The 57,671-nt window shown below is 46.3% G+C and carries 50 protein-coding genes (1 of these 50 running past the window's edge); 24 read left to right on the forward strand and 26 right to left on the reverse strand.

The features are described 5' to 3' along the window. The 5 genes from L5M29_RS19675 to hemC form a co-directional block, all read right to left on the reverse strand. The coding region (locus tag L5M29_RS19675) for a retention module-containing protein (RefSeq protein WP_263169593.1) at positions 1–2,697 on the reverse strand (2,697 nt) is incomplete at its 3' end. 433 nt (positions 2,698–3,130) lie between these two features. Then, a complete protein-coding gene (locus L5M29_RS19680) occupies positions 3,131–4,297 on the reverse strand; it encodes a heme biosynthesis HemY N-terminal domain-containing protein (RefSeq protein WP_219251946.1) in 1,167 nt (388 codons plus the stop codon). After that, the gene (locus L5M29_RS19685; protein WP_263169596.1) at positions 4,294–5,475 is read right to left on the reverse strand and encodes a uroporphyrinogen-III C-methyltransferase; all 1,182 of its coding nucleotides are present in this window, start codon (positions 5,473–5,475) and stop codon (positions 4,294–4,296) included. Before L5M29_RS19685 ends, L5M29_RS19680 begins: the two co-directional genes overlap by 4 nt. Positions 5,476–5,535: 60 nt before the next feature. After that, positions 5,536–6,276, reverse strand: coding sequence for a uroporphyrinogen-III synthase (locus L5M29_RS19690; protein WP_263169598.1), 741 nt, complete (start codon positions 6,274–6,276; stop codon positions 5,536–5,538). A 4-nt stretch (positions 6,277–6,280) separates the two neighbouring features. Then, the gene (gene hemC / locus L5M29_RS19695) at positions 6,281–7,213 is read right to left on the reverse strand and encodes a hydroxymethylbilane synthase (RefSeq protein WP_263169600.1); all 933 of its coding nucleotides are present in this window, start codon (positions 7,211–7,213) and stop codon (positions 6,281–6,283) included. 202 nt (positions 7,214–7,415) lie between these two features. Here hemC and L5M29_RS19700 point away from each other — a divergent pair, with 202 nt between their 5' ends. Next, positions 7,416–9,827, forward strand: coding sequence for a class I adenylate cyclase (locus tag L5M29_RS19700; protein WP_263169601.1), 2,412 nt, complete (start codon positions 7,416–7,418; stop codon positions 9,825–9,827). 83 nt (positions 9,828–9,910) lie between these two features. On the opposite strand, the gene cyaY is transcribed toward L5M29_RS19700, so the two are convergent. Next, positions 9,911–10,240 (reverse strand): iron donor protein CyaY, encoded by a 330-nt coding sequence (gene cyaY, locus L5M29_RS19705; RefSeq protein WP_105250439.1) that lies wholly within the window; start codon positions 10,238–10,240, stop codon positions 9,911–9,913. Positions 10,241–10,319: 79 nt separating this feature from the next. Between cyaY and lptM the strand changes: the two genes are divergently transcribed. The 7 genes from lptM (at position 10,320) to L5M29_RS19740 (ending at position 15,745) form a co-directional block, all read left to right on the forward strand. Beyond that, positions 10,320–10,511 (forward strand): LPS translocon maturation chaperone LptM, encoded by a 192-nt coding sequence (lptM, locus tag L5M29_RS19710; RefSeq protein ID WP_168825920.1) that lies wholly within the window; start codon positions 10,320–10,322, stop codon positions 10,509–10,511. Between the two features lie 57 nt (positions 10,512–10,568). After that, the gene (gene lysA, locus L5M29_RS19715; protein ID WP_263169603.1) at positions 10,569–11,813 is read left to right on the forward strand and encodes a diaminopimelate decarboxylase; all 1,245 of its coding nucleotides are present in this window, start codon (positions 10,569–10,571) and stop codon (positions 11,811–11,813) included. 76 nt (positions 11,814–11,889) lie between these two features. Next, positions 11,890–12,717 (forward strand): diaminopimelate epimerase, encoded by an 828-nt coding sequence (gene dapF / locus L5M29_RS19720; protein WP_006083422.1) that lies wholly within the window; start codon positions 11,890–11,892, stop codon positions 12,715–12,717. Next, on the forward strand, positions 12,714–13,343 hold the full coding sequence (locus L5M29_RS19725) for a DUF484 family protein (RefSeq protein WP_263169605.1): 630 nt from the start codon (positions 12,714–12,716) through the stop codon (positions 13,341–13,343). Before dapF ends, L5M29_RS19725 begins: the two co-directional genes overlap by 4 nt. 57 nt (positions 13,344–13,400) lie before the next feature. After that, the gene (gene xerC / locus L5M29_RS19730) at positions 13,401–14,318 is read left to right on the forward strand and encodes a tyrosine recombinase XerC (protein ID WP_263169606.1); all 918 of its coding nucleotides are present in this window, start codon (positions 13,401–13,403) and stop codon (positions 14,316–14,318) included. A gap of 3 nt (positions 14,319–14,321) precedes the next feature. Beyond that, positions 14,322–15,053 (forward strand): HAD-IA family hydrolase, encoded by a 732-nt coding sequence (locus L5M29_RS19735; RefSeq protein ID WP_263169609.1) that lies wholly within the window; start codon positions 14,322–14,324, stop codon positions 15,051–15,053. A 113-nt stretch (positions 15,054–15,166) separates the two neighbouring features. Continuing rightward, entirely contained in the window at positions 15,167–15,745 is a 579-nt protein-coding gene (locus L5M29_RS19740) for a HupE/UreJ family protein (protein ID WP_105250432.1), read from the forward strand. A gap of 29 nt (positions 15,746–15,774) precedes the next feature. Here L5M29_RS19740 and L5M29_RS19745 read toward each other — a convergent pair whose 3' ends face one another. The 6 genes from L5M29_RS19745 to prmA form a co-directional block, all read right to left on the reverse strand. Next, complete coding sequence (locus L5M29_RS19745; RefSeq protein WP_105250431.1) at positions 15,775–16,278, reverse strand: helix-turn-helix domain-containing protein; 504 nt, start codon at positions 16,276–16,278, stop codon at positions 15,775–15,777. Positions 16,279–16,410: 132 nt separating this feature from the next. Then, positions 16,411–17,166 carry an iron-sulfur cluster repair di-iron protein gene (gene ric / locus L5M29_RS19750; RefSeq protein ID WP_131523376.1) on the reverse strand — a complete coding sequence of 252 codons (756 nt, stop codon included), beginning with the start codon at positions 17,164–17,166 and terminating at the stop codon, positions 16,411–16,413. Positions 17,167–17,394: 228 nt separating this feature from the next. After that, on the reverse strand, positions 17,395–20,385 hold the full coding sequence (locus L5M29_RS19755) for a UvrD-helicase domain-containing protein (RefSeq protein ID WP_263169612.1): 2,991 nt from the start codon (positions 20,383–20,385) through the stop codon (positions 17,395–17,397). Between the two features lie 311 nt (positions 20,386–20,696). Further along, positions 20,697–21,002, reverse strand: a complete 306-nt coding sequence (fis, locus tag L5M29_RS19760) for a DNA-binding transcriptional regulator Fis (RefSeq protein ID WP_006083371.1) — start codon at positions 21,000–21,002, stop codon at positions 20,697–20,699. A 16-nt stretch (positions 21,003–21,018) separates the two neighbouring features. Further along, entirely contained in the window at positions 21,019–21,987 is a 969-nt protein-coding gene (dusB, locus tag L5M29_RS19765; RefSeq protein WP_105250428.1) for a tRNA dihydrouridine synthase DusB, read from the reverse strand. 174 nt (positions 21,988–22,161) lie between these two features. Continuing rightward, a complete protein-coding gene (prmA, locus tag L5M29_RS19770) occupies positions 22,162–23,043 on the reverse strand; it encodes a 50S ribosomal protein L11 methyltransferase (protein WP_105250427.1) in 882 nt (293 codons plus the stop codon). A gap of 454 nt (positions 23,044–23,497) precedes the next feature. Between prmA and L5M29_RS19775 the strand changes: the two genes are divergently transcribed. The 4 genes from L5M29_RS19775 to L5M29_RS19790 all read left to right on the forward strand — a co-directional run bounded on the left by L5M29_RS19775 (position 23,498) and on the right by L5M29_RS19790 (position 27,894). Further along, positions 23,498–24,220, forward strand: coding sequence for a fumarate reductase cytochrome b subunit (locus tag L5M29_RS19775; RefSeq protein WP_219255448.1), 723 nt, complete (start codon positions 23,498–23,500; stop codon positions 24,218–24,220). A gap of 171 nt (positions 24,221–24,391) precedes the next feature. Next, positions 24,392–25,063 (forward strand): fumarate reductase cytochrome b subunit, encoded by a 672-nt coding sequence (locus tag L5M29_RS19780; RefSeq protein ID WP_263169613.1) that lies wholly within the window; start codon positions 24,392–24,394, stop codon positions 25,061–25,063. Positions 25,064–25,156: 93 nt separating this feature from the next. Further along, complete coding sequence (locus L5M29_RS19785) at positions 25,157–27,163, forward strand: fumarate reductase flavoprotein subunit (RefSeq protein ID WP_263169615.1); 2,007 nt, start codon at positions 25,157–25,159, stop codon at positions 27,161–27,163. After that, a complete protein-coding gene (locus L5M29_RS19790) occupies positions 27,163–27,894 on the forward strand; it encodes a fumarate reductase iron-sulfur subunit (protein ID WP_113940800.1) in 732 nt (243 codons plus the stop codon). The genes L5M29_RS19785 and L5M29_RS19790 overlap by 1 nt, the downstream gene beginning before the upstream one ends. 50 nt (positions 27,895–27,944) lie before the next feature. Here L5M29_RS19790 and L5M29_RS19795 read toward each other — a convergent pair whose 3' ends face one another. Together L5M29_RS19795 and L5M29_RS19800 are read right to left on the reverse strand one after the other, a co-directional pair. Beyond that, positions 27,945–28,229, reverse strand: a complete 285-nt coding sequence (locus tag L5M29_RS19795) for a putative quinol monooxygenase (protein ID WP_173496205.1) — start codon at positions 28,227–28,229, stop codon at positions 27,945–27,947. Beyond that, positions 28,226–29,248 (reverse strand): zinc-binding alcohol dehydrogenase family protein, encoded by a 1,023-nt coding sequence (locus L5M29_RS19800; RefSeq protein ID WP_263164591.1) that lies wholly within the window; start codon positions 29,246–29,248, stop codon positions 28,226–28,228. Before L5M29_RS19800 ends, L5M29_RS19795 begins: the two co-directional genes overlap by 4 nt. 134 nt (positions 29,249–29,382) lie before the next feature. On the opposite strand from L5M29_RS19800, the gene L5M29_RS19805 reads away from it, so the two are divergent. The 4 genes from L5M29_RS19805 to L5M29_RS19820 all read left to right on the forward strand — a co-directional run bounded on the left by L5M29_RS19805 (position 29,383) and on the right by L5M29_RS19820 (position 35,445). After that, positions 29,383–30,312, forward strand: coding sequence for a LysR family transcriptional regulator (locus L5M29_RS19805; RefSeq protein WP_263169617.1), 930 nt, complete (start codon positions 29,383–29,385; stop codon positions 30,310–30,312). A 301-nt stretch (positions 30,313–30,613) separates the two neighbouring features. Next, on the forward strand, positions 30,614–31,033 hold the full coding sequence (locus L5M29_RS19810) for a hypothetical protein (RefSeq protein ID WP_263169619.1): 420 nt from the start codon (positions 30,614–30,616) through the stop codon (positions 31,031–31,033). A 64-nt stretch (positions 31,034–31,097) separates the two neighbouring features. After that, positions 31,098–31,967, forward strand: a complete 870-nt coding sequence (locus tag L5M29_RS19815; protein ID WP_263169620.1) for a hypothetical protein — start codon at positions 31,098–31,100, stop codon at positions 31,965–31,967. 22 nt (positions 31,968–31,989) lie between these two features. Beyond that, positions 31,990–35,445 (forward strand): zinc-dependent metalloprotease, encoded by a 3,456-nt coding sequence (locus L5M29_RS19820; protein WP_263169622.1) that lies wholly within the window; start codon positions 31,990–31,992, stop codon positions 35,443–35,445. A 100-nt stretch (positions 35,446–35,545) separates the two neighbouring features. Here the strand turns inward: L5M29_RS19820 and rho are convergent, their stop codons facing one another. Together rho and trxA are read right to left on the reverse strand one after the other, a co-directional pair. Continuing rightward, positions 35,546–36,811, reverse strand: a complete 1,266-nt coding sequence (gene rho / locus L5M29_RS19825) for a transcription termination factor Rho (RefSeq protein ID WP_011787892.1) — start codon at positions 36,809–36,811, stop codon at positions 35,546–35,548. A gap of 209 nt (positions 36,812–37,020) precedes the next feature. Next, positions 37,021–37,347, reverse strand: coding sequence for a thioredoxin TrxA (trxA, locus tag L5M29_RS19830; RefSeq protein WP_105250415.1), 327 nt, complete (start codon positions 37,345–37,347; stop codon positions 37,021–37,023). Positions 37,348–37,499: 152 nt separating this feature from the next. Between trxA and rhlB the strand changes: the two genes are divergently transcribed. Beyond that, a complete protein-coding gene (gene rhlB, locus L5M29_RS19835; RefSeq protein ID WP_263169623.1) occupies positions 37,500–38,816 on the forward strand; it encodes an ATP-dependent RNA helicase RhlB in 1,317 nt (438 codons plus the stop codon). Then, positions 38,817–39,743: an exopolyphosphatase gene (locus L5M29_RS19840; RefSeq protein ID WP_263169625.1), complete on the forward strand. Its 927-nt coding sequence runs from the start codon at positions 38,817–38,819 to the stop codon at positions 39,741–39,743. Between the two features lie 65 nt (positions 39,744–39,808). Here the strand turns inward: L5M29_RS19840 and L5M29_RS19845 are convergent, their stop codons facing one another. The 10 genes from L5M29_RS19845 to nadC form a co-directional block, all read right to left on the reverse strand. Further along, a complete protein-coding gene (locus L5M29_RS19845; protein WP_006084374.1) occupies positions 39,809–40,345 on the reverse strand; it encodes a thioredoxin family protein in 537 nt (178 codons plus the stop codon). 230 nt (positions 40,346–40,575) lie between these two features. Continuing rightward, positions 40,576–40,968 carry an 8-oxo-dGTP diphosphatase MutT gene (gene mutT / locus L5M29_RS19850; protein WP_011848011.1) on the reverse strand — a complete coding sequence of 131 codons (393 nt, stop codon included), beginning with the start codon at positions 40,966–40,968 and terminating at the stop codon, positions 40,576–40,578. Between the two features lie 76 nt (positions 40,969–41,044). Beyond that, a complete protein-coding gene (gene yacG / locus L5M29_RS19855) occupies positions 41,045–41,254 on the reverse strand; it encodes a DNA gyrase inhibitor YacG (protein ID WP_006083355.1) in 210 nt (69 codons plus the stop codon). Positions 41,255–41,327: 73 nt separating this feature from the next. Continuing rightward, the gene (zapD, locus tag L5M29_RS19860) at positions 41,328–42,062 is read right to left on the reverse strand and encodes a cell division protein ZapD (RefSeq protein WP_173247868.1); all 735 of its coding nucleotides are present in this window, start codon (positions 42,060–42,062) and stop codon (positions 41,328–41,330) included. After that, positions 42,055–42,672 carry a dephospho-CoA kinase gene (gene coaE, locus L5M29_RS19865; protein ID WP_263169628.1) on the reverse strand — a complete coding sequence of 206 codons (618 nt, stop codon included), beginning with the start codon at positions 42,670–42,672 and terminating at the stop codon, positions 42,055–42,057. Before coaE ends, zapD begins: the two co-directional genes overlap by 8 nt. A gap of 39 nt (positions 42,673–42,711) precedes the next feature. Further along, complete coding sequence (locus L5M29_RS19870) at positions 42,712–43,638, reverse strand: prepilin peptidase (RefSeq protein ID WP_263169629.1); 927 nt, start codon at positions 43,636–43,638, stop codon at positions 42,712–42,714. Positions 43,639–43,679: 41 nt separating this feature from the next. Further along, positions 43,680–44,951: a type II secretion system F family protein gene (locus L5M29_RS19875; protein WP_198573096.1), complete on the reverse strand. Its 1,272-nt coding sequence runs from the start codon at positions 44,949–44,951 to the stop codon at positions 43,680–43,682. Between the two features lie 137 nt (positions 44,952–45,088). Then, positions 45,089–46,801 carry a type IV-A pilus assembly ATPase PilB gene (gene pilB, locus L5M29_RS19880; RefSeq protein WP_263169630.1) on the reverse strand — a complete coding sequence of 571 codons (1,713 nt, stop codon included), beginning with the start codon at positions 46,799–46,801 and terminating at the stop codon, positions 45,089–45,091. A gap of 79 nt (positions 46,802–46,880) precedes the next feature. Beyond that, positions 46,881–47,321: a prepilin-type N-terminal cleavage/methylation domain-containing protein gene (locus L5M29_RS19885; RefSeq protein WP_317633258.1), complete on the reverse strand. Its 441-nt coding sequence runs from the start codon at positions 47,319–47,321 to the stop codon at positions 46,881–46,883. Between the two features lie 760 nt (positions 47,322–48,081). Then, entirely contained in the window at positions 48,082–48,963 is an 882-nt protein-coding gene (gene nadC / locus L5M29_RS19890) for a carboxylating nicotinate-nucleotide diphosphorylase (protein WP_263164579.1), read from the reverse strand. A gap of 258 nt (positions 48,964–49,221) precedes the next feature. On the opposite strand from nadC, the gene ampD reads away from it, so the two are divergent. The 6 genes from ampD to lpdA all read left to right on the forward strand — a co-directional run. Next, positions 49,222–49,770 (forward strand): 1,6-anhydro-N-acetylmuramyl-L-alanine amidase AmpD, encoded by a 549-nt coding sequence (gene ampD / locus L5M29_RS19895; RefSeq protein ID WP_263169631.1) that lies wholly within the window; start codon positions 49,222–49,224, stop codon positions 49,768–49,770. A 96-nt stretch (positions 49,771–49,866) separates the two neighbouring features. Continuing rightward, positions 49,867–50,718, forward strand: a complete 852-nt coding sequence (ampE, locus tag L5M29_RS19900) for a beta-lactamase regulator AmpE (protein ID WP_263169634.1) — start codon at positions 49,867–49,869, stop codon at positions 50,716–50,718. Between the two features lie 317 nt (positions 50,719–51,035). Further along, a complete protein-coding gene (gene pdhR / locus L5M29_RS19905; RefSeq protein WP_105250401.1) occupies positions 51,036–51,788 on the forward strand; it encodes a pyruvate dehydrogenase complex transcriptional repressor PdhR in 753 nt (250 codons plus the stop codon). An 81-nt stretch (positions 51,789–51,869) separates the two neighbouring features. Then, positions 51,870–54,536, forward strand: coding sequence for a pyruvate dehydrogenase (acetyl-transferring), homodimeric type (aceE, locus tag L5M29_RS19910; protein ID WP_263164575.1), 2,667 nt, complete (start codon positions 51,870–51,872; stop codon positions 54,534–54,536). Positions 54,537–54,548: 12 nt separating this feature from the next. Then, a complete protein-coding gene (gene aceF / locus L5M29_RS19915; protein WP_263169635.1) occupies positions 54,549–56,540 on the forward strand; it encodes a dihydrolipoyllysine-residue acetyltransferase in 1,992 nt (663 codons plus the stop codon). Positions 56,541–56,687: 147 nt separating this feature from the next. Then, positions 56,688–57,671, forward strand: the 5' portion of a protein-coding gene (gene lpdA, locus L5M29_RS19920; RefSeq protein ID WP_105250398.1) for a dihydrolipoyl dehydrogenase. 444 nt of this gene lie beyond the right edge of the window; the window shows 984 of its 1,428 coding nt (coding positions 1–984); the start codon lies at positions 56,688–56,690; its stop codon lies off the right edge, out of view.

Raw genomic sequence — 57,671 nt, forward strand, 5'->3', positions numbered from 1 at the left:
GTTGGCGCCATTGGTGACGCCGGTGACGGCGGCATCGCTGTTTTCAAAGGTGTCGTTGTCGAGCACATCAATGATAACGGCGGTGTCTTCGTTGGTGAGGGCGGTGTCGGCCACGATATCCGCGACCGGGGTCACGGTGACGCTAATCACTTGGGTGACACTGTTGCCATCATCATCGGTGATGGTAACGGTGAAGCTGTCGTTGCCGTAGTAGTCTGCGACAGGGACATAGCTCCACAGGCCCGTTGCCGGGTCAATGGTGGCGGTGCCGTTGGCGGGATTGCCGCTGACGGTAAACACTGTGCCGTCCGTCAGGCCATCGGCATCAGTCGCGGTTAAGGTGCCAGTGATGGCCGCGGCATCTTCAGCGCCATTGCCTGAGGTGCCGCCAGTGACCGTGGTCGGATCATCGACTGGCGTTACTTTAATCGTTAATGTGGCGGTCGAACCAGTGTTAGTCGTGTAGGTGATGACCGGCACTGTGCCGTTCCAGTTTGCATTCGGCGTGAAGGTGTAAGAGCCATCGGCATTGATGACTAAGCTGCCATCCTCTAAAGTAACTGTGGTGCCCGCGGTCACGGTATCGTTGTTTACGGTAAAGCTGACCACAGATAGTTCATTATCCACATCGCTGTCATTGGTGAGCACGTTGCCTGTGGCAATCGAGTCTTCATCAACGGTATTAGTATCGTTGGCTAACGCAGAGGCATCATCAACAGGGGTCACATTAATGGTTAATGTGGCTGTTGAACCAGTGTTAGTCGTGTAGGTAATGACAGGTACTTGGCCATTCCAGTTTGCATTCGGCGTGAAGGTGTAAGAACCATCGGCATTGATGACTAAGCTGCCGCCTTCTAGGGAAACAGTGGTGCCTGCGGTAACGGTATCGCCATTCACAGTGAAGCTGACAACGGAAAGGGGGCTGTCGATATCGGAATCATTATCAAGCACATTGCCTGTTGCTGCAGTGTCTTCTGCAACTGTGGCGCTGTCATTTGCAAGGATGGAAGTATCATCGACAGGGCTGATATTAATGGTTAGCGTTGCTGTTGAGCCCGTGTTGGTCGTGTAGGTAATGACAGGAACTTGGCCATTCCAGTTTGCATTAGGCGTGAAGGTGTAAGAGCCATCGGTATTGATGACTAAGCTGCCGCCTTCTAGGGAAACAGTGGTGCCCACGGTAACAGTATCGCCGTTCACGGTGAAGCTGACAACGGACAGGGTGCTGTCGATATCGGAATCATTATCAAGCACATTGCCTGTAGCTACAGTATCTTCTGCAACTGTGGCGCTGTCATTTGCAAGGATGGAAGGATCGTCGACAGGGTTAACATTAATAGTTAGCGTTGCTGTTGAGCCAGTGTTAGTGGTGTAGGTGATGACTGGTACTTGGCCATTCCAGTTGGCATTGGGTGTGAAGGTGTAAGAGCCATCGGCATTGATGACTAAGTCGCCGCCTTCAAGTTCAACTGTGGTGCCTGCGGCCACTGTATCGCCATTCACGGTGAAGCTAACGACCGATAAGGTGTTATCCACATCGCTGTCATTGGTGAGCACGTTACCGGTGGCAACGGTATCTTCATCAACGGTATTAGTATCGTTGGCTAACGCAGAGGCATCATCAACCGGGGTCACATTAATGGTTAATGTGGCTGTTGAGCCAGTGTTAGTGGTGTAGGTGATGACTGGTACTTGGCCATTCCAGTTTGCATTTGGCGTGAAGGTGTAAGAGCCATCGGCATTGATGACTAAGCTGCCGCCTTCTAAGGAAACGGTGGTGCCGGCGGTAACAGTATCGCCGTTCACGGTGAAGCTGACAACGGAAAGGGTGCTGTCGATATCGGAATCATTATCAAGCACATTGCCAGTTGCTGCAGTGTCTTCTGCAACTGTGGCGCTGTCATTTGCAAGGATGGAAGGATCATCGACAGGGCTGATATTAATGGTTAGCGTTGCAGTTGAGCCCGTGTTGGTTGTGTAGGTAATGACAGGTACTTGGCCATTCCAGTTTTCATTCGGTGTGAAGGTGTAAGAGCCGTCGCTATTTAAAACTAAAACACCACCTTCGAGAGTCACTTCTGTGCCTGCTGCGTAGGTGGTACCGCTGATTTCGAAGCTCACAACACTTAGAGTTGAATCCACATCAATGTCGTTATCGAGCACATTGCCAGTCGCTACAGTATCTTCATTGGAAGTGTTGCTGTCATTAGCAAGTGCTGAAGGTGAGTCTGCTGCAATGGTGAATAGTGGAATATTAACCGTCGTTCCAGTCAGTGCTTGGCCGCTTGTTGAGTAGCCTGAAGCTGCAATGGTTTCTGTGCCGCTACGGGCTAGAGTGACATAGCCCGAGTTACCATCACTGCCTGGTGTGTTACCTGCTGCGGTTTCTGGTAGGTTCTGAGTTGGGTCTTCACCGGATGCAATAAGATCTTGTAATGCTTGAATTTCATCTAGGGCTGCTTCGTTAGCTGTGCCAGAGGCTGCTGCAGTAGTTTCGCTGGGCGCGACTTCATTTGATAGCTTAGTGCCATCATCGAAGGTAATTTCATAGGTTGCGTTTTCGCCAATATGGAGCACAGCACCTTTAGGGAGTTGTTCGCCATCCTTAGCGGGTTGATTTGAACCATCAACTTCGACATTGATTTGCCCTTTTACTAACTTAAGCAAACCTTTCTTTGATGTAATTACCGATCCCATAGTAAGCTCCCAACAGCCAAAGTGTGTTAATCCATAGACGCACAAGTCCAACAAATATGTCGCACTGTGATACAAGTGGTGGAATTTTAGCTAACGAAACGACTTAAGTCAATTTTTTGACGCGCTTGTGTTGCCTGTTCTTATGCGGTTTTACGGATCTTAATGCGCAAAAGTGACAATTTTTAGAACTGTAACTAGATGTAGTAGTTATATCTATAAAAAGGGCCGTATTTAGTACTTTTTAACTCTAAGATTAAGCATCGTTATAAGAAATTAATCTGGATTGGGGGAGTGGTTTTTACGGAAAAGAAGCGACACGATCTAGTTTTTAACATTTTTGGCAAGTTAAGTGGGTTTTAATATGCCAGCATTGGCAAGTGCCGTGATCTTTCGTTACTCAAATCACGGCTACTAGGTTGCAGGCATTGTAGAACTACAGATTAACCGCCTGACGATAACTTTGATTTGCGTTACCTTGTTCACCTAACTGTTCTTGAATCCGTGCAAGCGCCAACCAAGAGGCTTTTGTGGGTTCGAGTCGGCAAACATTTTGCCAGCAGGTTCTGGCTTCTTTCATATCCCGTGTTTGCTGATAAAGTTTAGCTAAGCACATCTGGTAGTCGGCATTATTCTCATGGGTGATTTCATGCTTGAGTAACTGCTTACGGATTTCTGTATCTTGGGCTGTCGTTATTTCTGGAATGACTTCTAAAAGCGCTGATTCAGGAGCAGTGCGTAATTTTTTCGAGAGTAGCTTCAGCGCTTGCTCTTTGCGATTAAAGCGGCATAAACCCACAGCATAAATCGCCAAAAACTCAGACTGATTGCGCTCACTGCGAGATAACCACTGCCAGCATTGTTCTAAGGCTGCTTCGCCTTTAATGGTTGCGGCTTTGAGTAAAGCGCAGTGAGTGATTACATTGAGTTCATTTAGCTGGGTGTCATCTAGGATCTGGCGCTTCTTCAAAATAGGTAACAATAGCTTGAGCGCATCCCAATCCTCTTGCGCTCGATATAACTCGAGGGCGAGTTTGAGTACCGGTGCTTTGCTCTTACTTGTGGGGGCTAATTTATCGAGCTCGGCGCGGGCTAAAGCTAACTCTCCTTGTTTTAACAGATATCGAGTACGCGTGGTTGCGACGGCATTCGCGGCCAGCGGTTGTGTTGCTGCACGGTCAAGATATTGATCACGCTCTGCTATTTTCTGTTGGTACTGGGCAGCACGAGCCGCTGCAAGTAAATTAAGTGCAGGGAGTTCGCCATTGTCGGCGCCTTTTATCATAGCGCGTTCTGCTGCTGGCCAATCTTCTTCTGCCAGAGCCAGTGCACCCATTAAGGTATGCTTTTTCGCGGAGCGACGGCGCCAGTGGCGAGGAATAAAACGGCTACGCAGCATGAGATTAATGGCGCTAATCACCAACCATTCTAGTACTTGGAACATGGCATAAAATACAATTAAGGCAATGATCCCAAAGACTAAACTGGTCTCAATCTGGTAGTCACCTGCCGCAATGTATACATAACCTGTGTTGCCCACCAACCAAGGGCTAATGCAGAGCCCTATTAGTATTATCCCTAAAAAAATTAATATCTTGATCATAATGGCACATCCTCTGATGAGGTCAGCTCACCATAGCTTGTCAGCTGTAATAGCAGAGGTTTAGCTGCAAAGGATTTCAGAGTAATAGGATCAAGTTCTAATGTCGCCAATGTATCGATTTTGGCGATGGCTTCAGCAGTGCTGTGATCTTGAGTATCAAAATAGGTTTGAATCCACTTACGCACCATCATTAATGATTGGTGATAAGCGGCTCTGTCGTAGCGGTATAACGCAAGTTGAGATTGCAGCAGTTTATGACGAATGTTTTCAACCAGATACCACTGTTGCTCAGGAGCAAGTAAAGCGGGTGCATCGGCGGTTCTATGGCGTATGGTGATAAAGTCTTGGGTTAACGCTTTCCACGTCTTCCCTAAGTTGCTCTGCCAGTCATTTAAATCGCCAGTAATGTTTGTATCTTCAGGGGCATCGGTTTCTGCATCGGTGCGATTAAGTGGCAGCTTATCGAGTTGCTCAATTAAGGCATCGAGTGCTAATACACTACCATCAATATCTGTGGTTTTAATACTTGCAGTCGCGGCGATATCTTTTGCCAGAGCTTTACGAATAGGTAGCAAAGCGGGATTGTTCATGGCGGCGATGGTTTCATCCGCCGACTTTAATAGATCGGTGGCGGTGCGGGGATCTTTTTCTAACCAAAGTTTACGGCCCGCCATGTTTACTAGATATTCGGCTTCTGACGCCATCCAATGCGTTGGGCTGCGTTGGGCGAGTTTATTGATCCTGTCCTGCAGTTGATTTTGGTCTTCTGCTAATTTTGTTAATTCTTGATAGGTCTTAGCATCATTCAGTTGTTGCTGTTCAAGCTGGCCAATACGTTGATTGGGTTGTAGCAGGGCTTGCTGTAATTGGTCCTGCAGGGCGATATTTTTCGCATCCTGCGCCAGCAGTTGCTGTTGCATCTGTTGGTATAACATAAAACCGCCGCCAAGGGTGCAAGCGGTTAAACCCAGCGCTAATAACACCCCAAAGCGAATCGCCCACGAGCTTCTATTGGATGCTGGCGTTTGACTCGGCGTGCTTGAAGGTGTGGCTTTGGCTGTTTGGGATTCAGAAGATGGCGCTGAAGTTATGGGCGTGTCATCAGTCGTTATTGATGGTTCAATAATAGAGGTAGCCTGTGATTCAGGGCTCTTTGCGTCGTGCTTGTTGTTATCCATTTAACAGTCCTTGAAAACATGCTACTGCCGAAATTCGAGTTAAATCGGGCTAAATAGCGCTTAGAGTTTAAGGGCGTTTAGCACGGCTTTGCTGTTGGCGGCATTGGCATTGGTGACTTGGGTTATACCAAAGGCGTGAGCTTGAGCTTCTACTCGGTTACTTGGGACTATGATATGACATGAGCGCAGCCATGCAAATAACTCTTTTGGCACTAGATTAATCAGGTTATCCAGTACTTCACCGCTGGTGACGACAATAGTGTCGATGCCAAACTCTTGCCATTGTTGTGCGATCTGTTGTCCATTGAGTGGTGGACAAGCCCGTTGATATACTTCCCAATAGCGCACTGTTGCACCGCGCTCAGCCAGTCGTTCAGCTAAGGCTTCACGGCCGCCAACGCCACGTATGATCGTAATCTGTTTACCTTTAATATCTTGCAGCGGCGCGAGCGTGAGTAGCCCTTCGGTCTGCTGACAGTCATCAGGGGCTTCTAGGGCCGAAATACCGAGCTGGTTTAATGCGTCCCAAGTCGCATGCCCTACCGCGAAGTAGTGAGCTGGAGGCCAAGCTTTATGGGGTGGATTTGTAGTAGTTAAGGCGTTATCCGCAAAAGTCACAGCATTGGCGCTGATGCAGATAATCATATCGGCGTGTGCCAAAGGATGCGGGGTATTCGTTGCGATAGCGGGCGTTGCTTCGACACACAGCAGAGGTGTGACCCAGTGAGCAATGCCTCGTTCATTCAAGGCATCGGCCATGGACTGATTGCGCCCCTCGGGGCGCGTCAGTAAGACTTTCATTGACTTAGGCTTTAGCGTAAACGGCGTCGAGAATGCTTTTGGCACCTTTGCTGAGTAACTCTTCAGCAAGGGCAACACCTAATTGCGTGGCTTCGGTTTTTGGACCTGTGATCACGCCTTCGATGATTTCACTGCCATCGGGGTTACCGACTAGGCCGCGTAGCGTCATCTTGTCACCATCGATTTCAGCAAATGCGCCAATCGGCACTTGGCATCCACCTTCAAGGCGAGTGTTCATCGCGCGCTCGGCAATCACACGGTAGCGAGTTTCTAAATGCTCTAATGGCGCCAGTAGCGCTCTAACACGTTCGTCGTTGATGCGACATTCGATACCTACAGCGCCTTGGCCGTTGGCGGGTAAGGATTCTTCTGCAGAAATAAAGCTGGCAATACGCTCAGACAATTTCAGACGGATTAAGCCAGCAGCGGCAAGAATAATGGCATCGTATTCGCCGTTATCAAGCTTAGCTAAACGAGTTCCAACGTTACCGCGTAAATCTTTGATGATGAGGTCGGGACGTGATGCACGTATCTGACATTGACGACGTAGGCTCGAGGTGCCCACAGTTGCGCCTAATGGTAATTCGCTGATCGATTTATATAAATTCGATACAAAGGCATCGCGGGGATCTTCGCGCTCGCAAATCACTTCAAGGCCTAAGCCTTCAGGGAAGTCGACTGGCACGTCTTTCATTGAGTGCACGGCGATATCGGCAAGATCGTCTAACATAGCGACTTCAAGCTCTTTGACGAACAAACCTTTACCGCCCACTTTGGCTAGCGGCGTATCTAAGATAACGTCGCCTTTAGTGCTCATTGGCAGCAATTCCACCACAATACCTGGGTGAATGCGTTCTAATTCGGCTTTAACAAATTCAGCTTGCCACATGGCCAGCGGACTCTTGCGGGTTGCGATACGTATGCGGTTCTCAGACATGCCTAGTTTCCATCAAAGATCTTAGTTGCGCCAATGCTAACATTGGCAAATCGTTTATGTAAGGAAGCCGTATCGATTCTTTGAAGTTGGCGATGTTCTAGATACCGTGAAAGTGTGACGTGCTTCACGTTTAGTTGCTCGAGTTTGTAAAAGTGTTAACATGAGCACATTTCCCATAAGTGCTTAAGTGTTGTGTTTTTGAATGGATCGGCAAATACAGTTTCCTGATATAGCAGAAAGACTTAATAAGGTACGTATTGCACGCGCCCTAGCTTTGCTATCGCCGCTACAAAAACACTTATTCCATTTGATCCCTTTTTTAATTCACCAGAACGGTGTTCAGTATCCTGGCTATCATGCCGCCAATACGCCCTGTGGAATCAACGAGTATCAGGTTGGTGAGACTGAGTCCCAGGCCTGCGATGTGTTCTCGCTGCCTTTTACTACTCAAGAAGCGGATATCAATGCCTTTGAAGGCGTTTATGCGATGGGGAGTACTGGCAGTTTTGGCCAAAATGCCAAGAGCGATGTCGATGTTTGGTTAGTACATAGGGCTGATCTGTGTGCTGAGGATTTGGCGCTAATCAAGATTAAAGCGACTCGATTGACTGCTTGGTTTGCCGAGTATCAGTTTGAGGTGAATTTTTACTTAGTTCATCCGCAGCAGTTTTGTGGCGGTAAAGCCGTTCGTGGATGTCAATCAGCGATGGCCCATGAGCATAGTGGTAGTATGCAACATTGGTTATTACTTGAAGAGTTTTATCGCAGCCAAATTCGTTTGGCAGGTAAAACGATTGCATGGTGGCCAGACGCTAAACTCAATCCTGCGCTCTTGTCCTTAGGCGATGTACATGAATTACCTGCGAGTGAGTACTTTGGTGCTTCGTTATGGCAGCTCTACAAGGGCTTAGAAAAGCCCCATAAGGCGCTGATTAAAGTATTGCTACTCGAGGCTTATGCCAGTGATTATCCCCATTCAACTCTGCTTTGTGATCACTTATGGCAGAAAACGCTTGCAGGTGATTTTTCGACTTCGAATGATGCCTATTACTCTATCTATGAGATTATCGAAACCTATTTACTTAAGCAGAATGATACTCGCCGACTAGAGATAGTGCGGCGCTGCTTCTATTTAAAATGTGGCGTGCACTTGAGTCGAACTCAAGAGGGCAAAGATTGGCGTTATCCTAAATTGCAAAAGCTGGTGCAGGATTGGCAATGGCCAGATAGTCTGATTAGCACTTTAGACAATTGTGAACATTGGCATAGTGGCCAGCTCAATTGGTTTAACGAGCAACTGAATGAACTGTTATTAGCGAGCTACCAAACCTTACTGCGCTTCGCATCGACCCATGAGCTCAATGAAGGCTTGCGGATTGAAGAGCTGGGCATGCTCACCCGTAAATTGCACACCTATTTTAGCCAAGACGAAGATCAAATCGCGAAGCTGAATCTACTGTGGAGTGCCTCGGTCGCTGAGTCCGAAGTGACTATGGTCTCAAGCTCCCGCGAGCGTCAATATTATTTGTATCGACAAGGGCCTCAGCCACAAAATTTGTTAGGCGAGTCTGCAATATGTAAGGGAAAAACCCCTTCAGCCTTAATGATTTGGGCATGTTTAAATGGGATCTCGACGCCGAGTACTCAATGGCATGAATATGGTCAGAGTAAGGCAAAGTCGAAACGGCTTACCGAAGCTTCTAAGCGGTTACTGAATTTTATCGACCACGATTGGCGTGTATCTAAACGTGACTTATGCCAGCCATGGCATTTTCGTAAGCTGATTTTCGTGCTCAATCTGGATTGCGATCCCACCATTGAATGGCAAGGACAGGAAATGATGGTCGATGTGATGAATGCGAACGTGTTCTCACTCGGGCGTAAAAAAGCCAATATGCTTGGGGCGTTAGATGCCATTTGTTTGAATAGTTGGGGTGAGTGGCAGTGCCATCGTTTCGAAGGGGATACCGCGGTATTGCAAGCCTTAGCCTTTGTGACCCCAGGACTCCGGCGGGCCAGCTTACCTGTGGATATGGATGTGATCAGCTGTTCACAGAAGTTACGCCCACAGCTTAAATTAGCAGTGAAAAATCTACTAAAACAAACCATGCGTTTGTGCCAACAAGTGCAGCAATCCAGCACCTTAGTGCAGCCACTGCAGATAAGTCGTACTCGCTATGGGATCTTTTTTAATCCCTTAGGCATGGCCTATCAGGACTTAAGCGATGCCAAGTCATTTTATCAACAGTTATCCCGCAGTCATCTTGTACTATTGCCGCGGCCTGAATTAGGTGACGATCCCTTTTCGAGTATGCCGAAAGTGGTGCAGAACTATGCGGCTAAAGGCGCGATTCAGTATTTTCTACGCCAACGGGTCGATAACTTGGATGTATTTATCCTCGATGAGGAAAATCAACTAAGCCATTACGTGCAGGCGGGATCAAACATGGCCGAGTTGGTAAATAAAGTGAGCCATCACTATGTGTTCGATGAGCATTATGCTTCACGGGCGCGGTTTAATATTCCGCAATTTTTCCATTTAGTGCGGGTAGCCGGAGAGTTAACGGTGGCACCTTTCGGTATCGATGTTAGCGATCAAGACACTGAGTTTTAGCTGGTTTTTAACATAAATAATGGGAGCCAAGGCTCCCATTCTTGTTTTGTACTATTACGGTTTTGCACTAGGACAGGCTTAGATTAGAAGCTAAGCTTAATGCCGCCTTGGCGCTCGATAGACTCTTGCACGAATGGCATAAATTCGCCGCCATTTCGTCCGTCCATCCATTTACCTTCAACAAAACCAAAGTGATATCCACCAAAGCGTGTGGCGACCCAAATCTCATGCAAAGGTTCTTGCTTGTTGATCACTATCTTAGAGCCATCAACAAATTCTAATTGCAATACGTTGCCACTGGCATCGATATCAAGATCGGCATCTTGCTCATCAATCGCAGTTTCAATCGCATTTTCTATGGCTTGGAACATGTCATCGGCGAGCTGGTGAAATTCTGTATCTGTCATGGCCATGCATTTCTGTCCTTTGCTTTCGTCAAGATGGGTGCGATTATAAGGCCATTAGTCACCAGATGCACAGATGTTGAGAAAAATGAGACTGTTTTTATTGTTATTGCTTGGTAGCCTATTCATTACTGCATGCGGCCAGAAGGGCCCCCTCTATCGATCTCCGGCCACAGAGGTGAATCAGCCTAAAAAGGTTGAAGCGTCTAAACCTGAGCCTGAAGTAGAAGAGATTAAAACCGAAATTCGAGCCATCGAAGTACAAAAAACACAACAATAATAGCAGCTATAACTATCATCACTATCGCAGCGATAAAGCGCAGTAAGGAATCAGACATTGGATCACTTTCTCTACCAACAAAATGCCCTGCACGCCGAAGGCTGCCAGGTCGCCGACTTAGCTCAAACCTATGGTACGCCGCTGTATATCTATTCCCGCGCCACGCTAGAGCGCCATTGGCATGCCTTTAATAACGCCGTGGCAGATCATCCACATTTGATTTGTTACGCGGTTAAAGCTAATTCGAACTTGGCCGTACTGAATGTGCTGGCACGTTTAGGCAGTGGTTTTGATATCGTTTCGGGTGGTGAGTTAGCAAGAGTGATTGAAGCGGGCGGCGATCCCGCTAAAGTGGTGTTCTCTGGCGTGGGTAAAACTGCGACCGAAATGGAACAGGCACTTAATCTGGGCATTTACTGCTTTAACGTCGAGTCGAGCGCCGAGCTTGAGCAGTTAAATTTGGTCGCAGGTCGTTTAGGTAAAGTGGCGCCAGTTTCCTTGCGAGTCAATCCCGATGTGGATGCGGGTACTCATCCCTATATTTCGACTGGCCTTAAAGAAAATAAATTCGGTATCGCTATGGATGAGGCCGAAACCGTCTTCGCCCGTGCCCATGCGTTGCCACATTTAAAAGTGAAAGGTGTCGATTGCCATATCGGCTCACAACTGACTGAAATCAAACCATTCCTCGATGCGATGGATCGTATGCTTGCGTTAATCGACCGTTTGGCCGAGCAGGGTATAGTTATTGAGCATTTCGATGTGGGTGGTGGTTTAGGGGTGACCTATGATGCCGAAACGCCGCCACATCCTGATGTGTATGCCGCCGCCATATTGGCGCGTTTGGGCGACCGTCAACTTAAGCTAATCTTCGAGCCGGGCCGTGCGATTGCCGCCAATGCGGGGATTTTTGTTACTCAAGTGCTGTATCTTAAAGAAAACAGCGACAAACGTTTTGCGATTGTCGATGGCGCGATGAATGACTTAATTCGCCCAGCACTTTACAGTGCATGGCAAAATATTATCCCAGTCGTGCCAAGGGACTCAGAGGCCTATGAGTTTGATATTGTTGGCCCAGTGTGCGAAACCGGTGACTTTTTAGGTAAAAATCGCCAGCTCGCGTTAGCCGCGGGTGATTTACTGGCGGTGCGTTCGAGTGGTGCCTATGGTTTTGCCATGGCCTCTAACTACAACACTCGTCCTCGTGCGGCTGAAGTTATGGTGGATGGTGAGCAGGCTTTCTTAGTGCGTGAGCGAGAAAAATTGTCTCAGCTCTGGCAAGGTGAGCAACTCCTGCCGTAAACTAGAAAAATTATATTGATTCAGGCGCTTGGTTTCATACTTTATGAGCGGCGCCTCGGCTTAAAGGATAAGTATCTTGATCCAATTCACTAAGATGCACGGACTGGGCAACGATTTTATGGTGGTCGATGGGGTCACGCAGAACGTGTTCTTTTCGCCTGAGCAGATCCGCCGTTTAGCCGACCGTAACTTTGGCATAGGTTTCGACCAACTACTCTTAGTTGAGCCGCCCTATGATCCCGATTTAGATTTTCATTATCGCATCTTCAATGCCGATGGCACTGAAGTCGAACAATGCGGCAATGGCGCCCGCTGTTTCGCCCGTTTTGTGCGTAATAAAGGCCTGACAAATAAGAGTAAAATCCGTGTCAGTACTTCGTCTGGCAAGATGACTTTGCGCTTAGAGCGAGACGGTACTGTTACCGTGAATATGGGCGTGCCGATCCTCGAACCGAGCCAGATCCCCTTCAAAGCCAAGAAACCTGAAAAAACCTATTTACTGCAAACACCGATGCAAACCTTTTTGTGTGGCGCGGCTTCTATGGGCAATCCCCATTGTGTGCTCGACGTTGAAGATGTGGCGAGCGCCTCCGTTGCTGAAATTGGTGCCATGCTCACTAAGCATGAGCGTTTTCCCCGTGGTGTGAATGTGGGATTTATGCAGGTCGTGGACTCAGGTCACATTAAGCTGCGGGTGTATGAGCGCGGCGCGGCCGAAACCTTGGCCTGTGGTACAGGCGCATGTGCAGCTGTAGTTGTGGGTCAAGTGCAAGGAAAGCTCGGCCAGCAAGTGCGGGTGGATTTACCCGGCGGTACTTTAACCATTAACTGGGAAGGCGAGGGTAAACCTTTGTGGATGACGGGCCCCGCGCAGCACGTTTACGATGGACAAATTCAGTTATGACAGAGCCCTTGATGCCGCAGACGGATGTGCCTTTCGATGAGTTGATTATTCGCGAGTATCTGCTGGATAATCCTGATTTTTTCAATCGCTATCCCGAACTATTGCTGGCAATGCGTCTGCCCCACCTGGAGCGCGGCGCCATCTCTTTGGTGGAACGTCGTCAAGAAATGCTACGCCAGCGAGTCAGCCAGTTGGAAGAAGAGATCACCAGTCTGTTAACGATGGCGGCGCGCAACGAGAAAATTTACCAATTCAATACTGAGTTATCCTTCCAACTACTGAATTGTGCCGATCTAGTGTCACTCAAAGAAATCTTAGCCGACAGTTTAAAATTACAGTTTAATTTCAGTCATGTGCGTTTGATCAGCGTTCTCGATGCCGATATGAAGGCAATATGGGATCAAAGGCTGCATAAAGGTCACTATTTTGGTCGGCTAACGCAACAAGAAGCCAAACGGTTATTTGGTAGCGAAGTGGGCTCGGTGGCACTGACTAAATTGTCGGAAGACAACCCAGTGATTTTTGCCATTGCTAGCCAAGATGCCACCCATTTTCATCCTGATATGGATAACATGCTGCTGGAACAACTGCGGCGTTTGCTGGCGCACATGCTCGCTAAGCTGTAATGGCTGTCGAGCGATTGTGTTCACTCAAGGCTTAGCAAAACCCATGAGGAAACCGATATGAGTACGCAAACAGCCGAAGTGTCGGCGCTTAATACTCAATGGTTACAAACCTTTGAACGCTATCTGAGTACCGAGCGGCAGTTGTCGGCCCATACAGTACGTAATTATCTTTTTGAGCTTAATCGCGGAAGCGATCTCTTGCCTGAAGGCGTGCATTTACTCAATGTGAGCCGCGAGCATTGGCAGCAAGTGTTAGCCAAATTGCACCGCAAAGGCTTAAGCCCACGCTCACTTTCCCTGTGTTTATCGGCGGTAAAACAATGGGGTGAATTTTTGCTGCGCGAAGGCGTGATTGAGCTAAATCCCGCCAAAGGCTTAAGTGCTCCTAAACAAGCCAAACCGCTGCCGAAGAATATCGATGTCGATGCCATCAGTCATTTACTGGATATTGAAGGTACAGATCCGCTGAGTCTGCGGGATAAAGCCATGATGGAATTGTTTTATTCTAGTGGCTTACGTTTAGCGGAACTCGCCGCGCTTAATCTATCCAGCGTGCAATACGATTTGAAAGAAGTGCGAGTCTTAGGTAAAGGCAATAAGGAACGTATCGTCCCCGTCGGTCGTTTAGCTATTGCTGCTTTGCTGAATTGGCTCAATTGCCGAAAGCAGATCCCCTGTGAAGATAACGCCTTATTTGTGACCGAAAAGGGCAAGCGACTCTCTCATCGTAGTATTCAGGCGCGGATGGCGAAATGGGGGCAAGAACAGGCATTGTCGGTGCGCGTGCATCCGCATAAACTGCGCCATTCCTTTGCTACTCACATGTTAGAAGCGAGCGCCGATCTGCGGGCGGTGCAAGAATTATTGGGCCATGCGAACCTAGCGACCACGCAAATTTATACCAGTTTGGATTTCCAACACTTAGCTAAGGTGTATGATAACGCCCATCCTAGAGCGAAAAAAAACACAGGATAAATAATGCGTTGCTATCTTAGACCTCAAAATATTCAAGCGATCAGTTTCGATCTCGACGATACCCTGTACGACAATCTACCGCATATTTTAAATGCCGAAGCTGAGCTAGCGACGTTTCTGTTGCAGACTTATCCATTGTCGCAGGCGTGGAAAACCCATGATTGGCGCAGGCTAAAACTGCAACTGCTGCAGCAAAATCGCGAGCTCGCCCATGATACCAGCGCAGCCCGTTTAGCTACGCTTCGCCAAGGCCTAATACAGCTAGGGTATTCGGCGACTGAAGCCGAACGCGGCGCCGAGCAAGGATTAGCATGCTTTTATTTTTACCGCAGTCATTTCCAAGTGTCTGACGAAGTGCTCTTATTACTCAAGCGCTTATCGCAGCATTTTAGATTAGTCGGGATCACCAATGGCAATGTGGATGCCGAGCGGATTGGTTTAGGTGATGCCTTCGAGTTTGTGTTGCATCCAGGTAATGGCGTGCATATGAAACCCGCTAAAGACATGTTCGAATTGGCCTGCTCGCGGTTAAAGATTGCACCGCAACATTTACTGCATGTTGGCGACAGTATGAATGCCGACGTTCGTGGTGCTCGGTTGGCGGGGTGCCAGTCTGTGTGGCTAAATCCCAGTTTTGGTCGAGTCGATTCCTTACCGATAGCCGCCTTGTTGCCCCATTTAGAAATAGCCTCCCTCGACGCTTTGACAAAAGTATTGGCTATCGACGCAAACTAACTTAGCGTGCATTTTTAATCTGTATCTTTGGGTGATTGAGATCAAGGTTTGCCAGCCAAATTTGCACTAAAGTTAAGTTTTATATCACTAAAGTCACTGACTAAGGCTATTTTATGGCGCGTATCGGGTTGTTATTACTGCTCACTTTATGTTGGATCGCGCCGGTATCGGCCCATGAGATCCATTCAGGTGGCGGTTTCATGTCGGGTTTTAACCATCCCGTATTGGGCTTCGATCACTTGCTGGCTATGCTGAGTGTGGGCATGTTGAGCACCCAGCTCGGTGGCCGCGCGATTTGGACTGTCCCCTTAGCATTTGTCACCTTTATGTTAGTGGGTGGGATTTTAGGTTTATATGCGATTGCTGTTCCCTTTGTTGAAATAGGTATTGCCCTCTCTGTGTTGTTGCTCGGTCTTGCCATCGCTTTTGATCGTCAAATCCCGTTGTTATTCGCTATGGCCTTTGTGGGCGTATTCGCGATTTTTCATGGTCACGCCCACGGCGCTGAAATGCCGGAATTGGCTAGCCCAGTCCTGTATGCCCTAGGATTTTTATTTGGTACAGCAGTCATCCATTTAGGCGGCGTAATGATAGGCCTTGGAATGCAGCGGATGACAGGGCAACGCAATTTAATGCGCGTTACTGGCGTAGCGATTGCGGCCATGGGCGGCTATCTATTAGCAGGTTTTTAACGTAATAACAGGATGTTAGATTTACTGGATTAACGTGCCTTGAGTTGCTTCATGCAAAGATGGGCGCGGCGTAGCAGTAGATTGACTTGCCGACGGCTCGCGTGCATGTCGGCATCTCCCACCCTAAAATAACTTCCAGTGTAAGGATCGCTGCCTACGTAGATAGGTTTTAGCTGCTCAGGCGCCAGCGGTACGCGGATACGAATGAGTTTTTTGTTCATAATTTCAATAATCTGTACATCCGAGATCGCTAAAAGATTGTGACTCGTGCGACTCGGGTCATCGAGGATTTCCCAAAATTCTTGCAAGACGGGAAGGGGGTTGGGAATGCCTTCAATACTGAAATGGCCACGCTCTTCCCGCACACCTAGGATGATCTCGCCACCCAAAGTGTTGGCAAAAGAGCTATAAGTCGCCCAAATGTCTTCGGGTAATTGACCTTGGCCATCGCGGCCACCTGCGAGTTTAAATTCTACTTGGGCCGATTCGTGCAAATTGGCAATATCATCGAGTGCAAATGATTGAAATGTCATGGCAGCTTATCCGTCAGCGACACATGACTTGTTGTAGCACGTCAACAATTGAAAGGCCAGACTTAGGTCTGGCCTCAAGGTTAAGCGGAAAATCTGTAATTTGGAGCCGCTACGGGATAAACATTTAATCAATTATTGAGTCAGACCCAATGCCTTAGGAAAAAGAATATTGTTTTCTAAGTGAATATGCTGATGTAAGTCCGCCTCAAATTCCGCCAGAGTGGCATAACAAACACGCCATGTAGTGCACGCATATTCAGGTGGTGTGAAGTCGTTAGTGAGCTCGTGTAATTTTTGCAAAATCAAACCGACTTCTTCATGCTCATGTTGCATCGCATTGATGGGGTTGCCAATATGGCCAAAGCAAGCCTCAACCTGCTCTCCATGACTCATGGCGCGGATCGCCGGAAACAGTATTTTTTCTTCCTTCATTAAATGTGGCATTAAGTCTTCAACTAAGGCTCGTACCCAACCCGCAAAGGGAACGATTTCGGCATAGTGCTCACCGTGAGCGCGAATCATCTTTTCGGAATATTCGACTAATAAAGGGGCTTTTTCGCGCACGTATTGATGGTGCGTTGATTCTATATATTCGATAAGTTGATCTAAGGGTAATTGATTTAATTCATCTTCTTTGCTACCGGTAAGTGTTGCGGCATTCAGCGCAGCAACCACTTTTGCAGGATCTACATCTGCACGCTCACAGGCGACCGCCAGTGATTTACCCCCGCCACAACAAAAATCGATACCAAATTGACTAAACACATGTGCGCGGCGAAAGTCTTCTGCCACTAGTTCACCTATTTTTCGTTCTAGCCAATGATTGTGTTGAGAATTAAACCCATGGGGTGGGAGTTGTGCATCTTTTGAGACAGAAGTGGCAGACATGAGTAGCTCCAGAGCAGCAATAAATTTACATTCATATTATTTGCAGCTTTTAATCGTGGCAACTAAACCCGACTAAAATAGTCAGAATTTGCCGATGATGTCACAGTTAGTTGAGCGAAATATCTCTTAAGGAGTAGGTCACCCAACTTATTTGTAGCTGGCAAATTGGCTCTCGAAACGTTGAGATACTGAGTGACGATCACGCCAAAGCGTTTCATTTTTTATCACTTAATTCGGAAGCGACAACTTGGCCTTGTTTAGAATATTCATGCAGCTGGGTAGGTTTTGCCCGCGGTAATTGCGACAAGCCCAAAAGGGGCCGAATCGACCATCCTTTAACAGCATATCGCCACCACAGAGGCTACAAAGTGGTGCTATATGACCACAGTTCTCATTCAAACATACCTTAAAGCCAGCAAAGCGTGTGCGGGTCATTGGGCTAGCACAGAGCTCACAACATTCTTCCTTGTGATCGCAAAGGGGAAAATGTGAGCAGGAATAAAACGATTTAAATTTTCCCGTTCTAGGCTTAAGCGTTCCCGTGCTACAACGCACGCATTTTATGTCTTCAAATAACCTTTGTACTAAAGAGGTGCTGAACTCATCTTGTTCAATTGCGTAGCCTTTTGTAAGCAGTTCGGTGACGAATGGGCTCACGTCTGTCATATCGGCAATCACATAGGCGCGGTGTTTTGCCCGCGTTAACGCGACATAAAACAGTCGACGTTCTTCTGCAAATTCAAACGCTTCCGTTTTTGGTAAAAATGCATCTAGTATCGGAGGAGTGACTTTCATTGAAGGGAAGCCATGCATTCCCGTCTTCATCCCCATGATCACCACATAATCGGCTTCTTTCCCTTTCGAAGCATGAAAAGATTGGCACTCAATTTTCAAGTTAGGGTACTTAGCCTCGAGTTGGTTTACTTGGGTTTTATCGGGTAGCTGAAACCAAAAACGTGCCAGTAAATAGACGCTTGCTACGCTGTTAAGTTTGTCACTTCTAGCGCTTATCCTTGCACTAATGGCCGTTAATGCTTGTTCCAGTGCATTTGGGCTTGGTTCATTTAGGCTTGATTGCTCGTTTTCTCCGCGGCGTAATATTGAGACTGTAGGGTAGGCTACCTGCATGAGGGAGCGAATATCCTTGCTCAATTGCGTGGGATTCTGGGTGACAAACTGAGTGGCGACTTGCCCAATACTACTGTTAAACCTAAAAGTCAGATCCAAGTAGCTTTGGGCTGTTGGGCCAAAATATTGGCTAAATTGCGTGGTTAAACTCACATCTGCACCGCTAAAACGATAAATTGCCTGCCAGTCATCCCCGACACAAAATAAAGACGCCAACGCTTTAGAATGGGGTGCACAGGAATCTCTCAAGGCGCGGACTAAGCGGGCACGCGGTTCTGAAATATCTTGGAACTCATCCACCATAATAAAACGCCACGGGCTAATGAATTGCCCGCGTTGTAGATACGTCAACGCTTTGCCAATCATGTCCTCAAAATCAATGTCGCCATTTATCGCTAAATGCTGCTCATAGCGCGTGAGTATGGGCTCAAGCAGTTCGAATGCCTTGCGGGTCTGCCGAGCATCGGCGGCGCGAGCAAATACAGCCTCAAGCCCATGTTCATCAAGGCAAGCCGCTTTATACAGCCCTATCAGCTGACTAAACATTTTTGCCAATTCGGTCACGCGGCCAAGTTCATGTAGGGTTGCTAGTATGGCTTCATCGGGTAAGGGCGCATATTGTACTTTAAAGACCTGTAAAGCTTGCTCAAGCTTACTGATTAACAACCCTTTTTTATGTTGGTAATAAAATAGCTCAACACATTTAGTGCCATGCTGTTGATGTAGCTGGCGTTTCCATGCCATCGATTCCAAGTACTTCTGGTTATCGATATAAGGAGCGGTATGCTGGTGTTCATCAATACCATAGTATTCAAGATAAATTTGATATTCAGGCAGATAGAAATCGGGTTGATACTGACGAAAATCAATACTGCGCACATCATGCTCATACTTAGCTTCATAGACATATTCGATGCCATTGCTAAATAGCCAGTTGGCAATGTAGAGCTCACCAAAGCTTTTGACTCGCTCACCCTTAAGACTGCGAATATCGTTATCATTCAAGTATTGAAAATACTCGCCTTCCATATCGAACTCGAATGGGCTTTTTTCAACATAATAGAAACGGCTGAAATATTCGAAAAGTTGTTTACGGTAAGCCTCATCTCCAATCAAAGTCTCAAGGGTATTGTGCACCCACAGCGCTTTGGCTTTGTCATCCTCCGCTAAAGGGGACAAACTCGGTTTCGCTCGCTCAACGTCGGCGATAATTTTTGAGCCTAAACTGTGGAAGGTGCTCGCCTTGATATCATCCGTACCGAGCCTGTTTTTAATCCGCTCATCCATCTCGTCAGCCGCTTTACGGCCATAGGCTAATAGCAATATTTCATCGGCTTTTGCTTGACCACTCTTAAGCAAATATCCTGCTCGACCAACCATCACACTGGTCTTTCCCGTGCCCGCGCCTGCCAATAACAGGTTATTGTTATCATCGATAATACAAGCTCGGCACTGTTTTTCGGTTAAGGGATTAGATTCTACATGCTCAAAATAGTCAGCAAATTTAATGAGCTGCGACTGAATGTAATCTTCACGCAACTGCTTTATATCGGCGCGAGTCCAGCGGTGGATTTGCTTAAGCCTTGCTAACACTGTGTGTAAATGTGCAGACAATGGCAGGTTTTCACACCAAGGGAACCAGTGCTGGTATTCGCGCGCGACTCTGGCTTGTATCATTTCTAAACGTGATTCACGTAAATAAGTGTGTGTCAGTGTCTTATCCACTTTCGCCATTAACTCAGCAACGCGCGGCCCATTGGCATTTGCCCAATACTGTGCGATTTGATTGCTAAATTGATGCTGTGCAAAATAGCTGAGAAACGGCAGTTGATAGGCTTTGCCTAATACCGTGAAACCGAGTAAATAACCTAGTGGACTTAAGGTAAAAAATGGTGGGGAATCGAGCTGTTGCCAGGTAAAACATTCGTCAGCTTCTACTTTGTTAGTGCTGCGAGGGTGAGCAAAAAAGCCGCCTTTAGTGCGATTAATGCTAATACCACTCGTGGTGAGTTTTACCGCATCAGCTTTGCCAATAAAGAAACGGCCAAACCAACTGTGTTTGATATCTTGCTCAGAGTGATTCAATGACAATGTAAAACCTACGGCTAAAAAGTTTTAGAGTTAACAGACTGATTTTTAAATGCATTATAACTTAAAAACCGATGGCTCGTGTCAAGGTTGTGCTATGGGCTGTATGGATTATTTATTGATTTTGGTCGCTAGATGGAGCAAAACTTAGGTATTCGTTAACTAGGTCTTAGTTTGAAGTGAGATGAATGATAAACCAAGCATGATTTTGACTGTGTGTAACTATGTATTAGAAAGGCGTGTATCAGAAAGCAAAAAAGCCTGAATCTCTTCAGGCCTTTTCTTTTTCAATACAACAGCTTAATCCTTGCGGATTAATTCATGCCGTATTTTTTCAATTTTTTACGCAGAGTACCACGGTTGATACCTAGCATGTTTGCTGCGCGGGTTTGGTTGCCACGAGTGTGTTGCATGATGATGTCAAGCAGAGGCGCTTCAACTTCGCTTAGCACCATTTCATAAACTTCTTGTGCTTCCTGACCGTCCAACTGTGCGAAGAAGTTAGTTACGGCACGCTTGACGGCGTCACGTAATAACTGGGGCTTGATAGTGCCGTTTGCGGTTTCGATTTTGCCAACGGTAAGCTGGTGAACTTCTGTGTTAGTTGTCTGATCAAACATTCTATTCTGCTCTTTATTAATTCTGTACTAATTCATCAAAATAACATTCCACGAGGGAATACTGTTCTGCAGCGGTTTCCAGCCGATTAAAGTCAGCCCTAAATTGGCGCTGAGCTTCTTGGTCTAGGTACCATCCCATATGTTTTCTGGCGAAGCGGATACCCTTGTATTCACCATATAAGTCATACAGTTTGGTGAGGTGTTCCAGCATCACTTGACGCTGTTCGGCAACCTCAATGGGCGCTAGCTTATTACCCGTTTCCAAGTAGTGCTGGATTTCTCTGAAAATCCAAGGCCGTCCTTGAGCACCCCGTCCTATCATCAAGGCATCGGCACCGGTGTATTCCAGCACAAAGCGGGCTTTCTCCGGACTGTCGATGTCCCCATTGGCGACGACAGGAATCGAGACATTCTGTTTGATTGCTTTGATCGTGTCGTACTCGGCGTTGCCTCTGTACATACATTGTCTCGTGCGGCCGTGAACGGCGAGCGAGGCGATGCCACAATCCTCTGCAATCTGGGCGATTTGAACACCATTCTTGTGCTCTGGCTCCCAGCCGGTGCGAATCTTTAACGTGACAGGCACATTCACTGCGGCGACCACGGCTTGTAAAATCTCTTTTACCAGCGGTGGATTTTGCATTAGCGCCGAGCCTGCCAGCTTTTTATTCACTTTTTTCGCCGGGCAACCCATATTGATATCAATGATGTGAGCACCTTGTTCGACATTGAACAAGGCAGCTTGCGCCATTAAATCAGGATCAGCCCCTGCAATTTGCACTGAGCGGATGCCTTCCTCGCCAGAATGCGTCATGCGCTGGCGGCTTTTATCTGTATCCCAAACCTCGGGATTGGATGAAAGCATCTCGGAAACCGCTAAGGCTGCACCATAACGAAGACAAAGATTGCGGAAGGCTTGATCGGTGACACCTGCCATTGGTGCCACGATCAGCTGATTGTTCAGTTGATAGGGTCCAATCTGCATTTTATGTTTCACCTTAGCTCTTCAAAGGGGCGCTATAGTAGCCCTTTTTGTTGGCCGTGAAAAGGTCAATAAATGACCTAGAGGTAATTTTTTTTCTTGACTTTTAATTGACGAGAAGTCAGAGACTAAATTGTTGGAAGCCAGCGGTGGCGCATGTTGCGCCACCCTTTAGCGCTATTTACGCTTACCTGTCAAGCGGCTCCAATCTTCTTTGTGAGCCGCTGCGTCCATATCGAACCATTGGCTATAAAAGTCAGAGATTTCTTGGGCTTGTTCTTTGAGGAGACCGGAAAGGGCAAGTTTGCCACCGGTTTTTACGCGTTCTGCGATCAAAGGCGCTAATTCTCGCAGAGGGCCTGCAAGAATGTTAGCGACCAGTACGTCGGCTTTGAGATCGGCGGGTTGGTCTTCTGGCAAGTACAAGGCTAGCTTGTCAGCGACATCATTGCGCTCGGCGTTGGCACGCGAGGCGTCGATGGCTTGATAGTCGATATCGATACCTGTGACTTTTTTCGCGCCCAGTTTCAGTGCGGCTACGGCTAAGATACCTGAACCACAGCCAAAATCGATCACTTCTTCATCGCTTAAATCTAAGCTGTCTAGCCACTCTAAACACAGTGCTGTCGTGGGATGAGTGCCAGTACCGAAGGCAAGACCCGGATCTAAGATCACATTGACTGCGGTTGGATCAGGGATTTCGCGCCAGCTTGGGCAGATCCATAAGCGTGTGCCAAATTGGATGGGGTGGAAGTTATCCATCCATTCGCGTACCCAGTCTTTATCTTCAATTTGTTCGACTTTATGGCTGAAGTTCTCACCGAGGAAAGGCAAGGTTTTCAGCATGGCGATGGTCGGTGTCAGATCGGTTTCTGCATCGAATAAGGCCACTACCACGGTATCGCGCCACAGTGGGGTTTCGCCTAATTTAGGTTCAAAAATAGGGGTATCTTTACCGTCTTCGAAGGTGATAGAGACTGAACCTTCTTCCATGAGCAAGTCGCTGATGGTTTCAGCGTCATCGCTATTGGTGTTTATACGGAGTTGGATCCAAGGCATGGGGGCATCCTGTGACTGAGTGTTCATAAACTAAGGGTTCAAAATATCGCGGTATTGTATACCCAAACTATCCCAAAATGCAGGATGTAGCGGGAATTTAAAGCGCTTTAGGTAAGGTCGTTTGGTTATCACTAGGGTTTAGGTTCGACGACTGGCTATTCTGGTATTGCGCTTTTGTCTATACAGACAAGGCGTTAGCTGTCGGGTATGGATTGGTGTTAAAAAACGAATTGTCAGTTTTATTATTTGGTATAACACTATGAAAAGTATTGGTTAACTGGTTTTACCTTTGTTTGGTTTTGATACGTTTTTTGTGATCATCTTCTAAGAGTTGAACTCCGTCAGGTGAGTTGGCTCACGCTTTAAATCTGTGACACTGAAGCCTGATTTGAGTTGCTGCTATGGTGTAGTTTGCCAAGAGGTGCCAACGATAAACGACATAGGTTAATTCAAGATGACAAGCATAACTCGAGTTCACAATAGGGTGAGTACACCGCTAGGTCATCCTTGGTCGGCTAAGGCTGATAGGCTGCAGAGTGCGACAGGGATTATGCTTGGCAGCTTTTTACTATTACACATGCATTTTGAATCGAGTATTTTGCTGGGTAAAGAGGCTTTTTATCGGGTCGTTCAGTTGCTTGAAGGTGGAATGTTTAGCAGCACAGGACATGGTTTTCCTATAGTCACTAAAGTGTTTTCAGTGTTTATGCTATTGGTGGTGATAGTACATGCCGCGGTGGCGCTACGGCGTTTTCCGGCGCAGCTAGGGCAATGGCGAGCCCTGCGTTCGCACATGGGGAATATCAAGCATAAGGATACCCATGCGTGGTTTTGGCAACTGATCACCGGCTTTATCTTATTTTTCCTCGTTCCTGTTCACCTCTTCACTATGATTTTGAATCCCGAAATTGGCCCGCATTTATCGGCTGAGCGGGTTTATCACGATAACGCTTGGTTGCTGTATGCGTTGTTACTTCCCGCTGTAGTGGTACACGCCATGATTGGTCTCTATCGCGTAGCGGTAAAGTGGGGCTTAACCACTCAGCGCTCAGGCCTGCGAAAAATCGCTAAGGTGCTGATTATTTACTTGCTATGCCTTGGTACTGCGAGCCTTGTTTCATATCTATTTATCGGTAGCGAGCTCGGTATTCCTGTGCAGCCCTTCGTACCTGAGTAGGCTTTAAGCCAGCAGCAGGATTTTGTTTCACTGCTATTATTAAGCATTAGGTTAATTATTCAGCACTCAATTGATCTGGCTCACGTTTTCGTGTGGATGTGTGAGCGATATTAGTTTGCGATAAGACTTAATGAGATTGGCTCGATAAGGTCAACGGCGTGAGGCGATAGGATGGCGATCAAATTAAATATTAAAAAATGGAGTGCTTGGCTGGATTTAAGCCAGAGTTTGTCAGGGGTAATACTCGCAGTCTTTTTGTGGACCCACTTAGTGTTAGTGTCATCGATTTTATTGGGTGCGGATGCCATGAGTTGGGTGGCACGCACCATGGAGCTGAGTTTTCTGTCCGCTGATGGACACGGTTATCCTTGGGTAGTGACTTGTATTGCCATTGGTATTGCCATTTTGGCGTTAGTGCACGTGTTAGTGGCATTGCAAAAATTACCCATGAGTCTGCGTCAGCAAAGGGCTCTACGCCAACAAATGCAAGTGATCAACCACAGCGATACTCGCTTGTGGCGTTGGCAAGCCATTACCGGTGTGGTGATTCTACTGCTGTTGCCTGTGCATTTGTGGCTTATTGGCTCGGCTCCCGAAACCATTGGCCCTCAGGGAAGCGCCGATCGTATTTGGAATCAAGGTGTCTGGATGGTGTATCTGCCTTTACTGTTCACTGTGGAGTTACATGCAGCAATTGGCATTTACCGTGTGGCTTTGAAATGGGGCGCGGCGCGGGATCTCAACAACCGCAGTCGATTACGTAAGATCAAGACCATAGTGAGTGTGCTATTTGTCACTGTTGGCGTCGCCTCACTTCTGGCATTTTTACCCTACGCGAGTTAATTCCACTTTTAATCAATGATTAAGTTAATCAGTGAATAGAATGTCGAACATAAAAAAACAGCACAAAACAATAGACCCCATTAAGGAGCAGGCGTGAAACTGATTTATACCGATTCATTGGTGGTAGGAGCTGGGCTCGCGGGCTTAAGGGTCGCTATCGCTTCGAAAGAGCGTGGGCTTGACACTTTAGTTCTGTCACTCATTCCTGCAAAACGTTCCCACTCTGCTGCCGCTCAAGGAGGGATGCAGGCGAGTTTAGGCAATGCAGTTAAGGGAATGGGCGATGATGAGGATGTGCATTTTCAAGATACGGTAAAAGGTTCCGACTGGGGCTGCGATCAAGATGTCGCACGAATGTTTGCCCATTGTGCACCTAAGGCAGTACGTGAGCTGGCCAATTGGGGCGTACCTTGGTCTCGGGTGACTGCTGGCCCGAGAGAAGTGATAGTCAATGCGCAAAAAGTCACGCTACATGAGGCCCAAGAAGCCCATGGTCTTATCAACGCCCGTGATTTTGGCGGGACTAAAAAATGGCGCACTTGTTATACCGCCGACGGTACGGGTCACTCGCTGTTATACGCTATGGATAACAAAGCGATTTCAATGGATATTCCCGTCCATGAACGTATCGAAGCCTTGGCACTTATTCACGATGGTAAGCGTTGCCATGGCGTGATTGCTCGTTGTTTGATTACGGGTGAACTTAGAGCCTATGTGGCTAAGTCCACTACGATAGCTACTGGTGGTTATGGCCGAATTTATGAAGTGTCGACCAATGCGATTATCTGCGAAGGTATTGGCCAAGCGTTGGCATTGGAAACGGGCGTGGCAAGGCTTGGCAATATGGAGGCGGTACAATTCCATCCCACTGCCATTGTTCCCGTGGGCATTTTAACCACAGAAGGGTGCCGTGGTGATGGCGGCTTATTGCGCGATAAAGACGGTTATCGCTTTATGCCTGACTATGAGCCCGATAAAAAGGAGTTGGCATCGCGGGATGTCGTATCGCGTCGCATGACCGAACATATACGTAAAGGTAAGGGCGTCGATAGCCCTTATGGCCCGCATTTGTGGCTAGATATAACCCTTTTAGGTCGCAAGCATATTGAAACGAATCTTAGGGAAGTGCAGGAAATTTGTGAGAATTTCCTTGGCATCGATCCCGCTAAAGATTGGATCCCTGTACGCCCAACTCAACATTATTCTATGGGCGGTATTCGGACTAATGCCACAGGTGAAAGTCCGCAGCTTAAAGGCTTATTTAGCGTAGGTGAGGCGGCTTGTTGGGACATGCACGGCTTTAACCGTTTAGGCGGTAATTCGTTGGCCGAAACCGTGGTTGGCGGCATGATTATTGGTAAATATGTCGCCGATTTTTGTGAGAAAAATAGCCTTGAGATCGACACTCAGCTTGCTGAACGGTTTATGCAGCAGGTGCAGAGTGAAATCGATGTGCTGGTCGAGGGTGATGGTCACGAGAGCGCCTTTGAACTCAAGCGCGAAATGCAGCGCATCATGATGGATTATGTGGGGATTTTCCGTAATGGCCCCGAGCTTGAAAAAGCGGTTGCCGAGCTAAAAGTGTTGCTCGAGCGTTCGCGTAAACTCGGGCTTAAGTGTAAAAAGCGTCACGCCAATCCTGAGTTAGTTGAAGCCCTGCGGGTCAAGCGTATGCTAAAAGTGGCGCTAACCGTAGCCTGCGGCGCCGCAGCGCGAACAGAGAGTCGTGGTGCCCATGCTCGCGAGGATTATCCGCAGCGAAATGATCGAGACTGGCTGAATCGCACCTTGGCCAGCTGGCCGGATCCCGATGCACTCGAACCTGTGCTTAACTACGAAGCACTCGATGTGATGAAGATGGAACTCCCGCCGGGTTATCGTGGTTATGGCATCAACAACGCCATAGTGCATCCCGATACCGAAAAGCGTGAACAGCAAATCTCCGAGATTTTAGCTGAGCTAGGTGATGATGCTGACCGCTATCAAAGGCAGCGGGCTCTTATGCCCTTTGAATTACCCGAGAGCTTGCAACCTAATAACGAACGTTTAAGTGATACTTTAAAAAGCCCATCTGCCAATGCGTTAGGAGAAAAATCATAATGAGCCAAGGTCGCCAGTTAACCTTTAATATCTTTCGTTATGATCCGCAGGAGCCAAACGATAAGCCGAAAATGGTGCGTTATCAGCTTACCGAAACGCCGGGGATGACGGTATTTATCGCCCTTAATAAACTCAGGGAAGAACAAGACACTTCATTGCAGTTCGACTTTGTTTGTCGTGCTGGTATCTGTGGTAGCTGCGCTATGGTGATCAACGGTTTCCCGACGCTAGCTTGCCGCACCTTAACGGCCAAATATCCTAAGGGCGAAATCACCTTAATGCCGCTGCCAGGTTTTGAGTTGATTGGTGATCTCTCGGTTAATACTGGTAAGTTTATGCGGGAACTGGCCGAACGCTTAAAGCTGTGGTTACACCCTAAGGCCAATGATATAAGCGTGCATCGGCTTGAAGATCCTATGGACCCAGATGAAGCTGCGCGTTTATATGAGCTAGAGCGCTGCGTTGAATGTGGCGTGTGTGTTTCTGCCTGTGCGACTAAACAAATGCGTGAAACTTTTGTCGGCGCTGTGGGCATGATGAAAATAGCTCGTTTTGAGATGGACAGCCGTGACGCTCGTACTGCCGAGGATTTTTACCATGTGATTGGCAATCAGGATGGCGTGTTTGGCTGCATGACTTTACTCGGCTGCCAAGATAACTGCCCTAAGGATTTGCCACACATGCAGCAAATCGCGTATTTACGCCGCAAGATGGCCATGACTTTGATTTGATAAATGATAAATGATGAAAAGCGCCAATGTGTTTGGCGCTTTTGTGTTGATTAGCAGGCGTAGCTTTTGTGAATGTCAGCTCGACTGATTAAGTCTGCGGTTTGAGCGACGAATGCTTGAAAGTGCGTACTCGCCATATGTTCATCCAGTGCGGCTTGGGATTGCCAAATTTCGTACATCCAGAAGATATTTTCATCATCTAATGAGTGATGCAGTTTATATTCGATGCAGCCAGCCTCAGTATGAGTGTCTGTCACGAGTTGCTTGAGTATCTTAAATAGCGTATCGCTTTGGCCTTGATTCGCTATGATTTGGGCAAATACTGTTATTTTCATTGGTTAAAACCTTCTAAAACAATTTTACCGATCGCTTTGCCAGATTCTATCTGAGCGTGAGCTTTGATTAAGTTTTGGGCATTAATGGTGCCGTAGTGCTCACCGAACGTACTCTGTAACTCGCCTGTATCGATAAGGGCGCTTAAGCGGTTGAGTAAGTGGTGTTGCGCAATCATATCCTCGGTCTGATAAAGGCTGCGGGTAAACATCAGTTCCCAGTGTAAGGATAAGCTTTTACGCTTAAGTTTCATCACATCTAATGGCCCCTTAGGATCATCGATTAATGCTAGTTTTCCTTGTGGCTTAAGCACTTGTACTATTTCATCAAAATGTTGATCGGTTTGGGTTAAGCTAATCACATGGGTCACATCAGTAATGCCAATATTCGCAAGTTCCTGCGAAAGTGGCTTGGTGTGGTCGATGACAGCATCGGCACCAAGTTTGTGCACCCAAGCGGCGGATTCAGGACGAGATGCAGTGCCTATGACTTCTGCACCAGTGAGTTTTACTGCAAGCTGAGTGATGATTGAACCCACTCCGCCGGCCGCACCGATAATTAAAATACGGGCGTCAGTTGCCGAACCATCTTGGGGTAAAGCTAAACGGTCGAATAAAATCTCCCATGCCGTAATCCCCGTTAAAGGTAATGCCGCGGCTTGGGTATAGGTTAAAATTTTAGGTTTATGGCCGACAATTCGCTCATCAACCAATTGATATTCTGCATAACTTCCACTGCGACTGATATCGCCCGCATACCACACTTCATCGCCAATGTTGAAAAGACTGGCTTTCTCACCAACTGCTTTGACGACACCGACCGCATCCCAGCCGATAATTTTGTATTCGCCTGCAGGTGCAGAGCTAGATGCACGGATTTTTGTATCAACCGGATTGACAGAAATGGCTTTGATTTCCACTAAAAGGTCAAAACCTGTCGCAGTTGGCTCGGCTAGCGTGATGTTTTCTAATGCATTGGGCGCTGTGATTGCACCTGCTGTCTGGTAACCAATGGCTTTCATGTTTATTCCTCTGTGTGTACTTGCTGGAGTCTACTTGTTTGAGTGTACTTGTATCGTGTAGCCATTATGTGGAATATTAGCCAAGAGATAAACAGGATAAAGTTTGTAATTTTTTCAAAGGATTTTTGATAATCATGCTAATTAATGATTTAGCTTTGTTCGTGCGAGTCGCTGATTGCGGCAATATATCTGCCGCAGCAGCCGAGATGGATATCTCGGCTGCTTCTGCCAGTGCAGCAATAAAACGGCTTGAGAAACAGCTCGATACTAGTTTATTTATCCGCACGACACGCAGCTTACGTTTGACTGTGCAAGGTGAACGTTATCTTATTCATTGCCGACGAGCGCTAAGCGATTTAGCGCTTGGCGAACAGGCTATCGCCAGTGATAAAGGTAAAATATCTGGCACTTTAAGCCTGTCGGTTTCTTCAGACTTTGGCCGTAATTTGTTTGTGCCTTGGCTCGACGAGTTTTTGCTCGATTTTCCTCAACTGCAAGTGCGCTTGCACCTTGGCGACAATATCAGCAGTTTTTACCACGATAAAATTGATGTCGCCGTGCGCTATGGAAAACCGCAGGATTCTAACCAAGTGGCTTTCCCTATCTGTAGTGTTGATCGTGTCTTGTGCGCCTCACCTGAATATCTCGCCACGTTTGGTGTGCTTAATTCATTAGAACAATTAGTTGAGCATAATTGCTTGTTTTATAAGTTGGATGATCGCACCCACGATCAATGGCTATTTAGGCGTGATGGTCAAGAATTCAAAGTGCGTGTCACGGGCAATCGTAGTGCTAATGATGCCGAGATTGCCCGCCGTTGGGCTGTGGCTGGCAAAGGGTTGGTATTTAAGTCGAGTCTAGATCTGGCCGATGACTTAATCTCAGGGCGATTAGTACGTTTATTGCCTGAGTATAAGGGGGAACCCGTCGATTTATACTTAGTGTGCCCAGGGCGCGAACATGTCACTCCCGTGGTGTTACTGCTTCGCGAAATGTTACGTCAACGTTGTAAAGAGTTGCAAATGCAGTTGGCGGCTCGTCATATTCTCCCAAAACACCCTTAAGCAATTGCATTATGGTGGTACATGTAAATAAGCGCACTGCATGTTGTTATTTATTTATAAATAAAGTTTTCTAAATTGTTTTGTTGGATGGGCTTAGTTGTTTCTCATTGTGTTTTTTATGTTTAATTTTGCTGGGTTTTTCTGATCTAACTCATATTTATTTTAATTTAATATGAGTTAGCTCTTGTGTGAGTTGTAAATATTTTTTGTTCGTGCGTATGATGCAACAGATGTATCTTTTTGTATCTTTGGCTGTGATGTCGCAGTGGAGATTATTTATAGCATGACGTATTGACGAGCAATGTTAACTAAATTAGCCATAAAAAAATATCTAAAAATACCAAAGCGTTTTCTTTTCGCTGTGGGTGAGTGGCTGATATTTGGAATATTATGGGTGAGATTACCTGTGAATATTGTCGCGTTGTCTGATTCTTGTGTTATTGAAAATAATTATTTATCAATGGCTTCAGTTGGGGTGTTTTACTGTGAACCTGTTAGCCATCAGTCAATAGTAATAGTTGGTGAATATAGCGCTCCCCTTTGGACTGGGTTTGCCCAAACGGATTTTGAAAGCATATTTTGGGGAGCGTCTTTTTTCGTTTTTTTGGGTTTTATTTATTTCGTCTTAACCATATTTATACGTAGTTATATTATTAATATAGAAAACTATTATTCAGTTTTACTTAATTGGATGAAATCAATTCAAGCAAGTACATCCTAGCGTTAAATAGAGCGCATGCTCACTATCAAGATTTTTCATTAAAAATATAAATCAAGGTTTTATTATGCAACCAACGAATAATCAATATTATTCGTCGATTTCTCGTCGACGAAATAAATGGTCTGTGTTTTTCTGCGTGCAGGTGATGCTGGCCAGTATCTCCTTTGTCGGTCAAGCATTGGCCGTCAATGAATTTGAGCTAGCAACGGATGCACAAGCAGCAAAATGGTCTGGCTACGTTAATGTGGGTTTTACGCGAAACATTTATGACTCGGAAAGTTATTACGCCTATCAAGCCTACAACATCGATAGCCGTATCGATTACAAGGCAAATTGGGGCAATGTGCTGTTTACCCTTGGGGGTGAAAAGCAAACACTACATGGCAAAGAGTCCAGTTTTTATGATCCTTTGCTGGAGTACCGCACGCCACTGTATGCCTTAACCGATACCGTCTCATTGAAAGGCAGTTTAGGTGTGTATTTACCCGCAGAACGTGAATCAAAACTAGATAGGTTGCAATATGCGCCGCGCATTGCCGCGTACTTATTTTGGAGCCCGCTAGATAACCTAAGTTTTTATTTTTCACCGCGCTATCGCTACAACGCTTACCAATACAAAACCGCTGGTGAGCGCGTGTTAGTTGAACAGCAACTCGATGGATTACTCGATGCTTATTGGCAAATAACGGCCAATTGGTATTTGGATATGAGTGGTCGTTATCGGATTTCCAAAAACTATTACGGTCGTCGACTCGATGATCAATTTACCTTTGCCCAAGAACTCGGTTGGTCGTTTAAGCCTGATTGGGTGTTGGCTGTAGGTCACAACAATAGTGGTCGTTTCTATAACCCAGAAGTGGGGACATCTCAGGGATTTGAGATTTATGACAAAAAGAGTTCAACCTTTTATTTGTCAATTACTAAATATCTATAAAAACAGTAGTTAAGAGGAATCTATGAAGAAGTCCATGCTATGTCTGGCGATCACCAGCGCACTGACCCTTGTGGGGTGTGGTGCCGGCGATGAGCCTTATAAAGAACTCCCGAAAGATGAAAAGCAAGTCACCACTGCCGACATCGATAAAGCAACTGAGCGGCAATATCTCTACATTCGCAGCGTGGGTAAGGCTCCGCGTTATGCTGCCGAGGTGCGAGGTTTTACCCAAGGTGATCCTAAGTTGGTGACCTTGCATAAAACTGAGAATGGTATCCAAGTACGTCAAATTGACCGAGATAATATCGGACTAGGCCATGACAGTCGTTATCCTAATGAGTATAACCAAGCGCCAGTGTTAACCATTCCTGGCGAATATATCGACTTTAAATGTACCGAAGATAAATGGCGTGAGTGCGTTAACGTTGAGCAAGTGAATACAGATGCTAATTTAACATGGCAGGATAAGCGCTACTTTGTCCCCGATTTTGCCAAAGCCAAAATTGCCGAGTTGAGCATTAATGACATTTTCACCTTTGGTGAATGTGTTACTGAAACAGAAGCCCCACGACTAGTAAATACTCAAGGCCAAAAAGGCTATGAGATGGATTTAGCTAAGGGCGTGGTTAACTTTGAAATTGAGCATACCTATCAAGCTTCACCAAGTTGCTTTAACCAATTTTACGGTGGCAACCTCGACAACCTATCCTTTACGACCACTGAGTTTATTTCTATTGTGGCGGTGGATCAGTTAGCCAGTAAAGACTATCAAGCGATTCCCTATGCCGAAAATGAAAAGGGTGCATTTGGCTTCTTTACCTCCTCCCATACCTATCGTGATGCGACTGACTCAGAGGGCGTTGACGGGTATGTGCGTACCTACTTGAATCGCTTTAATCCGGCCAAATCAGAACTTACTTATTACCTGAGTAATAATTTCTACGATGCGAAAAATAAACCCTTTTTGGATGCTGCCATTGAGTCTGTTACGGCAATTAACATTCAAAACAAGTTGTATAAAACGGGTTTTCCACAGATAAAACTTGAGCAAGCCCACGATAAACGCCATGGCGACCTGCGCTATAGCAACATCACTTTATTTGATGAACCGCTGGATAATGGTTTGGCGGGTTATGGCCCATCCGCGGCAAACCCGCTTACAGGCGAAATTGTGAGTGCGCGAGTCAATCAATACAGCTCGAATCTAAAACAAGGCGCAGTACGTTACTATCGCCAAGTGCGTTTAGATTATAACAGAGGCAAATTGGACGCGAATTCAGTGACGTCGTTAACGGGCGAGCCATATGTTGCTCGTTTGGACAAGCCTGATGTCAGCCTAGACACCGCGCCAGTTGAGGCGGCTGCATTTGAGCAACCCACTCAGCAACTTATCGCTGCACCCAAATCGATATTAACGCCCAAGGATAATAGTTTCGATGCTTTAGCGGATTTTGATGAAAAAACACAAGCGTTTTGGTCTGAAAACTCAATGATGCATGTGGATACCGTGTTTGCTACGGGTGGTAGTGATCGTGAATTACCTCGCGGCATCAAAGGTCATGAAATTGACTGGAAAAAAGCTGAAATGTGGGTTGATGGCAAAGTGGGCGGTAAGTTAGCGGCATTTGAAGATCTGCCCATAAGTTTACAAGACTCCTTAACGACAGCCCTAGCCGCGCAAGCATTTGCTGGCACCTTAACCCATGAGTTAGGACATACCTTTGGCTTAAGGCATAACTTTGCTGGGAGTCGCGACCACGACAATACCTTTAACCAAGCGCAACTGACGGAGTTAAAAGTCGCCTTTAGCGATGCGGGTTACCCAGAAATTACCGTTAATGCCGAGTTTTCCAGCCAAATGGATTACAACGTGAATCGGTTTGCGACCACGTTTGAACCCTATGACTTAGCCGCGTTACGTTTTGGTTATGCCCGTGAAGTAGAAACGAAGGCCAACGAATTTGTGTCGCTCAAAGCGGAAGATGTCAAACGCCGTGACGAACTCGCCAAAGGGGTTGTTAATGGAGATACTCGATTTGGTGTGCTCTATAACATTGAGCAAAACAATAGCCTACGTCAGTATTCTTACTGCACTGATGAACATGTGTCCCTTAACAGCAACTGTAATCGTGGTGATGCAGGTAAAAACTTAGATGATATTAATCAGTTCTATATCGAGAAGTATTTTGATAGCTACGAGACCATGAACTTACGCCATAATCGTCAATCTTTATTTGAAGATCATAGCCTAAGTTACGCCATTAATCGTAAAGCTCAGTTTGATGAAATACGTCAATTCATTGAAGATGTGAGCTTTTTAGAGCAATTATTTGGTCTATCTGAAAACTTTTTCGCTGGTGAATGCGAACGATTGGCGGCGGCAGGTAGCGAGGCTTGGTATTGCGCGAATCAGCGAGCGATGAATCAGTCGGCAGATTTCTTCCTTAAGCTGGTGGGAGAAAATGATGCGACCCTCGATGTGACATACAAGCAAGCCGATGGCAGCGTGGCCTTAAGACAGCAGTACAATTTTGGCAAAGTGCTTGAACAATATCGTTTTAAAAGCGGCGATATGAAGGCGAAGTTTGAGCCAGGTGAGGTGATAAGTCAGTTCTCTGATTCTCCTGAAGCCTTGAAAGAGCTGATCATTAAATCGCAAATTAATCCTAAATTTCAGGATTTATTAACGGCGGATGTCAGCTTTTCGGGTCGCTTACTTAACGGTATTAAAACGCCTGCGTCCTCACCTAACCATCCCTATGTGAATGAGCGCGACGTGTTGGGGGTGTGGCCAGATAAATTGTTAGCCGTGAGAGCCTTAGTATCACGTACCACCCCACGTAGTACATCGAGTCTTGGTTATAAAGCATTGGTTGATTTACCTAATGTGGGTCCAGTGTTCCAAGATATGCTGTGTAAGATGACCATGGGTGAAGGTTCTGGGCTGACTCGTGGTAATGCACCCCTCTTTACCGAAAGCTGTGGCGTGAGTGGTAAGCTCGATAGCTATTTGCCTTATTACACTGATTTTGCGCAACAAAGTATTGAGCCATTACCTAATTACGACCGTTCAGTATCGCGTTACTTCCAATTTGATACTGTTAACGGCCAGCCAAAAGGTAAGAGTAATTTACTGCAGATGATATTACGCCAAGTGGTGCTTGCATCCGTTGACAGTGATTATCAAGGCGAGCAAAAAGCTAGGGTATGGCGTGAATATGTTGGTATTCGTTTAGCTGGCCCGGCATTGGCTACTCAAGCGGAAGTGACGTTAAATGGCCGAGTGTACGCGGCAACCGCAGAAAACACCTTAGCACTCGCGCTGATTAACCGAATTAAAGAGATGGAAACCTTTAAGGCGCAAGCCGGGGAGGCCACGCTTGCCATCAAGTTAAACAATGGCACAGTAGGGGAGAACATTGATAGCCAGCTAAGTCGAGATCAGTTAGTGCTCAGTTACTTACCTGTGCTTGATTAAGTCACTTGAATCAAGATTAGCCGCACTCGCGGCTTTTTTTTATACATAAACAAAAGGCCGCTCAGTGAGCGGCCTTATTATTCATGCAATCTTGTATGGCTTAAGACTTAGTGCGTTTCATAGCGGTAAAGAACTCTTCGTTAGTCTTGGTCATCGCCAATTTATCGATTAAGAATTCCATTGCGCTGACTTCATCCATAGGATTTAAGATCTTACGTAGGATCCACATTTTTTGCAGTTCTTCTTGGGTCGTGAGTTTTTCTTCACGACGCGTACCGCTGCGGTTGAAGTCAATGGCTGGGAACACACGCTTTTCTGCCGCTTTACGTGACAGATGCAGCTCTTGGTTACCTGTACCTTTAAATTCTTCGTAGATCACTTCGTCCATCTTAGAACCGGTATCAACCAAAGCAGTGGCGATAATGGTCAAGCTGCCGCCGTGTTCGATGTTACGTGCTGCACCGAAGAAGCGTTTTGGACGGTGCAGGGCGTTCGCATCCACACCACCAGTTAATACTTTGCCCGATGACGGGATAACAGTGTTATAGGCACGGGCTAAACGGGTAATCGAATCGAGTAAGATAACGACGTCTTTCTTGTGCTCAACCAAACGTTTTGCTTTTTCAATCACCATTTCGGCAACTTGAACGTGGCGGCTGGCTGGCTCATCGAAGGTTGATGCGATAACTTCGCCTTTAACGAGGCGCTGCATCTCAGTTACTTCTTCTGGGCGTTCGTCGATCAGTAATACCATCAACACCACTTCTGGGTTGTTGTAGCTGATGCTTTGAGCAATGCCTTGAAGTAATAGCGTTTTACCGGCTTTTGGTGGTGCAACGATCAAACCACGTTGACCTTTACCAATCGGTGAGCATAAATCCAGAATACGTGCGGTAATATCTTCAGTTGAACCGTTGCCGCGCTCCATACGCATACGTTCTTCTGCGTGGAGTGGGGTTAAGTTTTCAAAGAGGATTTTATTACGGGAGTTTTCAGGTTTATCGAAGTTAACTTCGTTGACTTTCAATAGGGCAAAATAACGCTCGCCTTCTTTCGGTGGGCGAATTTTACCAAAAATGGTATCACCCGTTCGCATGTTGAAGCGGCGAATTTGGCTTGGTGAGACATAGATGTCATCTGGACCAGCTAAATAAGAACCGTCTGAGCTGCGTAAGAAGCCGAAACCGTCTTGGAGTATTTCTAATACCCCACCACCGAAAATGTCTTCTCCACTTTTTGCGTGGGCTTTAAGGATTGAGAAAATAATGTCCTGCTTGCGAGCGCGGGCCATATTTTCGAGCTTCATATTTTCAGCTAGCGAGACTAGGTCAGAAATCGGCGTGTCTTTTAATTCAGTTAAGTTCATTTTGGGGGTCTTGTGTTACGCGACAAAGCTTACCGCGATCAATCAGTAAGGATGTAATTCAGGATAGTGATTGACGAGCGAGAAGAGGTTATTAGAAAGAATCTGATTATTAAAGTAGCACTAACAAAGCGGGGCGTCCAGAAATTTAGGGAAATTCCGGCACAATTAATTTATAGCTTGTGCCGGAGGTCACTCATTACGACGTCAAATTAGATTTGAGCGTCGATAAACTCTTTCAATTGCGTTTTTGAGAGTGCGCCAACTTTAGTCGCGGCTAATTCGCCGTTCTTGAATAGCAGTAAAGTTGGGATGCCACGAACGCCATATTTCGCTGGAGAAACATTGTTTTGGTCAACGTTTAATTTAGCGATAGTCAAGCGACCTGCATATTCTTCAGACACATCGTCTAAAATTGGAGCGATCATTTTACAAGGACCACACCACTCGGCCCAGAAGTCTACCAATACTGGCAAATCAGACTTTAATACGTCGTTTTCGAAGCTGTCGTCACTCAGGTATATAATTTTATCGCTCATGATGTTCTCCAGTTTGGGTGCCATTGCTGGTTTGTTAATGGCTTACCATGTATATTGGGGCTGAAAAATAGCTTTTCAAGTTACCTTTTTACAATGTGGCTATTTCAAACGATCGAGTATCTTATTGCAACCTCAACAGGTAAGCTTGCGCTATGAGCGAAACACATCTATCTACCCAAAGGTTTGCCGACCTACCTCTACATCCTGAGGTTAAACAGGCCCTTGCCGAGAACAGCTTCGAATTTTGTACGCCGATCCAGGCGTTATCACTGCCTGTATTACTCCAATCAAAAGATATCGCAGGCCAAGCACAAACGGGCACTGGTAAGACAATGGCCTTTTTGGTCGCCACGTTTAATCATTTATTATCGACTCCCATACCCGAAGGTCGACTGATTAATCAGCCCCGCGCCATCATTATGGCCCCGACTCGCGAACTGGCGATTCAGATTGCCAAAGATGCGATTTTACTCGCCAAGCACACACACTTAAAGGTGGGTATTGTTTATGGCGGTGAAAGTTATGATGTGCAGCGTAAAGTATTAGATCAAGGTGTTGATATCTTGATTGGTACAACGGGTCGAATTATCGACTACGTTCGCCAAGGTATTATTGGCTTGAATTCAATTCAGGCTGTGGTACTTGATGAAGCCGATCGTATGTTTGATCTTGGTTTTATTAAAGATATTCGCTTCTTATTTAGACGTATGCCTGAGGCAAATCAACGTCTTAATATGTTATTTTCGGCAACCTTGTCCATGAAAGTACAAGAGCTGGCTTATGATCATATGAATGAGCCCGTTAAAGTCGAAATCGCCCCCGAAGAAAAAACCTCCAAAAACATCAAAGAAGAAATCTTCTATCCTTCCCAAGAAGAGAAGATGCGTTTGCTGTTGACCTTGATTGAAGAAGATTGGCCAGAAAAAGCCATCGTTTTCTCCAACACTAAGCACAGTTGTGAAACGCTTTGGTCTTGGCTTGAAGGTGATGGACATCGTGTGGGTTTATTAACGGGTGATGTGCCACAGAAAAAGCGTATTCGTATCCTTGAGCAATTTACCAGTGGCCAGCTAGATATATTGGTTGCTACTGATGTTGCGGCTCGTGGTTTACATATTTCTGACGTTTCACACGTGTATAACTATGATTTACCTGATGATTGTGAAGACTATGTGCACCGAATCGGTCGTACGGGTCGTGCGGGTAACAAAGGCATGTCGATAAGCTTTGCCTGTGAAGAGTACGCATTGAACTTGCCTGCAATCGAAAGCTACATCAATCATTCGATTCCAGTAAGTAACTACGACAGTGAAGCTTTACTGGCCGATATTCCTACGCCAGCGAAGATCCACCGTAAACACCCTAGCGGCACTCGAAACTTGCGTGATCGTTCAGGGGCAAGCCGTCCTGGTGCTCAACGCAGTGGTGCTCGCCCTCCTCGTCATGATAGGACACGTAGACATTCGTAAATGCCAACACCCGCTTATGTCGCTATAACATTAGGCTCAAATAGTTTTAATATGCTGATCGCCAAAACGCGTGGTGGTCAGCCGCATATTATTGCGAAATATAAACGCAAGGTGAGGCTCGCCGAAGGCATAGGCAACGATGGCAAATTAAGCCCCGATGTCATGCAGCGCGGCCTCGACTGTTTGAGTATGTTTGCCCAGATGTTGGTGCAACATAAGATTGAAGCAAACCATGTTGCTGTGATTGCAACTGCAACTCTTCGCAGTATTAGCAATGCTGATGAGTTTAATCAGCGTGCATTGCCACTCCTTGGTCATCCAATTGAAATCATCTCAGGCATGCGTGAAGCTGAGCTTATCTATCAAGGCATGGTGGCAACCACCTGTGGTCAAGGGCGCCGTTTAGTGATAGATATCGGCGGGGCGAGTACTGAGTTTATTATCGGTGATGGGCATCAAGTGTTGTTCAAAACCAGTTTGCCATTTGGTAGCGTGACTTATAATCGCCAATTTTTTAGTAGCTTACCGCTGCAGCAGTTAGATTTTGATGATGCTAAGCAGCAAGTGCTAACCGCATTAGCTGAGCATAGACAAACCCTACGGGATCTCGGTTGGCATTGTGTTGTTGGTGCCTCTGGCGCGGTGCAATCTGTGGTTGAAGTACTGCTTCACCGTGGCTTATCTGAGACGATAACGCTCGATGTGCTCACTCAGTTGAAGGCTGAAATTCTCGCACAAGAAGACATTGGCTTAACGGGGATCGCTGGGCTTTGTAGCGAGCGGGCACCGACTTTTGCAGCGGGTGTCGCTATTTTATTGGCTTTGTTTGAGTTGCTGGGGATAGAGCATTTAGCCTTATCTGGCGGCGCATTACGTGAAGGTGTTTTAGTGATGCTCGCGCAGCGAATTATTGACGAAGCGAGCTAAGCTTTCTCTGAATGGATAAAAAACCAAAGGCCGCTATGCGGCCTTTATTGTGTGTACTGCGTCGCTTATTTCAATAAATCGGCGAGATCTTTCTCTAAAGAAACGGTTGGGCGCTCTACGATACGGCCAACTTCTTTACCTTGCTGTAGCACAATAAAGGTTGGAATACGGGTAAAGTCGTATTTGGCCGCTAAGCCTTCGGGATCTTTCTTCGTCCGGTCGACACCAATATAGGTCACTTTGATATTGGGATTGGCGACTTCTTCCATAATACGGATAAAGCGCGGTGTTTCACGGTGACAATCTGGACACCAAGTACCAATGATCACAATAATTTCAGTTGGTTCGGTGACGCTTTTAAGCGGAGTGATTGCCGCAGTATCGACCTGGTAGCTTTTATACCCTTCGGCAAACTCATTGAGATCTGTGACTAAATGTTGTGCTTCGACTATGCCAGTTAAAATCACTTCTTGTTTCTCCTCGCTGCAGGTCGCAATTAAGCCCTGTTGTTGTTCTTCAAATCCACAGCCACCATTGGCTAGTACCTGACAACTAAAAAATAAGGCAGTAGTGGCTAGGAATGCTTTAACGTTATTGTGCATGATGTGCCCTTAAAATCGAAGAGAAAGAATGAAGCTTGATTCAAACATTATTCTCGATGCGATTAAAGCGGATCATTGGTTTGCTGCAAGCTAGATCACGCATTGCTAATATCTATAAGCTTAACGATCACAGGATTGCATGGTTTGCGGAGTTAAGGCATTGAAAAAGCACATCCCCGAACCGCGATTCGGGGATAGAGCGTATTGAAATAATAAGTTACATGGCTCGATTACTGAGCGAGAATTTTTTCTAGAATAGGCTTGTTAGCGTCAGGGAAGTCGTAATTGATTAAGTCGGTTTTAGTGACCCAAGCGATAAGCTGACCTTCGAGGCCTTGGGCAGTGCCGTTAAACTCAGTGACCGAATGGATATCGAGTAGCACTTGTTTATCGGGATAATCGAAACTCAGCGCCATAAATGGCTGACTATCGGTGACATCGAGCGCGACTTCCTCTTTGAGTTCGCGGATCAGCGCTTGAGTGACCGTTTCGCCCGCCTCAACTTTGCCGCCAGGAAATTCCCATTTCCCACCTTGATGTAAATGGTCTGGGCGTTTTGCCAACAGAATTTCACCGGCCGAGTTAGTAATAATGCCGACGGCGACATGGATGCGTTTAGTCATAATATTTATCTATTGAGTAGAGAGTTGGGCAAATTAATCGCTGTGATGGCGTAAGCTGAGCTGTTAGCGCTTCGCATTATTCTTTAAAAAAATCGCCTTCATCGAGATCAAATTCATCAAATGCTTCTGGATCAAACTCGGCTTTGACTGGGATGACGTGTTTTTCTGACGCCCAATCACCGAGGTCGATCAACTTACAGCGCTCGCTGCAAAAAGGTTTAAATGCAGATTGTGGCACCCACTCGACAGGGGCTTTGCAGATAGGGCAGTTAACGGTCAATGGCATAATTGTTCTCTTGGTTAACGGCGATAAAGCGGCCGCCAATACGAATGTCTTTCAGGCCATTAGTGTAAAGGCTTCATGCACAGGTAGCCAGTAAGAAATCAATTGAACGGTCGGAGTGGCGTTGTTGTTCAAACTGCACAAAATGGATAGCGAAACGGTTTTTATGGCCGCTAATCGTAGGATAACACCCGTGGGATGCATCGACTTTAACCCTTACCAAAGCAAGTGCTTGGGCACTGTCACCTTGATAAAAGCCAGCATGGGCAACGGCATTGTCGTAATGGGCTGTACTGCGGGTGAGTTGAAGTAGTAACGTGATCGGGGTAAGTAAAGGTTCGAAATGCGCTATCCAAGAGCGATAATCGTGCTGTTTTTCTTCCCAAGGTTTAGATAGCCAATAATGCAGTTGTGGTAGGTCGAAGTTACAGCAAGCACCTGGCATGCCAAAGCGTTGTCTTAGTGCGGAAATAAATTTGTCTTGTTTTAATTGGCTGCCGAAGCGTTCAGGCTTTTGTAACGGTTCGCGGGCTTGGGTGAGGGCGTTGATATAGATATTGATTTGCTGGTGGTCGACGTGATCTAATTCTTGCCATTTGTTCAGTTGCAGCAAGTGCCGCTCAATATCTTTTAATACTTCATTGCGATAATCGCAGCGTTCAGACAATTCACAGAGGGAAAACAGCGGATAAAAACATCTATGTTGGTGGTCATTGCTTAGGTTACTTTGCAGCTGTTTATCGAGGTATTCGAGCCGCAAGTAGCTGCGAATTTTCTCGTTTAGGGGCTGTTCGTAAACTAATTCAGTCATGGGCGTTATGAGTACCAGATAGTTGTAAATAGCGTTGGTGCAATGCTAGCACCTCTCGTTTTAAGGTTGATATCTCTCCCTGATTATCAATAATGTCGTCGGCTCGGGCGAGTTTTTCGCTGCGGCTCAATTGGCTGTTAATGATGTTATTTACTTGAGATGCATCAACATTGTCCCTTTTTATGGTGCGGCTGATTTGCAACTCAGGCGAAATATCCACCACTAAAGTCCGATTGACTAACCTATCTAACCCGTTCTCAAATAGCAAGGGCACGACCATAATTACATAGGTCGAGGTTGCTTTTTCTACCTGCGCTAGCATTTCTTGGCGGATCATGGGGTGCAATAGCTGGTTTAACCATTCACGTTCTTCAGGGTGGCTAAATATCCGTTGCCGCAGTTTGGCGCGATCGAGTTCATCCTCAGGTGTTAATATCTCAGGCCCAAAATGGTTAACGATGGCCTCAAGTCCTTTTGAACCCTGAGCGACAACGTCGCGGGCAACGATATCGGCGTCGACTAAGGTAATGCCTTCTGCGGCGAATAAATTGGCAACAGTCGTTTTACCGCTACCAATGCCACCAGTAAGGCCAACGATAAACTTTGACATAACATACTCCGGATAACTCAGTGCTTAGTTTGCGAGCTTTTACAGTGTTGATAGATACCAATCAACAATCTGTTGTCCAAATAGCAAAGCTATCCAGCCTGCGGCAGAAATATAAGGCCCAAATGGGATGGGATTACCTTGTTTGAGGCGTTTACTGACAATCATGGCGATGCCAACCACTGCGCCAACGAGGGACGAAAGTAAAATCACCAGCGGCAGCATTTGCCAGCCGAGCCAAGCACCGAAAACGGCGAGCAGTTTAAAGTCCCCATAGCCCATGCCTTCCTTGCCTGTGAGGATCTTAAATAGCCAAAAAATGGACCACAAGCTTAAATAGCCAGCTGCCGCACCGATAATGGCATCGGTTGGACTCGCAAAGGTATGATTTAGATTGATGATCAAGCCGAGCCAAAGTAACGGTAACGTCATTTGGTCGGGGAGCAGCATCTCATCAAGATCGATACCAGTAAGTGCGACAAGTACAAATGTCAGTATGCTCGCAAAGAAAAATTGCCAGCTTGGACCAAAGTGCCACGCTAAAGTCGCAACAAGTAGTCCTGTGATGAATTCAATTATTGGGTAGCGGGCGGAAATGGGGGCGTGACAGGCGGCGCATTTTCCCTTGAGCATTAACCAGCCGAATACAGGTAAATTATGCCAAGGTTTAATCGCCGTTTTGCACTTAGGGCAAGCAGAGCCCGGCACCACAATATTATATTTTTCGGGGAAGCTATCTATAGGTTTATTGAGTTTATCAATACCGATTTGTGTGACTATCTCAGCGTGGTACTCCTGTAAATACTGATTACATTCTTGCTGCCATTCCCGCTTCATCATCACAGGAAATCTGTGGATCACCACATTTAAAAAACTGCCTATGGTAGCGGCAAAAATAAAGCTTAGCGTAATAAAGAGCCAAGGACTCTGATCAAAAGAGTGGCCCAAAAGAGAGATAAATTCAGTCATTCAATTTCTTATATATTATTTGTGGAAGTGAGGCGTAATAACTAGCCGCCAACAATATTACCCATCTGGAAGATAGGTAAATACATGGCAACAATCAAACCACCCACAACAGTACCGATAACCACCATCATAATAGGTTCTATCAGGCTTGATAAGCCATCAACTGCATCGTCGACCTGCATTTCATAGATGGTTGAGACTTTATTGAGCATGTTATCTAATGAGCCGGATTCTTCACCTATCATTACCATTTGCACTAACATATCAGGGAACAGCCCAGTGGTTTGCATCGCGACATTCATCTGCATTCCCGCCATCACCTCTTGGCGAATCTTTAAAATGGCTTTGCGATAGACCGCATTACCCGATGCGCCAGCGGCGGACTCTAAGCCATCAATTAACGGCACACCTGCGGCAAAGGTGGTCGCTAAGGTGCGGGCGAAACGTGCCATGGCGCCTTTGTGTAAAATCGGTCCAATGGCTGGGATTTTAAGCACGGCTTCATCGACTCTATCCCGTAAAATTTGCGAGTTTCGGTGCGCCCGTACAAATAAAAATACACCGCCGACAATGGCAGCTAAAAAGATATACCAAGAAGATTGTAAGCCGCGGGAAATATGCAGTACCAGTTGCGTAAAGGCGGGCAGTTCTGCACCAAAGCCTTTAAAAATATCTTCAAACTGTGGCACCACAAAAAGAAGTAACAAAACCGTAACTAAAATAGCGACAATTACAACTGCAGCAGGATAAAACATGGCCTTCTTAATTTTTGATTTGAGCGCTTCCGTTTTTTCTCTGTAGGTTGCGACTCGATCGAAAACCAAATCGAGTGAACCTGAATGCTCACCCGCGGCGACTAAGTCAACATATAGTTCGTCGAAGTAACGTCTATGGGGGCGCATAGCATCGGATAAGGGAATACCCGATTGAATTTCGGTTAAAATAGTACCCAGTAATTCCCGCATTTTAGCTTTTTCATGGCCACGGCCGAGTAGTTCAAATGTCGTTACCAAAGGAACGCCTGCCGCCAACATAGTCGCGACTTGACGGGTCATCATTGCTATATCCATAGGGGTGATATTGGCTTCACCTAACTTAAATAGCGGAGAGGACTGCTTACGAACGCTCTTAGGGTTTACTCCTTGTGATTTAAGCTGGCTACGGATTTCGGCTGCGGTTGCACCTCTAAGCTCACCTGCCGTTTTTTTGCCGTCGCGGTTAACGCCTTTCCATTCAAAGGTATAGATTTTGGGCTGGCTTTTTTGCTCGGCTTTTTTAGTTCGAGACTTTCTTGTTGTCGTTGCCGTAGCCATAAATTATCCCTGTAAATAAATCGTTCTAGATTTCTAGTTAACTGAACGCTGTGCTTGCGAAATAGTTTGGACTCTAAGATTCAAATATACGAGTAGTAATACGGTATTGCCTAAATTTTAGATATAAAAGATTGGATTTAGCCAAAACTGGTTACGCGATTGACTTCTGCAATACTAGTTACGCCGTGAATCACTTTCAATAATCCAGATTGACGTAAATCACGCATCCCTTGCGCTTTAGCTTGGGAGGCGATTTGTAAGGAGTTACCGCCTTCCATGATAGTACGCGCTATTTCATCGGACATCTTCATCACTTCGTAAATACCAACCCTGCCTTTGTAGCCTGCAGAGCAATGTTCACAGCCTACAGGTTTAAAGGTAGTAAAGCCGTGGGTAATTTGTGTTTGAGAAAAACCTAAACGTAATAGTTCATGCTCAGGGATGATTTCAGCTTGCTTACATTCGGGGCAAAGTCGACGCGCCAAACGCTGGGCAATAATCAGGTTAACTGAGCTGGCGATGTTATAACCTGGCACGCCCATATTGATTAAACGGGTCAAGGTTTCGGCGGCCGAGTTCGTGTGTAAGGTCGATAATACTAAGTGGCCAGTTTGTGCGGCTTTAATGGCAATTTCGGCGGTTTCAAGGTCGCGAATTTCACCCACCATCACTACATCGGGGTCTTGGCGCAGGAATGAGCGTAAAGCTGAGGCGAAAGTGAGACCAGCTTTTAAATTAATGTGGACTTGGTTTACACCCTCAAGGTTTATTTCTACCGGATCTTCGGCAGTTGATATATTGCGCTCTTCAGTATTGAGAATATTTAACCCTGTATAGAGGGAGACGGTTTTTCCTGAGCCTGTTGGGCCGGTCACTAAAATCATCCCTTGGGGTTTTGCTAACATCTCAAGGTAAAGTTTTTCTTGGTCGGGCTCGTAGCCGAGCTTTTCAATGCCCAATTGTGCGGAGGAAGAATCCAAGATCCGCATTACAATTTTTTCGCCCCATAAGGTCGGTAGAGTGCTGACCCGAAAGTCGATGGACTTAGTGCGGGAAAGTTTCATCTTGATTCGGCCGTCTTGCGGCACGCGGCGTTCGGCAATATCAAGTTTCGACATTACTTTTAGGCGCGCTGATAAACGACCTGCAAGGCTTATAGGGGGTTCAGAGACTTCGTGTAAAATACCGTCGATGCGAAAACGAATGCGGTAGCGCTTCTCATAGGGTTCAAAGTGTAAATCCGAGGCTCCTTTACGAATGGCATCGGTTAGAATTTTATTGATATAGATAACAATAGGCGCATCGTCACTGGCTTCACCTGCCGGTTCATCGCTTCGCTTATCTGTATCTGCTATTTCTATGGCGCTTAGTGCCGCTTCATCCATGCCGCCTAAATCTAGGCCGCTAATATCTACTTCGAGAATTTTCTCCAGTGCTTTGGCTAGTTTATCTTCTTCAACTAGAATCGCTTCAGCGTGCAAGCCCGCACTGAATTGAAAGTCCTCAAGAGCGGCAATATTAGTCGGATCTGATGTGCCTATATAGAGGCGATTTCCCCGTTTAAATAGTGGTAAGCAGCGGTGTTTTTCAATCAGTTTTTTATTGAGAAAATCTTCTGGTATGGATGCAAGATCAAACTCATTGAGATCGAGTAGTGGAGTTCCGTACTCTTCGTAGCAAAGCTCTGCTATTGCACGGGCAGAGACAAGCTTGCTTTGAACTAAAGTGCTAACAAGGGCATGTTTATTCTGACGGGATTTTGTGATGGCATTAGCCATCTGCTCTTCATTTAGCAGGCCCTTACGAATAAACAGGGTAGATAAACCTAAATGCAAGCCTGTAGTGGGCATTCCGAATTTTTTCTCGAGGTATAATTTAAATTGAAAGAGGCTAATATCTAGCCTCTAATATTTTGATAATTTATTTAAATTAAGCTGCTGGTAGTCCTGCCCCCTTCTTACATAAAGCTAAGTCATCAGTTGCCGCAGATGCCCCAGCCGCCATAGCAAATCCAACCCCACCAGTAGCATCAAAAGTTGCAGTGAGGACACATTTACTTTCAGTCCATATTAAAGTAATACCATTATTTACTGTAACATCACCGATATCAGTAAATTTTGCGTTCTGATTTACTTCAGCTTTGAGTGTTGTGCAACCTATATCTGTTTGAATGCAAGCCTGTATTTTTTGCGCAAAAGCCGTTACGCCTTTCATCGCAGCGCTTCCTTGGGCTGAAGTCACATAATCTTTATAAGCGGGCAGTGCAATCGCAGCCAAAATACCGATAATGGCTACTACAATCATTAACTCGATCAGAGTAAAACCCTGAGCTTTTTTATTTAATGCTTTGTTTAAATTCATGGCCTTCATTTTTCTCTCCAGCTAACTATTTAGTGACTTACTGTGGTTGAATAGAGTGTTTAACCTAACCGCTGTTTTACTCTATAAATTGTTTTATCTCATCAAACTTTATTACTCATTTATGTCAATAAAATCATTTATATGATCTATGTAACATTAACAGTACACCGATGATCTTGAATGACCCATGTGTAATGACTCATGCTGATTTATCCAAGCCTGCTTTACTAAATTAGCGCTAAATTAGCACTAAGTTAATGCTGGGTTAGCGCTTGTTTGAATAAATTGTTTCGGCAACCGCACCTTAGGCTAACGTTTTCAAAAATATGCCTCTCAAAAAACGTGAACTAGGCAATTTTAAAAAGAATCCCAGTGCTGACCTTAGGTGAGGTTGACCAAACGGCCATCTCGCCTTGGTAAAAGTTAGTACAAAGTTAGGTAAAAGGAAACAAAAATTAAGTATAAAGTACTAATAAAGTGTTGTTTTTGTATAAAAGGCTAACTTATCGACATGTTAGGTTATAACAACTTTTTGACAATATCAGTTTAGCTGGCGTGTCTCTCTATGTCGTCAAATTGGTGACATGAAATGGTGGCGGGTTGGGTGCTTCGTGAGGGTGAATGCTGAGTATGATAGTGCAGGCGTGATTTTGCATTTGGTTTGCAGGAGCCCTACAAAACAAATGCACTTCGCCTTAATATTTTATGAGTGGAATGTGCTTACGGTACTTTGCGAGAACATTCCACTGCCATTTAACATCTAGCGGTTTTAAGCTTTTAATCTGAGTGATAAATCTAAGGCGCGAACATGCTTAGTGAGTGCGCCAACTGAGATATAGTCCACCCCTGTTTTGGCAAATTCGGCTAAGGTATCTAAGGTTACATTGCCAGAGACTTCAAGCTTAGCGCCGGCGCCTTTAGCTAGGTACTGGTTATTCATCTCTACGGCTTCGACCATCTTAGTGATGTCGAAGTTATCTAACATTATGATATCTGTGCCAGAGTCGAGTGCTAAGGCGAGCTCTTCGAGTGACTCCACTTCGACTTCAACGGGTTTATTCGGGTACAAGCTGCGGGCGGTATCTACGGCTTGGCGAATACCGCCACAGGCCATAATGTGGTTTTCTTTAATCAAAAAAGCATCATATAAACCAATACGATGGTTTTTTCCGCCACCGCAGGTGACGGCATATTTTTGTGCCGTGCGTAGGCCTGGAATTGTCTTGCGAGTATCTAACAAACGAGTGTGAGTCCCCGCCAGTTTATCGACATAATGTTTGGTTAAGGTGGCAACACCAGAAAGTGTTTGGATAAAGTTCATTGCCGTGCGTTCGCCAGTGAGAATAGCGCGCGCAGGACCTGATAATTCACATAATAGCTGGTTGGGTAATACTAGATCGCCATCATCCACATGCCAATGCAGTGCGACTTCACCACCGAGTTGGTTAAAAACCTGCTCTGCCCATGCTTTACCACAAAAAACGCCTTCTTCACGGGTGATTAAAGTGGCTTCAGCGTACTTATCGGCGGGGATCAACATTGCTGTGATGTCGCCATAAGCGATGGCTTTGGTTTGATCGTTGATTTCGGTGCCACCTAAGTCTTCACTGAGGGCTGATTTTACTGATTGGCGGATATCGTTTTCTAACATAAGCGGAGTCCTTGCATTACGGCCTACTTGCATTTTAGGTTAAGATTACCACGGCCTTAGGTCTCACGGAACAGGTTGGAAGATTGAGCAAAAGGAGTAAGCTGCAGCCTTATTTAAATTGATAGTGGATGGTTTGCTCCATGATCTCAATGTTAAAAGATAGCTCAGTCAGTAAGTTCCGTGCGCAGGGTTTCTTCTTTGCTTGGAGGAATACTGTTAGAGTAAGCAGTAATATGTGGCATAGAGGATAAGCTCATAATGCGGTTTGATTCGGGTTGGTGTGATAGTGCGAGGCGTTGTGAGTCGCCACATTTTAATCAACGTCCCTTGAATGAAGTGAGTTTGTTAGTGATCCACAATATTAGTCTGCCCGCAGGCTGCTTTGGATTACCTTACATTGATCAATTATTTCAAGGGTGTTTAGATACTAATGCCGATTCCAGCTTTGCACCGTTGCAGGGGTTGCAAGTGTCGGCGCACTTTTTGATCCGCCGCCATGGCGAGCGTGTCCAATATGTAAGCTGTAATGACAGGGCTTGGCATGCTGGGGTGTCTCGTTATGGCGAGAGAGAGAATTGTAATGATTTTTCCATTGGTATTGAACTGGAAGGCACAGATACTGAGTCTTACACTCCTAGGCAATATCAGTCACTTATCGAGTTAACACAAGCCCTACTGGTAGAATATCCATTGCTGAGTATTGAACGGATTGTGGGTCATTGTGATATTGCGCCAATGCGGAAAACGGACCCCGGGCAAAGTTTTGATTGGGAAGGATATTTAGGCAAGTTAAAGGAATATACTTAGGCGTTGCGCTCTTAGTTAATCACTTAACTTTTTGGATTTTAGACGTATTTCATATAAACCTAGACTATTTATGGACAAATTATAGAGGTACAGCCCATGGCATTATTTTCACTCTTGGTCGCCATTTTAGTGGAGCGACTTAAATTTCTTCCTTCATCATGGCAATTTGATCGTTTACTGCAATCTTATCAGACAACATTTTTTGGTGATAAAGCGTCACTGACAAGCGTGATGATGGCGTTGGCGTTAGTGCTGCCAGCCTTGTTGGTATATGTTTTATCTTGGTTAGTGGCGGGAATGTTTTGGGGCTTATTAAGTTTAGCCCTATGGATTGTTGTGGCAGTGGTTTGTTTTAACCATCAGAAACAGCGTGATATTTTCAAAAAATATATGCAAGCGGCTTGTCGCTCAGATGTCCAAGCTTGTTACCATTATGCCGCCGAACTCGATTGTAGTGAGTGTTTAGATGCTGTATCCGAGAAAGACCTTGGTGCCAAAGTGGGTCAAAGTGTTGCTTGGATTAACTATCGTTATTATGGTGCCGTGGCGTTGTTTTTCATTTTTTTAGGTCCAGTCGGTGCTGTACTGTATTGCACTGTACGTTTTTATGCCGAAGAGAATGCCCGTAAATCCCTAGAGCTACCCTTAGTCAACGAAGTGATTACGCTACTGGATTGGTTACCGAGCCGGATTTTCGCCTTTGGTTATGCCTTAAGTGGTCAATTTAGTGAAGGTTTAGCGGCGTGGCGCCGTAATGGGTTGACCTTAAATGCGACCGCTCGCACTGTGGTTGCTGAAACGGCATTAGCGGCACAACCTTTACCAGAGGTCGCAAGTGCACCTATATGTGTACAATCAACCTTAGCATTATTAGTGCTCAGTAAACGTAACTTTACACTTATTGTTGCAATACTTTCATTACTGACCATTTTTGGATTGGTGAGTTAAAAGAAGGATGCTTCGTAGCTAGAATCGAGAACGCTTCGCTGCTAGGGCGTCGCAGTGCTCCTTCTAGTCTAGAATCTAGAGCCTAGGATCTATCCGCTGCGCTTTTGGCAGCGCCTAGTGGGGCGCAGTCCGTGCTTTTGTCAAATGGTCTGACCCCATAAACATTTTTTTCCGCTATGCTCTCTCTTCGTGGGTGCTTTTGATCGAGATCGCTTTTAAGGAGTGATCTTCAATCTGGACATCAAAACGCTGATTTGATAAAGTGCGCTCACTCAAAAAAATTGGTAAGACCAATTTACAACGGAGCTGAGCGCCTGATGGCCTATAGTAAAATTAATCAGCCAAAAATTTCTGACGTGATCATGGCGCAATTAGAGCAAATGATCTTAGAGGGTAGTTTACAGCCCGGTCAGAAGTTACCGCCTGAACGCGAACTGGCGATCCAGTTTGAAGTGTCTCGACCTTCTTTGCGTGAAGCTATTCAAAAGCTTGAGGCAAAAGGACTGTTAATGCGCCGCCAAGGCGGTGGTACTTATGTCAAAGAACAACTCTGGCAGACCCTTGCCGATCCTATTGTTGAACTGATGAATTCAGATCCAGAGAGTCAGTACGACTTACTGGAGTTCCGCCATGCCACCGAAGGCATGATGGCCTATTTTGCGGCCCTGCGTGGTACCGACGCCGATATGCAAAATATCAAGCGTATGATTCTCGAGGTGGAAGCCGCCACCGATATCGAACAAAAAGCTGCTGCGATTGTGCGTTTTTATCGTGCTGTGGCGGAAGCGTCACATAACGTGGCTATGTTACACCTCGTTCTTAGTTTAACCCCTGTGCTGCATCAAAATGTGGCGCAAAACCTGGAGCTTTTAAGCCGCCGCGAAGAAGCTTCTACTATGGCTAACGATCACAGACGGGCCTTGCTCGCTGCCATCGTTCGTCGTGATCCCGACGCCGCCAGAGAAGCCTCGAATGAACACTTAAGTTACATCGAAGAGGTGATGTTATCTGTGCGGGAAGAAGATAGCCGGTTGCAGCGAAGCTTGCGCCGTTTAAAGAGTGGCGCTTAAGTTCTGTGATTTAGCTGCCAGCTAAATCGGAATATGCCGCAAACACCATTCATTATCATGTATATAGAGAAGGACAGTGTCATGTCTGAAGATATGCTACAAGACGTAGATCCGTTAGAGACTCAGGAATGGGTTGATGCCCTGCAAGCCGTGTTGGAACAGGAAGGCCCAGAGCGCGCGCATTTTTTACTAGAAAAGCTGATCGATAAAGCGCGTCGTAATGGCACTCACTTGCCTTATAACGCCACAACGGCTTACCTGAACACTATCCCTGCGGGTCAAGAGCCGCACATGCCTGGCAACCAAGAGATGGAACGTCGCATTCGCGCCATCATCCGTTGGAACGCTTTAGCTATGGTGCTTCGTGGTTCTAAGAAAGATTTAGAATTAGGCGGCCATATTTCAAGCTTCGCCTCAAGCGCGACTATTTATGACGTATGTTTTAACCACTTCTTCCGCGCACCCAATGAAAAAGATGGTGGCGATTTAGTGTATTTCCAAGGCCATATCGCCCCTGGTATTTATGCGCGTTCATTCTTAGAAGGTCGTTTAAGCGAAGACCAACTGGCGAACTTCCGTCAAGAAGTGGATGGCAAGGGTCTGTCTTCATACCCACATCCAAAACTGATGCCGGATTACTGGCAATTCCCAACAGTTTCTATGGGCTTAGGTCCTATCCAAGCGATTTATCAGGCGCGTTTCCTGAAATATCTGACTGACCGTGGTCTGAAAGATTGTTCAGCACAAACCGTTTACTGTTTCTTAGGTGACGGTGAGTGTGACGAGCCAGAAGCTTTAGGTGCGATTGGTTTAGCGGCTCGTGAAGAATTAGATAACTTAGTCTTCATCGTTAACTGTAACTTACAGCGTCTTGATGGTCCTGTACGTGGTAACGGTAAGATAATCCAAGAACTTGAAGGCGAATTCCGCGGCGCAGGCTGGGAAGTGGTTAAAGTCATTTGGGGTCGTTACTGGGATCCATTATTGGCCCGTGACACTAGCGGTAAGTTACTGCAGTTAATGGAAGAAACCGTTGACGGTGAATACCAAAACTGTAAAGCCAAAGGTGGCGCTTATACTCGCGAACACTTCTTTGGTAAGTATCCTGAAACGGCCGAAATGGTTGCTAACATGTCAGATGATGACATTTGGCGCTTAAACCGTGGCGGTCATGATCCTGTGAAAGTGTACGCTGCCTTAGATCACGCACAAAAAACCAAAGGTCGCCCAACGGTGATTTTAGCTAAAACCGTAAAAGGTTATGGCTTAGGTGATGCGGGTGAAGGTAAAAACATCGCTCACAACGTGAAGAAAATGGGTATCGAGTCTATCCGTTACTTCCGCGATCGTTTCAATATTCCGATCCCAGATGACCAGTTAGAAGATCTGCCTTTCTATCATCCAGGTCCAGATTCTGAAGAAGTGAAGTACATGATGAGCCGTCGTGAAGCGCTGCATGGTAGCGTGCCACAACGTCGTCAAAAGTTCACCGAAGAGATGGAAGTGCCGTCACTGAAGATTTTCGATTCGATTTTGCAGGGCTCTAACGGCCGTGAAATTTCATCGACTATGGCATTCGTTCGTGTTCTGACAGCTCTGCTGAAAGACAAGAAAATTGGCAAAAATATTGTGCCAATTATTCCTGACGAAGCTCGTACTTTCGGTATGGAAGGTTTGTTCCGTCAAGTGGGTATTTATGCTCACGAAGGCCAAAAATATATTCCGCAGGATTCTGACCAAGTTGCTTACTACCGTGAAGATAAAACCGGCCAAGTATTGCAAGAAGGGATTAACGAACTCGGCGCTATGTCTTCATGGGTATCAGCAGCGACGAGCTACTCAGTCAACGATACACCTATGATCCCGTTCTACATCTACTACTCAATGTTCGGTTTCCAACGTATTGGCGACATGGCTTGGGCTGCGGGTGATATGCGTGCTCGTGGTTTCTTAGTCGGTGGCACTTCAGGTCGTACAACGCTTAACGGCGAAGGTTTACAGCATCAAGATGGTCATAGCCACGTATTGGCGAACACTATCCCTAACTGTATTACTTACGATCCAACCTACGGCTACGAAATCGCCGTTGTGGTACAAGATGGTATCCGTCGTATGTACGGCGAAAATCAAGAAGATATCTTCTATTACTTGACCACAATGAACGAAAACTATGAGCAACCAGCCATGCCAGAAGGTGCGGAAGTGGGCATAGTGAAAGGTATCTACAAGTTAGAAACGGTTGCGGGTTCAGGTAAAGGCAAAGTTCAGTTAATGAGCTGTGGCACTATCCTTGAACAAACCCGTAAAGCGGCGCAAGCACTGGCGAAAGACTTTGGTATTACTGCCGACGTATTCAGTGTGACCAGCTTTAACGAATTGACCCGTGATGGTCAAGCCGCTGAGCGTTGGAACATGCTGCACCCAACCGAAACGCCAAAACAATCGTATATCAGCCAAGTGATTTCAAGTGATGCACCTGCAATCGTCGCGACTGACTATATGAAGATTTACGGCGAACAGTTACGTGCTTATATTCCTACCGATTACAAAGTGTTAGGTACTGACGGTTTCGGTCGTTCAGACAGCCGCGAGAATCTGCGTCACCACTTTGAAGTGGACGCTAAGTTTATCGTTATTGCGGCACTGAAATCACTGGTTGATCGCAAAGAGCTGCCTGTCGATGTGTTAGCAAAAGCCATTAAAGAATATGGTATCGACGCTGACAAGATCAATCCACAGTACGCGTAAGAGGCAATAAAAATGGCTGAATTAAAAGAAGTTTTTGTTCCTGATATCGGCGGCGATGAAGTGCAAGTGATCGAAATCTGTGTGGCTGTGGGTGATACCTTAGCCGCAGAAGAATCGATTCTTACCGTCGAAAGCGACAAGGCGACTATGGATATTCCAGCGCCTTTCGCCGGTGTTTTAGCCGAATTGAAAGTGGCTGTGGGCGATAAAGTATCTGAAGGTACTTTGATTGCTATGATGCAAGCGGCGGGCGCGGCAGCTGCCGCTCCGGCTCCAGTTGCAGCACCCGCTCAGGCGGCACCAGCATCTGCACCAGTGCAAGCGGCTCCTGCCCCTGCGACGGGCGCAACCAAAGTGGTTGAAGTGACAGTACCAGATATCGGTGGCGACACTGATGTATCGGTTATCGAAGTCTTGGTTGCTGTCGGTGACAAGATTGAAGTTGATAGCGGTTTAATTACCCTAGAAACAGACAAAGCGACGATGGACGTGCCATCACCTTTCGCGGGTGTGGTTAAAGACGTTAAAGTTGCGGTTGGCGATAAAGTGTCGCAAGGCTCTTTAGTCATCATGCTTGAAGTGGGCGGAGCTGCACCTGCAGCCGCGCCAACCGTTGCTGCCCAAGCGGCTCCTGCCGCTACGGTAGCGCCAGTGGCCGCAGCACCTGCTGCACCAGCGGCAAGTGTGGTTGCGGTAAAAGAAATTCAAGTGCCGGATATTGGCGATGCCAGCAATGTCGATGTGATCGAAGTGCTAGTCTCTGTTGGTGATGAAATCACTGCCGACCAAGGTTTGATCACCCTTGAAACTGACAAAGCCACCATGGAAGTGCCTGCGCCATTCGCCGGTAAACTGCTGTCTTTGACTGTTAAAGTGGGTGACAAGGTTTCTCAAGGTAGCGTTATTGCGACGATTGAGACTACTTCTGTTGCAACAGTAAGTGCGGGTGCAGCTCCTGCACCTGTTGCTCAAGCGGCAGTTCCTGCTCCAGTGAGCGCGGCGCCCGTTGCTGCACCTGCAAGCCGTCCACCAGTACCCCATCACCCAAGCGCAGGTACACCTGTGTCTACCGGTGCGGTACATGCGTCTCCTGCAGTACGCCGTTTAGCCCGTGAGTTTGGTGTCGACTTGACCCAAGTGACAGGTTCTGGCCGTAAAGGTCGCATCATGAAAGAAGACGTACAGGCGTATGTTAAATACGAACTGTCGCGTCCGAAAGCGACTGCTGCAACTTCTGTTGGTTCAGGTAATGGCGGTGGTCTGCAAGTGATTGCAGCACCTAAAGTTGATTTCAGTAAGTTTGGTGAAGTGGAAGAGATTCCATTAAGCCGTATCCAGAAGATTTCTGGTCCTAACTTACACCGTAACTGGGTGACTATCCCTCACGTGACTCAGTTCGATGAAGCTGATATCACTGAAATGGAAGAGTTCCGCAAGCAGCAAAACGATGTAGCGGCGAAGAAAAAAGCCGATTACAAGATCACGCCTTTAGTGTTTATGCTGAAAGCTGTGGCTAAAACGTTGCAACAGTTCCCTGTGTTCAACTCGAGCTTAAGCTCTGATGGCGAATCACTGATCCAGAAGAAGTATTTCCACATCGGTGTGGCGGTTGATACGCCAAACGGTTTGGTTGTGCCAGTCGTGCGTGACGTGGATAAGAAAGGCATTATCGAGTTATCTCGTGAACTGGCTGATATCTCTATCCGTGCCCGTGATGGCAAGCTGAAATCTGCTGATATGCAAGGTAGCTGTTTCACCATTTCAAGTTTAGGTGGTATTGGCGGTACGGCGTTTACGCCTATCGTGAACTACCCAGACGTGGCGATTTTAGGTGTGTCTAAATCTGAAATTAAGCCTAAGTGGAATGGTAAAGAGTTCGAACCTAAATTGATGTTGCCTCTGTCACTGTCATACGATCACCGCGTGATCGATGGTGCCATGGCTGCACGTTTTAGTGTGACGCTGTCAGGAATTCTGTCCGATATTCGTACTTTGGTTCTGTAATCATATAAGGCTGCTCATCTTGAGCAGCCTTTTGTTTATTGTGATCAGTATCAAACACAGGTTAAAATGCACCCACCTTACGCGCTGGCGCATTTTCGGTTGGCAGGATAGCTCCTCCAACGGATTGAATGAGAATTAGAGGAAAACATGAGTAACGAAATCAAAACTCAGGTAGTGGTATTAGGTGCAGGTCCTGCAGGTTATTCTGCGGCTTTCCGTGCTGCTGACTTAGGTCTGGAAACCATCATAGTTGAACGTTTTAGCACTTTAGGTGGCGTGTGTCTTAATGTGGGTTGTATCCCATCTAAAGCCTTACTGCACGTTGCTAAAGTTATCGAAGAAGCCAAAGCGGTTGCCGCTCACGGTGTGGTCTTCGGCGAGCCAACTATCGATTTAGATAAGTTACGTGGCTTTAAAGAAAAAGTCATTGGCCAATTAACTGGCGGATTGGGCGGCATGTCCAAAATGCGTAAAGTTAACGTGGTTAACGGTTTTGGTAAATTCACTGGCCCTAACACGCTAGAAGTGACTGCTGAAGATGGCACTGTGACTAAAGTGACTTTCGAGCAAGCGATCATTGCTGCGGGTTCTCGCCCAATCAAACTGCCATTTATTCCGCATGAAGATCCACGTATTTGGGATTCGACTGACGCATTAGAACTGAAAGAAGTTCCAGGCAAGTTGTTAGTGATGGGCGGCGGTATTATCGGTCTAGAAATGGGTACTGTGTACGCATCTTTAGGCAGCCAAATCGACGTGGTTGAGATGTTCGACCAAGTGATCCCTGCGGCAGATAAAGATGTGGTTCGCGTATTTACTAAGCAAATCAAGAAGAAATTCAACCTGATCCTTGAAACTAAAGTCACAGCGGTCGAAGCCCGTGAAGACGGTATTTATGTTTCTATGGAAGGTAAGAGCGCGCCAACTGAAGCCGTTCGTTACGATGCCGTATTAGTGGCTATTGGCCGTGCACCTAATGGTAAGTCGTTAGATGCTGAAAAAGCAGGCGTTAACGTTGATGAGCGTGGCTTTATCAAGGTTGATAAGCAACTGCGTACTAACGTACCGCACATTTATGCTATCGGCGACATCGTTGGTCAACCAATGTTGGCTCACAAAGGCGTGCACGAA

This window comes from Shewanella sp. SM95, from assembly GCF_025653595.1.
In the GTDB taxonomy this organism is placed as follows: Bacteria; Pseudomonadota; Gammaproteobacteria; order Enterobacterales; family Shewanellaceae; genus Shewanella; species Shewanella oncorhynchi.

Coding starts and splice junctions, on each gene's coding strand:
- L5M29_RS19885 (WP_317633258.1), bottom strand. CDS start 47,321: ATGAAGGCCATGAATTTAAACAAAGCATTAAATAAAAAAGCTCAGGGT.
- L5M29_RS19800 (WP_263164591.1), bottom strand. CDS start 29,248: ATGAAAGCCATTGGTTACCAGACAGCAGGTGCAATCACAGCGCCCAAT.
- ric (WP_131523376.1), bottom strand. CDS start 17,166: ATGTCTGCCACTTCTGTCTCAAAAGATGCACAACTCCCACCCCATGGG.
- L5M29_RS19685 (WP_263169596.1), bottom strand. CDS start 5,475: ATGGATAACAACAAGCACGACGCAAAGAGCCCTGAATCACAGGCTACC.
- prmA (WP_105250427.1), bottom strand. CDS start 23,043: ATGCCTTGGATCCAACTCCGTATAAACACCAATAGCGATGACGCTGAA.
- L5M29_RS19775 (WP_219255448.1), top strand. CDS start 23,498: ATGACAAGCATAACTCGAGTTCACAATAGGGTGAGTACACCGCTAGGT.
- L5M29_RS19740 (WP_105250432.1), top strand. CDS start 15,167: ATGGCGCGTATCGGGTTGTTATTACTGCTCACTTTATGTTGGATCGCG.
- L5M29_RS19805 (WP_263169617.1), top strand. CDS start 29,383: ATGCTAATTAATGATTTAGCTTTGTTCGTGCGAGTCGCTGATTGCGGC.
- L5M29_RS19780 (WP_263169613.1), top strand. CDS start 24,392: ATGGCGATCAAATTAAATATTAAAAAATGGAGTGCTTGGCTGGATTTA.
- ampE (WP_263169634.1), top strand. CDS start 49,867: ATGGCATTATTTTCACTCTTGGTCGCCATTTTAGTGGAGCGACTTAAA.
- L5M29_RS19790 (WP_113940800.1), top strand. CDS start 27,163: ATGAGCCAAGGTCGCCAGTTAACCTTTAATATCTTTCGTTATGATCCG.
- trxA (WP_105250415.1), bottom strand. CDS start 37,347: ATGAGCGATAAAATTATATACCTGAGTGACGACAGCTTCGAAAACGAC.
- xerC (WP_263169606.1), top strand. CDS start 13,401: ATGAGTACGCAAACAGCCGAAGTGTCGGCGCTTAATACTCAATGGTTA.
- rho (WP_011787892.1), bottom strand. CDS start 36,811: ATGAACTTAACTGAATTAAAAGACACGCCGATTTCTGACCTAGTCTCG.
- L5M29_RS19700 (WP_263169601.1), top strand. CDS start 7,416: ATGGATCGGCAAATACAGTTTCCTGATATAGCAGAAAGACTTAATAAG.
- nadC (WP_263164579.1), bottom strand. CDS start 48,963: ATGTTAGAAAACGATATCCGCCAATCAGTAAAATCAGCCCTCAGTGAA.
- hemC (WP_263169600.1), bottom strand. CDS start 7,213: ATGTCTGAGAACCGCATACGTATCGCAACCCGCAAGAGTCCGCTGGCC.
- yacG (WP_006083355.1), bottom strand. CDS start 41,254: ATGCCATTGACCGTTAACTGCCCTATCTGCAAAGCCCCTGTCGAGTGG.
- fis (WP_006083371.1), bottom strand. CDS start 21,002: ATGTTTGATCAGACAACTAACACAGAAGTTCACCAGCTTACCGTTGGC.
- L5M29_RS19840 (WP_263169625.1), top strand. CDS start 38,817: ATGCCAACACCCGCTTATGTCGCTATAACATTAGGCTCAAATAGTTTT.
- aceE (WP_263164575.1), top strand. CDS start 51,870: ATGTCTGAAGATATGCTACAAGACGTAGATCCGTTAGAGACTCAGGAA.
- L5M29_RS19815 (WP_263169620.1), top strand. CDS start 31,098: ATGCAACCAACGAATAATCAATATTATTCGTCGATTTCTCGTCGACGA.
- cyaY (WP_105250439.1), bottom strand. CDS start 10,240: ATGGCCATGACAGATACAGAATTTCACCAGCTCGCCGATGACATGTTC.
- zapD (WP_173247868.1), bottom strand. CDS start 42,062: ATGACTGAATTAGTTTACGAACAGCCCCTAAACGAGAAAATTCGCAGC.
- rhlB (WP_263169623.1), top strand. CDS start 37,500: ATGAGCGAAACACATCTATCTACCCAAAGGTTTGCCGACCTACCTCTA.
- pdhR (WP_105250401.1), top strand. CDS start 51,036: ATGGCCTATAGTAAAATTAATCAGCCAAAAATTTCTGACGTGATCATG.
- L5M29_RS19690 (WP_263169598.1), bottom strand. CDS start 6,276: ATGAAAGTCTTACTGACGCGCCCCGAGGGGCGCAATCAGTCCATGGCC.
- L5M29_RS19875 (WP_198573096.1), bottom strand. CDS start 44,951: ATGGCTACGGCAACGACAACAAGAAAGTCTCGAACTAAAAAAGCCGAG.
- L5M29_RS19795 (WP_173496205.1), bottom strand. CDS start 28,229: ATGAAAATAACAGTATTTGCCCAAATCATAGCGAATCAAGGCCAAAGC.
- mutT (WP_011848011.1), bottom strand. CDS start 40,968: ATGACTAAACGCATCCATGTCGCCGTCGGCATTATTACTAACTCGGCC.
- L5M29_RS19735 (WP_263169609.1), top strand. CDS start 14,322: ATGCGTTGCTATCTTAGACCTCAAAATATTCAAGCGATCAGTTTCGAT.
- lptM (WP_168825920.1), top strand. CDS start 10,320: ATGAGACTGTTTTTATTGTTATTGCTTGGTAGCCTATTCATTACTGCA.
- pilB (WP_263169630.1), bottom strand. CDS start 46,801: ATGCCCACTACAGGCTTGCATTTAGGTTTATCTACCCTGTTTATTCGT.
- dusB (WP_105250428.1), bottom strand. CDS start 21,987: ATGCAGATTGGACCCTATCAACTGAACAATCAGCTGATCGTGGCACCA.
- aceF (WP_263169635.1), top strand. CDS start 54,549: ATGGCTGAATTAAAAGAAGTTTTTGTTCCTGATATCGGCGGCGATGAA.
- ampD (WP_263169631.1), top strand. CDS start 49,222: ATGCGGTTTGATTCGGGTTGGTGTGATAGTGCGAGGCGTTGTGAGTCG.
- L5M29_RS19870 (WP_263169629.1), bottom strand. CDS start 43,638: ATGACTGAATTTATCTCTCTTTTGGGCCACTCTTTTGATCAGAGTCCT.
- L5M29_RS19845 (WP_006084374.1), bottom strand. CDS start 40,345: ATGCACAATAACGTTAAAGCATTCCTAGCCACTACTGCCTTATTTTTT.
- coaE (WP_263169628.1), bottom strand. CDS start 42,672: ATGTCAAAGTTTATCGTTGGCCTTACTGGTGGCATTGGTAGCGGTAAA.
- L5M29_RS19820 (WP_263169622.1), top strand. CDS start 31,990: ATGAAGAAGTCCATGCTATGTCTGGCGATCACCAGCGCACTGACCCTT.
- L5M29_RS19725 (WP_263169605.1), top strand. CDS start 12,714: ATGACAGAGCCCTTGATGCCGCAGACGGATGTGCCTTTCGATGAGTTG.
- L5M29_RS19680 (WP_219251946.1), bottom strand. CDS start 4,297: ATGATCAAGATATTAATTTTTTTAGGGATAATACTAATAGGGCTCTGC.
- L5M29_RS19810 (WP_263169619.1), top strand. CDS start 30,614: ATGTTAACTAAATTAGCCATAAAAAAATATCTAAAAATACCAAAGCGT.
- L5M29_RS19745 (WP_105250431.1), bottom strand. CDS start 16,278: ATGACATTTCAATCATTTGCACTCGATGATATTGCCAATTTGCACGAA.